At 69.5% G+C, this 41,362-nt stretch carries 26 protein-coding genes (1 of these 26 cut by a window edge); 13 read left to right on the top strand and 13 right to left on the bottom strand.

The annotated features are described in order from the left end of the window. Positions 1-103 precede the first annotated feature (103 nt). Positions 104-1,675 carry a glycosyltransferase family 39 protein gene (locus tag AB0F17_RS57520; RefSeq protein WP_358043048.1) on the top strand — a complete coding sequence of 524 codons (1,572 nt, stop codon included), beginning with the start codon at positions 104-106 and terminating at the stop codon, positions 1,673-1,675. 66 nt (positions 1,676-1,741) lie between these two features. Here the strand turns inward: AB0F17_RS57520 and AB0F17_RS57515 are convergent, their stop codons facing one another. Together AB0F17_RS57515 and AB0F17_RS57510 are read right to left on the bottom strand one after the other, a co-directional pair. Then, a complete protein-coding gene (locus tag AB0F17_RS57515) occupies positions 1,742-2,902 on the bottom strand; it encodes a tryptophan 2,3-dioxygenase family protein (RefSeq protein ID WP_358043045.1) in 1,161 nt (386 codons plus the stop codon). A gap of 28 nt (positions 2,903-2,930) precedes the next feature. Then, entirely contained in the window at positions 2,931-3,878 is a 948-nt protein-coding gene (locus AB0F17_RS57510; protein WP_358043042.1) for a methyltransferase, read from the bottom strand. A gap of 353 nt (positions 3,879-4,231) precedes the next feature. Here AB0F17_RS57510 and AB0F17_RS57505 point away from each other — a divergent pair, with 353 nt between their 5' ends. The 5 genes from AB0F17_RS57505 (at position 4,232) to AB0F17_RS57485 (ending at position 23,812) form a co-directional block, all read left to right on the top strand. After that, on the top strand, positions 4,232-4,942 hold the full coding sequence (locus tag AB0F17_RS57505; protein WP_358043039.1) for an ABC transporter ATP-binding protein: 711 nt from the start codon (positions 4,232-4,234) through the stop codon (positions 4,940-4,942). Between the two features lies 1 nt (position 4,943). Further along, positions 4,944-7,505 (top strand): ABC transporter permease, encoded by a 2,562-nt coding sequence (locus AB0F17_RS57500; RefSeq protein WP_358043037.1) that lies wholly within the window; start codon positions 4,944-4,946, stop codon positions 7,503-7,505. A gap of 247 nt (positions 7,506-7,752) precedes the next feature. After that, complete coding sequence (locus tag AB0F17_RS57495) at positions 7,753-13,287, top strand: amino acid adenylation domain-containing protein (RefSeq protein ID WP_358043034.1); 5,535 nt, start codon at positions 7,753-7,755, stop codon at positions 13,285-13,287. A 14-nt stretch (positions 13,288-13,301) separates the two neighbouring features. Beyond that, entirely contained in the window at positions 13,302-22,478 is a 9,177-nt protein-coding gene (locus AB0F17_RS57490; RefSeq protein WP_358043032.1) for an amino acid adenylation domain-containing protein, read from the top strand. Positions 22,479-22,501: 23 nt separating this feature from the next. After that, on the top strand, positions 22,502-23,812 hold the full coding sequence (locus AB0F17_RS57485) for a serine hydrolase domain-containing protein (RefSeq protein ID WP_358043030.1): 1,311 nt from the start codon (positions 22,502-22,504) through the stop codon (positions 23,810-23,812). A gap of 8 nt (positions 23,813-23,820) precedes the next feature. Here the strand turns inward: AB0F17_RS57485 and AB0F17_RS57480 are convergent, their stop codons facing one another. After that, positions 23,821-24,591 carry an alpha/beta fold hydrolase gene (locus AB0F17_RS57480; protein WP_358043027.1) on the bottom strand — a complete coding sequence of 257 codons (771 nt, stop codon included), beginning with the start codon at positions 24,589-24,591 and terminating at the stop codon, positions 23,821-23,823. Between the two features lie 169 nt (positions 24,592-24,760). Here AB0F17_RS57480 and mppP point away from each other — a divergent pair, with 169 nt between their 5' ends. The 3 genes from mppP to mppR are packed head-to-tail and all read left to right on the top strand — an operon-like array spanning position 24,761 to position 27,902. Further along, positions 24,761-25,903: an enduracididine biosynthesis enzyme MppP gene (mppP, locus tag AB0F17_RS57475; protein ID WP_358043024.1), complete on the top strand. Its 1,143-nt coding sequence runs from the start codon at positions 24,761-24,763 to the stop codon at positions 25,901-25,903. Next, positions 25,903-27,099 (top strand): aminotransferase class I/II-fold pyridoxal phosphate-dependent enzyme, encoded by a 1,197-nt coding sequence (locus AB0F17_RS57470; protein WP_358043021.1) that lies wholly within the window; start codon positions 25,903-25,905, stop codon positions 27,097-27,099. Before mppP ends, AB0F17_RS57470 begins: the two co-directional genes overlap by 1 nt. Next, positions 27,090-27,902: an enduracididine biosynthesis enzyme MppR gene (mppR, locus tag AB0F17_RS57465; RefSeq protein ID WP_358043018.1), complete on the top strand. Its 813-nt coding sequence runs from the start codon at positions 27,090-27,092 to the stop codon at positions 27,900-27,902. The genes AB0F17_RS57470 and mppR overlap by 10 nt, the downstream gene beginning before the upstream one ends. A 162-nt stretch (positions 27,903-28,064) precedes the next feature. Here the strand turns inward: mppR and AB0F17_RS57460 are convergent, their stop codons facing one another. The 4 genes from AB0F17_RS57460 to AB0F17_RS57445 form a co-directional block, all read right to left on the bottom strand. Then, positions 28,065-30,926, bottom strand: a complete 2,862-nt coding sequence (locus AB0F17_RS57460) for a BTAD domain-containing putative transcriptional regulator (protein WP_358043015.1) — start codon at positions 30,924-30,926, stop codon at positions 28,065-28,067. 560 nt (positions 30,927-31,486) lie between these two features. Next, positions 31,487-32,740 (bottom strand): hypothetical protein, encoded by a 1,254-nt coding sequence (locus AB0F17_RS57455; RefSeq protein WP_358043012.1) that lies wholly within the window; start codon positions 32,738-32,740, stop codon positions 31,487-31,489. A gap of 50 nt (positions 32,741-32,790) precedes the next feature. Continuing rightward, positions 32,791-34,233, bottom strand: coding sequence for a HAMP domain-containing sensor histidine kinase (locus AB0F17_RS57450; RefSeq protein WP_358043009.1), 1,443 nt, complete (start codon positions 34,231-34,233; stop codon positions 32,791-32,793). Continuing rightward, positions 34,230-34,913 (bottom strand): response regulator transcription factor, encoded by a 684-nt coding sequence (locus tag AB0F17_RS57445; protein WP_358043006.1) that lies wholly within the window; start codon positions 34,911-34,913, stop codon positions 34,230-34,232. Before AB0F17_RS57445 ends, AB0F17_RS57450 begins: the two co-directional genes overlap by 4 nt. A 109-nt stretch (positions 34,914-35,022) precedes the next feature. On the opposite strand from AB0F17_RS57445, the gene AB0F17_RS57440 reads away from it, so the two are divergent. Further along, positions 35,023-35,571, top strand: a complete 549-nt coding sequence (locus AB0F17_RS57440; protein WP_358043003.1) for a GNAT family protein — start codon at positions 35,023-35,025, stop codon at positions 35,569-35,571. Further along, positions 35,519-36,886: a glycosyltransferase gene (locus tag AB0F17_RS57435; protein ID WP_358043000.1), complete on the top strand. Its 1,368-nt coding sequence runs from the start codon at positions 35,519-35,521 to the stop codon at positions 36,884-36,886. The genes AB0F17_RS57440 and AB0F17_RS57435 overlap by 53 nt, the downstream gene beginning before the upstream one ends. 121 nt (positions 36,887-37,007) lie before the next feature. Here the strand turns inward: AB0F17_RS57435 and AB0F17_RS57430 are convergent, their stop codons facing one another. Then, a complete protein-coding gene (locus tag AB0F17_RS57430; RefSeq protein WP_358042998.1) occupies positions 37,008-37,619 on the bottom strand; it encodes a GNAT family N-acetyltransferase in 612 nt (203 codons plus the stop codon). A 573-nt stretch (positions 37,620-38,192) separates the two neighbouring features. On the opposite strand from AB0F17_RS57430, the gene AB0F17_RS57425 reads away from it, so the two are divergent. After that, complete coding sequence (locus AB0F17_RS57425) at positions 38,193-38,435, top strand: hypothetical protein (protein ID WP_358042996.1); 243 nt, start codon at positions 38,193-38,195, stop codon at positions 38,433-38,435. On the opposite strand, the gene AB0F17_RS57420 is transcribed toward AB0F17_RS57425, so the two are convergent. The 5 genes from AB0F17_RS57420 to AB0F17_RS57400 all read right to left on the bottom strand — a co-directional run bounded on the left by AB0F17_RS57420 (position 38,395) and on the right by AB0F17_RS57400 (position 41,040). Continuing rightward, positions 38,395-39,159: a methyltransferase domain-containing protein gene (locus AB0F17_RS57420; protein ID WP_358042993.1), complete on the bottom strand. Its 765-nt coding sequence runs from the start codon at positions 39,157-39,159 to the stop codon at positions 38,395-38,397. The two genes, AB0F17_RS57425 and AB0F17_RS57420, sit on opposite strands and share 41 nt — an antisense overlap. Before the next feature lie 167 nt (positions 39,160-39,326). After that, a complete protein-coding gene (locus AB0F17_RS57415) occupies positions 39,327-39,743 on the bottom strand; it encodes a methyltransferase domain-containing protein (protein ID WP_358042990.1) in 417 nt (138 codons plus the stop codon). A 75-nt stretch (positions 39,744-39,818) separates the two neighbouring features. Then, complete coding sequence (locus AB0F17_RS57410; RefSeq protein WP_358042987.1) at positions 39,819-40,106, bottom strand: YciI family protein; 288 nt, start codon at positions 40,104-40,106, stop codon at positions 39,819-39,821. 255 nt (positions 40,107-40,361) lie between these two features. Beyond that, entirely contained in the window at positions 40,362-40,685 is a 324-nt protein-coding gene (locus AB0F17_RS57405) for a hypothetical protein (protein WP_358042984.1), read from the bottom strand. A gap of 106 nt (positions 40,686-40,791) precedes the next feature. Continuing rightward, entirely contained in the window at positions 40,792-41,040 is a 249-nt protein-coding gene (locus AB0F17_RS57400) for a hypothetical protein (protein ID WP_358042981.1), read from the bottom strand. Positions 41,041-41,349: 309 nt separating this feature from the next. Between AB0F17_RS57400 and AB0F17_RS57395 the strand changes: the two genes are divergently transcribed. Further along, positions 41,350-41,362 carry the 5' end (the start) of a carboxymuconolactone decarboxylase family protein gene (locus AB0F17_RS57395; protein WP_358042979.1) on the top strand. It continues 461 nt past the right edge of the window, so 13 of the gene's 474 nt are visible here — the first part of the coding sequence; it begins with the start codon at positions 41,350-41,352; the stop codon falls past the right edge of the window.

Below are 41,362 nucleotides of genomic sequence, written 5' to 3'. Positions count from 1 at the left end.
ACGGGCGGCGATCCGGGGTCCTCGGCACCCGAAGATCATCCCACCGCGCGGGCGCTGCTCACGCCATCGCGATCTTGAGCTCCTGAATGCTTACGGTCATGTCGTGACGACCACGACAGCCAAATCCGACCTACCGACCTCGATCAAGGCCACATTACCCGCGGTGCGATGGTGGCCCCTGCTGAGCGTCGCCGGTGCTCTGACAGCCCTGCTCCTCACGCTGTCCGGGCGGCACGGCTACCACCTCGACGAGCTGTACACCAGAGCGGCCAGCTTCCATCTCGACTGGGGGCAGATCGACCAGCCGCCCCTGGTCGCGCTGGTGGCCAGGCTGGAAATAATGGTGTTCGGCGACAGCCTGACGGCATTTCGCATAGTGCCCGCCCTGCTGATCGGGGTGGTCGTGATACTCGCCGCATTCATCGCCCGCGAACTCGGGGCGAATCAGCGAGCCCAGTTGCTCGCCACGATCGCCGCAGCGGCGTCCGGACTCGCGCTGCACACCGGACATATCCTGGGCACCAACAATTTCGACGTGCTCGTCTGGGTCATCGTCTGCTGGCTGGCCATCCGGCTCGCCCGCACCCACGATTACCGGCTGTGGCTGGTCATGGGCGCGGTGGTCGGAATCGGATTGCACGCCAAATACCTCCTCGCCCTGCTCCTGCTCTCTCTCGCGGTGGGAATACTGCTCTGCGGGCCGCGGCAGGCGTTGCGCAGCTGGAAACTGGTCACCGGCGTCGTCATCGCGGCGGTGATCGCGGCACCCGTCCTGGTGTGGCAGGTGACGCACGGCTGGCCGCAGGTCGAGATGTCCAAGGCGTTGTCGACGGCGCTCGACAGCCTGTCCAGGATCTCCTTCATCCCGATGCAGATCCTCATGATCGGCTTGTTCCTGAGCCCGGTCTGGATCGCCGGCCTGGTCGGCCTGCTGCGCCGCCCGCAATGGCGCCCGTACCGATTCATCGGGGTGGCCTACCTCTTCATGGTCGTGCTGCTGCTCGTCATCGGCGGGCAGGCGGCGTACGCCTCCGCCCTGCAGTTCGTGCTGCTGGCCGCCGGATGCGTCATGGTCGAGGGATGGGCACGGACCGTCACGCGTAAAGCCCTGTTCGGGGCGGCGGTGGGCCTCAATCTGGTGACGTCGGCGGTGTTGATGCTGCCGGTGTTCCCCATCCAGACGTATGCCGGCAATCCTGTGCTGCAGGAACTCGCCATCGTCCAGTTCGATCAGGCCGGGTGGCCGGAGCTGACCGCCCAGGCCGCCGCCATCTACCGAGGGCTTCCGGCGGCGGACCAGGCCCATGCCATCTTCTACGGCAACCACTACGGTCAGGCGGGCGCGCTGGACAAGTACGGCCCCCAGTACGGGCTGCCGCACGCCTACAGCGGCCACAACTCCTACGCCGACTTCGGACAGCCCACTGATGACAAGACCGTCGTCATCACGATCGGCGTGGATCGTGCCCAGTTCTCGAAGATGTTCGCCCAGTGCGAGCCGCACAGCACGTTCGACATCGACCTGCCGGTGTCCGACCGGGGGCAGGAGTTCATGGTGTGCCGGCAACCCCGTGAGTCGTGGTCGCGGCTGTGGCCCAAGCTCCGCTGGATCGGTTTCCAGTGCCCGTACACCGCCAAGGCCGTGACGGCGACGAGCACGGAGGGCTGCCTCTGACCAGCCATCGGCGAAAGAGGCCTCCGCTCTGGCGAACCAGGGCGGAGGCCTCTTTCGTACGGGCGATCAGCAGAAGGCGAATCGGGACAGCAGTTCCTCGGGGTCGTCCAGCCTGGTGCCGGAGCAGAGGCCGGTCTTGTCGATGAACCGCTTGAGGTAGCCGGCCCCCTCGGTGCCGCCCGAACCCTTCATGTTCGGCAGGTAGGTGCGGCCGAATCCGTAGTGCCGGCCCCGCCACATCAGCAGGCACCGCTCCACCTCGGTGTACGCGCTGACCACTTCCGCGTCCGCGCCGGCGGCGACCACGTCCCGCAGGGAGCGGAACTCCCGTAGCCGAGGGTCGTTGATCAGGTCGAGGTGGGCGAACCTGGCGTACGTCTCCGCCTTGCGTTCGTCGTAGCCGTACACCACCAGTTCCATCAGGTGGTAGTTCAGCGACTGGACCGCACTGGCGTCCCCGGTCGCGTCCCGGAAGCCGAGGAACAGCTCGGGCGACAGGGTCCTCAGCACGTGGAAGATCTCTTTGAGCAGTTCGGAGCAGGCGATGAGCTGGCCCATCCGGAACATGAACTCGGCGCGGTCGAGGTCGGCCACCGAGATCGCCTGGCGGGCCAGCCCGCGGATCATGAAGAAGGTCAGCTCGCAGGCCTGTACGGAGCGGATGAAGATGTGCTCGTCGTGCTTGTCCGAGCGGCGGAATCCGCAGCAGCGCCTGAGCAGCAGCAACTGCCGTTCGAGCCGTTCGTCCTCGCGCGCGGCGCGCACCAGGTCCGTGCCGCGCAGCGCGCTGTAGGGCGCGACGGACATCGCACCGACCTGATCGATGACCCGATGCAGGCGGAGCAGGCGTTCGGCGATGTGCTCGGGCACCACCCCGTGCCGGCAGGCCTCTCGGCGTTCCAGATCGGCGAGTTCGGTCAGGGTCGCGTGCATCGCGAGCAGGCCACCGCCGAAGGCGTCGTCCTGGCCGGCGAGTAACCGGCCGAAGACGTGCAGCCCGGTGTAGCGGTAGTACTCGGGAATCGCGAGGCGCCGGCTGAACGGACGCGTCAGCAGGCGGATGGTGTCGTTCTCCTCGGTGTCCGGGCCTGCCAGCGCCTCGTCGTAGCGGCGGGAGAGGTCGGCCAGTTCTTCCTGGCTCAGTTCGGCCAGCGCGGTCGTGGCCAGCCGGTCGGCGAGCGCCGTGCTGTGTTCAGGGAAGGTTAATCGAACGGCATCGGTGGTCATCTGTTCCCCACGGGGTTGCGGGCGGTGGTCAATCGCGCCGACCGACCAGGAGGTGCTTGTCGGCGGTGGAGCGGTGCACGGCGCATCGGGTGAATCCGGCGCGTTCCAGCAAGCTCAGGTACTCCGCGGGGGTCCGGTGCCTGCCCTGGGTCTCGAAGTACATCGACAGGTTCATCACCGCGGTGGCCAGCGGGCCCTGCCGGTCCTCGTCGAAGAGGCGTTCCATGACGAGCACGCGGCCGCCCGGCCGGCAGGCGTCGTACGCCTTGCGCAGCAGTTGTGAGCAGGTCTCGTCGTCCCAGTCGGACAGGATGTAGCCGAACGCGACGCAGTCGCCTTCGGGCAGCGGATCCCGGAAGAAGTCGCCGCCGGAGAAGCCCAGCCGATCGCCGAGCCGGTGCTCGCGCGCGGTCTCCGCGAGGTACGGCCCGACCTGGGGCAGGTCGAAAACGGTCGAGCGGAGCCGCGGGTAGGCGAGCAGGGCCGCCACGGAGAACGGGCCGCTCGCGCCGCCGACGTCCACCAGTCGCCGGGCGTGGCCGAGGTCGGCGAGTGCGGCGAGTTCGTGGGAGACGTGGAAACTGAGCTGCCACATCGCGGTGAGAAACCGCCTGGTGGATTCCTCGTCGCGATACAGCGTGGCGAACGGCGCGGGCAGGTCGGCGTCGACCGCGTTCTTGCCGCGCTCGAGATAGGCGGCCAACTGGCCGAACCGGTCCGCCGTGCTGCCGAGCAGATGGTCGACGAACCCCAACAGGTAGCGCGGTTCCCGCCGGTCGAGGTAGGGGCGCACGCCGTCGGCGAGGGCGTACTGGCCGCCGGCCGTGCGATCGAGCACGTTCAGCGAGGCCAGGACGAGCAGCAGCCGGTCGAGGGTCTCCTCGTCGGTCTCCAGCGCGCCCGCGATCTTCGCGGTGGTGGCGCCGGCGTTGTCCGCGAGGTAGGTGAACACCCCGGACCTGTCGGCGAGATGCAATGAGTAGGTAGAATAAATTCCGAAGACGGCACGTTCGAGATGCGCTGGAATCATGGCTGACGGCCAATCCGGTCGATAATCATCAGGCATTCTTGAATGCCTTGGCCGGCGAAAAACGCGCAGGCGAAACTCCGGCAGCCGCGGGCCGCGGATGGTCACGCCGAGCTTTCCCCAGTATTCGCACCGGCTCCGTCGGCGGCTACCTGTTTGACCCGTCGGAGAAAAACCCAGTTCACGGGCGTATTCAGCGAACGGCGCAACCACTGCGGCGAAAATGAACTATTCTTGAGCGCAATACTCGGCGCGGCATTCGATACTTGCGAGGGTGCGGGGTGGCGACGTACGCGGTCCGAATGGATTCGGTAGGCAAGGTGTACGGATCAGGACGGAACGCCGTACACGCGCTCAACGACGTGACAATGGCATTACCGAGAGGTACGTTCACCGCGGTCATGGGCCCGTCCGGCTCGGGCAAGAGCACATTCCTGCACTGTGCGGCCGGTCTCGACCGGACCACGTCGGGAAAGGTCTGGCTGGGCGACACGGAGTTGTCCCGGCTGAAGGAGGACGCGCTGACCGAACTCCGGCGCGAGCGCGTCGGGTTCGTCTTCCAGGCGTACAACCTGCTCGATTCGCTGACCGTCGAACAGAACATCACGCTGCCGTTCCGCCTGGCGGACAAACCCATCCAGCATGATCGTCTGCGCACCGCGTTGGCGGCGGTCAGTCTCAGCGAGCAGCCGGATCGCTACCCGAGCCAGCTCTCCGGCGGCCAGCGGCAGCGGGTCGCGATCGCCCGGGCGTTGATCAATCAGCCGGACGCGGTGTTCGCCGACGAGCCGACCGGGGCGCTCGACACCCGCACCGGCCGGCAGATCCTCGAACTGCTGCGGCAGGTGGTCAAGGAGATGGGGCAGACGGTGCTGATGGTGACCCACGATCCGGTCGCCGCCTCCCACGCCGACTCGGTGGTGTTCCTGGCCGACGGTCGGTTGGCCGGTGAACTGCGCAGCCCCTCGCCCGAGAAGGTGGCCGACCGGATGACTCGTTTAGGCGAATGGTGATATGGCACCGCGCGTGATGTCGAAGCGGGCACTGTCCCTGGCCTGGAGCACGATCAAGGGGCGTAAGGGGGGTTTCGTCGCCGCGTTCCTCGCGGTGCTGTTCGGGTCGGCGGTCATCACCGCCAGCGGGATCCTGCTGGAGACCGGCCTCAGCTCCGGCGTCCCGACCGAGCGATACCGGGCGGCCGCGGTGGTCGTCGGCGCCTACCAGTCCCTGCCGATCGCCGACGACATCGACCCCAGGTTCAGCGAGCGGGTCCGGTTGCCGGCCGCCCGCGTCGGTGAGATCGCGCGGGTACGCGGCGTGCGCGCCGCGGTCGGCGACGTCAGCGTCCCGATGAGCGTGGTGGCCCGGGACGGCCGGGTGCTCGACGGGCCGGACGGCTTTCCCCTGCTCGGGCACGGCTGGCCGACCGCCGTGCTCGGGCCGTTCACCCTGAGCGCCGGGCGGCAGCCCCAGGCGCCGGACGAGGTCGTCCTGGAATCGGGGCTGGCCGGGCGGGCAGGGATCTCCGTCGGCGGCTCGGTGACGTTGACGGTCGGCTCGACCCCGTCGAACTACCGGGTGAGCGGCCTGGTGACCCCGCCGGGCGGGCGGCTGATCCGGCAGTCCGCGCTGTTCCTCACCGATGAGCGGGCTCGGCAGTTGTCCGGGCGGCCGGACCAGGTGGACGCGATCGGCGTCCTGGCCGCCCCGCGGGCCGAGCCCGCCGACCTCGCCGCCGCCATCGAGAAGGCCGTTCCCAAGGTCGTGACCTACACCGGCGACGACCGCAGCGACGCCGAGATCCTGGACATCGGGGCGACGCGCTCGTTCGTGATCGAGCTGGCCCTGTCGTTCGGCGCCACCATGGTCATGGTGGTCGTGATCGTCGTGGCCAGTACGCTCGCGCTGTCCGTACAGCAGCGGAGAAGGGAACTGGCGCTGCTCCGGGCCATCGGCGCGACCCCGAAGCAGGTCCTCGGCATGATCGGAGCCGAGGCGACCCTGGTGAGCGTGGCCGGAGCGGTGCTCGGCGCGGTTCCGGGCATCGGCCTGGGGTTGGTGTTCCACGCGACCTTCGCCGCGGTCGGCGTGTTGCCCGAGGACTTCGAGCTGGTGATCGGCCCGGTCCCCGTGCTGGCCTCCATGGTGCTGTGCGTGCTCGGCGCCCGGATGGGCGGATGGATCGCGGCACGGCGCGCGGCCAAGGTCAGCCCGATCGAGGCGCTCGGCGAGGCGGCGGTGGATCCGCGCAGACTCGGCTGGATCCGGCTGACGATCGGTGTGCTGCTCATCCCGGCCGCCCTGGCGGCCGCGATCGTCCTGCCGATCGTGCTGCCCGGCGAGGCGGCCGTGGACGGCGCGAGCAGCTCCGCCCTGATGCTGGTCATCGCCGTCGCCCTGCTCGGCCCCCGCCTGCTCGGGGGCGCGGTCTCCGTGCTCGGGCCGCGGCTGAACCGGTCCGGGGAGGTCAGCGGGTTCCTGGCGATCGCGAACGCCCACGCCAAGTCGCGGCGGCTCAGCTCGGCCACCACGCCGCTGATCATGGGCGTGACGATGGCCGCCGCGCAGATCTTCAGCGCCACCACCCTGGCGTCCGCCGCGCAGAGCCAGGCCGTCGAGGGCATCCGCGCCGATTACGTGGTCACCCCGAGGTCCGCGGGACTGTCGCCGGACCTCGCCGGCCTGCTCGGCAAGACGGCCGGTGTGGCGGCGGTGACGCCGGTGGTGCGGACCCAGACCATCGCCACCTACACCTCTGACGACAGCCCGCAGTACAAGATCTTCGCGACGCAGGGCGTCGAGCCCGGCGGCATCAAGGCGACCATGGACCTCGGCGTCCTCTCCGGCGACCTCGCCGGCCTGCGCGGCGACACGGTGGCGCTGAGCCGGATCGCCGCGGGCACCATCGGCGCGAGCCTCGGCTCCACCGTCAGCCTGCGGCTCGGCGACGGCGCCGCCGTCCGGACGCGGGTGGTGGCGCTCTATGAGAAGGGTTTCGGCTTCGGCGACGTCACTCTCCCCCACGACCTGGTCATCCGGCACACCACCGACCATCTCGACTCCTGGATGCTGGTCAAGGCGGCGAAGGGCACCGACCTGCGGCCGGCCCTGGCGCGTTATCCGACGGCGGCGGTCGCCGACAGCGGGTCCTTCACGGCCGCGCGGAGCGGCGACGGGGCGGGCGACTCCGCGGTCAGCCTCCTCCTCAACGCGATCCTGCTCGGCTACATCGCCATCGCGGTGGTGAACACGCTGGTGATGGCCACCGTCGCGCGGGTTCGCGAATTCGCCATGCTGCGGCTGATCGGCGCCAAGCGCGCCCAGGTCCTGTCGATGATGCGCCGCGAGACGCGGATCATCGTGGTCGCCGCCGTGCTCATCGGCACACTGGCCGCGATCCCGGCGTTGGTCGGCGTCAGTGTGGCCGTGAGCCGATGGCCGGTGCCGTCGATTCCGCCGCTCGCGTACGCGGGCATCGTCGTGGCCGCCGTGCTCGTCGCCTGGCCGGCGATCATGATTTCCGCGCGGGTCGCCATGCGGCAGAGACCGGTGGAGGCCATCGGCGCCCGCGAGTGAGGCCCGACCACTCTGTTTAGCTGCCGAGTCAATGACGTGGATCTCCCGGCATATTCCGCGGGAAGCTGGCACCCCCAGGTGAAATAAATTCGGAATTCCGCGTGGGGTTGATATCCGTTCCAGCGGCGCGGAATTCTATCGGAGGTCGAACATGTCCGATGATAGGTTGACGCCCACACGGGAATCCGAAGAATTGCCGGCGGGCCCGGTCCCGCTCCGGTTACCGACCGATCGCCGCCGGTCCGGGGTGCGGACATTCTCCCCCGCGACCCACCCGTTCGCGCTTTCTACTGAACTCACCGAAGGACTGCTCGAACTCGGCGCCCGTCACGACACCTCCCTTTTCGTCATCCTGACCGCCGCCTGCCAGGTGCTCTTCGCCCGTTATTCCGGGCAGGAGGACATAGCGGTGGGCACCGAATATCCACCTCATACGCTCCTGCTGCGGTCGCGGGTGGTGGGTACGCAGCCGTTCGACGCCTTCCTGGACACGGTCCGGGAAACGGTGCGCACCGCGTTCGCCGAGCCCGACGTGCGGCACCAGCCCCTGATACGCGCGATGGTGATACAGGGCGACGCGCCGGCGAATCCCGTCGACATCGCGGTGACCTTCGCCGAACAGGCCGGTCCCCTCGCATTGTCGGTCGAATACAACGCCGAGCTGTTCCACGCGGAGACCGTCGAGCGGCTGGCGGGCAACCTCAAGGTCCTGCTGGCGGGAGCGCTCGCCGACCCCGGCCGGCCGGTGTCCGAGCTGCCGCTGCTGACCGAGCCCGAGCGGCGGCGGCTGGTCGAGGAATGGAACGACACCGCCCACGACTATCCGGCGGACCGGTGCCTACCCGAGCTGATCGCCGAGCAGGCCCGCGAGCACCCGGACGAGCCGGCCGTGGTGGCGGGCAACGTGATCCTCACCTACGCCGAGCTGGACGGCCTGGCGAACCGGCTGGCGCACCGCCTCCTGGCCGAGGGCGTGACCACCGAGTCCCGGGTCGGCCTCCTGCTGGACCGTTCGCCCTGCGCGGTCGTGTCGATGCTCGCGGTGCTCAAGGCGGGCGCGGTCTACGTACCCCTGCACGACAGCTATCCGGCGGAACGGATCCGCTGGGTGCTCCGCGACACCGGCGCGACGGTCCTGCTCACCGACCGGACCATGGACACCAAGGCGCGGGCGGCCGGCATCCCGGTGATCGTGGTGGACGAGCCGGACCTCGCCGAGCTCCACACGGACGCTCCCGCGGTGACCGTGCGTCCGGAGCAACTGGCGTACGTGATGTACACCTCGGGCTCCACCGGCACCCCGAAGGGTGTGGCGGTGACCCACCGGGACATCGTGAGCCTGGCCTGGGACCGACACGCGCGCTCGGAGACGCACCGGCGCTTCCTGTTCTTCTCCCCGCACGCCTTCGATGCCGCGACCTACGAGGTGTGGGTCCCGCTGCTGATGGGCGGCCGGGTGGTGGTCGCTCCGGCGGAGCTGAGCCCACAGGTGCTGCGCGGGTTGGTCGCCGAGCACGGCGTGACCGCCGTGATGCTCACCGCCGCCCTGTTCCGCCTGTTCGCCGAGGAGGAGCCGGACTGCTTCGCGGGCCTGCGGGAGGCGTGGACGGTGGGCGAGGCCCCGTCGCTGGCCGCGGTGGAACGGGTCCTCCAGTCCTGTCCCGGCACGGTCGTCCTCAACGGGTACGGCCCCACCGAGACCACGACGTTCGCGACCACCCAGGTGCTGACGCTGGAGCAGGTGCGGGCCGGCGTCGCGCCGATCGGGGGGCCCACGGACAACACGCGGACGTACGTGCTGGACGAGTGTCTGCGGCCCGTCCCCATCGGCGCGCCGGGTGAGCTGTACCTGGCCGGCGAGGGTCTGGCCAGGGGATACTTCGGCCGCCCCGAGCTCACCGCCGGGCGATTCATCGCGGACCCCTTCGGCGCGGGCAGCCGGATGTACCGCACCGGCGATCTGGTGCGGTGGACCGCGGACGGGGACATCGAGTTCGTCGGCCGGGTCGACGACCAGGTGAAGATCCGCGGCTTCCGCATCGAGCTCGGCGAGATCGAGACGGCGCTGCGCCGCTACCCCGGGGTCACCGAAGCCGTGGTGACGGTCCACGACTCCCCCGGGACGCGCAACCTGCTCGCCTACGTGGTGACGAACAAAGCAGACAAAGCGGACGAGACGGAGGAGGCGGAGCTGCGGCGCTTCGCGGCCGAGCGGCTGCCGAGCTACATGGTCCCCTCCCGCTTCATCGTGCTGGACAGCCTGCCGATCTCCAGCAACGGGAAGATCGACAAGCAGGCCCTGCCCGCGCCCGAGGCCGCCCCGCGGCCCGCTGCCGAAGCCGTGCTTCCGCGGACGGACGTCGAGCGGATCCTCGCCGACGTGTGGTCCGAGGTGCTGGGGGTCGAGCGCGTCGGCGTGACCGACGACTTCTTCACCCTCGGCGGAGACTCCATCCTGAACATGAAGGTGGTGTCCAGGGCCCGTGCCCTCGGTGTCCGCCTGACCGGCAAGGACGTCTTCGTCAAGCAGACCATCGCGGAGCTGGCGGCGGCCGTCGAGCTGCTGCCCGCTCCGGTGGACGAGCACCGCGCCGACGACCGGCCGGCCGGCGTGCTGCCGCCGGTGATCGGCGGCGTCGGGGTGGCGGACGTCTACCCGTTGACACCGATGCAGAGCGGCATGCTGTTCGACGCGCTGATGGTGCGCGACTCCGGCCTCCACCTCATCCAGTTCGAGGTGGTGCTGGACGGCGTGGACGACCCGGACGCGCTGGGCCGGGCGTGGCAGCACGCCGCGGATCTCCATCCGATCCTGCGCACCGCCGTGGTCTGGGAGGATGTCGACACCCCGCTCCAGATCGTGTACGAGCGAGCCACGCTGCCCATCACCCACGCCGACTGGCGATCGTTGCCCGAGCACGACAGGCGACGCGAGCTGCGCCGGCTGATCGCCGCGGACCGGGCCGCCGGCGTCGAGTTCACCGAGGCCCCGCTCAGCAGGCTGTCCATCATCCGGCTGACCGACACCAGGGTCGAGGTCATCTGGTCGGTCCATCACATCCTGGTGGACGGGTGGAGCGCCGCCGAGTTGCTCGGGGAGGTCCTGTCCCACTACGGCGGCATCACGGCACCCACGCCCCGGCGCGCGTTCCGCGATTACGTGGAATGGCTGGATCGGCACGACGAACCGGCCGCGGAGACGTACTGGCGCGACAAGCTCGCCGGTTTCGACACGCCCACGAAGCTCTCCTTCGACCGGCAGCCCGGCGAGGGCTACCGGCCTCGGGCGACGGAATCGGTCCAGGTGGAGGTGCCGGAGGCGCTGGCCTCGAAGATCGTCACCTGCGCGCAGCGCACCAAGCTGACGATGAACACCCTGGTCCAAGGCGCCTGGGCGATCCTGCTGTCCCGGCACTGCGGCGAGCGGGACGTGTGCTTCGGCACCACGGTGTCCGTACGGCCCGCCGACCTGGACGGAGCCGACTCGATCCTCGGGATGCTCATCAACACGCTGCCCATCCGGATCGACGTCGACGACCGCCGGGCACTTCTGCCCTGGCTGCGCGAGGCGCAGCGCGAACAGGCGAGCGCCAGAGAGTTCGGCTCGGTGTCGCTTCCCCGGGTGCAGTCGTGGAGCGAGGTGCCGGCCGGGGTCAACCTGTTCGACAGTGTCCTGGTCTTCCAGAACTACCCGTTCGATCGCCGGACGACGGCGGACGGCCTCGAACTCGTCTCCTTCAACCCCGAATTCAGTACGAACTACCCGATCGGTCTCAGCGTCTTCCCCGACGAGACGCTGTCGATGCGGCTGCTCTACGACCCGGAACTCTTCGACGCCGACACCATCGACCGGATCTCCCAGCATCTCCTGGCCCTGCTGGCGTCCTTCGTGGATGACACCGACCAGGTGATCGGCGAGATCCCCATGCTCACCGGCGCGGAGTTCCGGATGATCGTGGACGAGTGGAGCGGCACGACGGCCGACTACTCGATCGAGCGTCGCGTCCACGAGGTGATCGCCGAAGGCGCGCGGCGATGGCCGGCGGCCATCGCGGTGGAGTGCGGTGCGCAGCGGCTGTCCTACGCGGAGCTGGAGACACGGGCGAACCGGCTCGCCCAGTACCTGACCGGCCTGGGCGTCACCGGCAACGTGCTGGTCGGCGTGGCCATCGAACGCAGCCTGGACCTCGTGGTCGCGATCCTCGGCGTGCTCAAGTCCGGCTGCGCCTACGTGCCGCTGGACCCGGACTATCCGCCGCAACGGCTGCGCGTCATGCTCGCCGAGTCCCAGCCGGCGGTGGTGCTGACCCATGAACGTCTCGTCGCGGACCTGTCCGCCGCCGGTGCCCGTACGGTGTGCCTGGACCGGGACTGGCCGGCCATCGCCGCCTGCCCGGACGCTCCGCCGCAGGACACCGGCGGGCCGCGCGACCTCGCCTACGTCGTGTACACCTCGGGCTCGACCGGGCAGCCCAAGGGGGTCATGGTCGAGCATCGCTCGCTGTACAACACGGTCGTGGCGGTGTGCGACCTGTGGCTGACCCGGGAGAGCAGGGTCTTCCAGCTCTGCCCGATGAGCTTCGACGCCGCTTCGCTGGATCTGTTCACCACGCTGGTGAGCGGGGCCACTCTGGTGGCTCCGGTGACGGCGCCGGGGTACGGCGGCGCGCAGCTGATCGAGCAGTTGCGGACGAACATCGTGACGGCCGTGACCATGCCGCCCACCGTCCTGCCGGCCCTCGACGCCGAGGCGCTGTCCGGTCTGGAGTTCATCCGGGTCGGTGGCGAGGTGCTCACCTCCGAGCTGGCCAGAATCTGGTCACGTGGCCGCCGGCTGGTCAACAACTACGGGCCGAGCGAGGGCAGCATCGCCGTCACCCTGTTCCCGGTGGAGCCGGGGACGGAGTACGGCAACGTACCGATCGGACTGCCCATCCCGAACGACCGCGTCTACGTGCTGGACGCGCGGCTCTCCCCCGTTCCGGTCGGCGTCACCGGCGAGCTGTACATCGGCGGCGACGGCGTGGCCCGCGGCTACGTCGGCCGCCCCGCGCTGACCGCCGAGCGCTTCGTCGCGGATCCGTTCGGCCCGCCCGGCGCCCGGCTGTACCGCTCCGGGGATCTCGTCCGGTGGAACCCGGACGGCACGCTGGAGTTCGCCGGCCGGGCCGACGACCAGGCGAAGATCCGCGGTTTCCGGGTGGAGCCGAGAGAGGTGGAGAACGTCCTGTCGCGGCACAAGGGCGTGGCCGAGACGGCCGTGACCATCCACGAGGACGAGGCCGGGAACAAGCGCCTGATCGCCTACATGGTGTCGCCGCCGGGCGCCCCCACGCCTTCCGGCGGCGAGCTGGGCGGGCATCTCGCCGAGTTCCTGCCGGACTACATGATCCCGTCCGCCTTCGTACCGCTGGCGAAGCTGCCGCTCAACCGCAACGGCAAGCTCGACCGCGCGGCGCTGCCCGCGCCGGGCTACCAGGACGACGCCGAGAAGGAGTATCTGCCCCCGCGCAACCCGACGGAAGAGGCGCTGTGCCGGATCTGGTCGGAGGTGCTCGCGATCGACCACATCGGGATCGAGGACAACTTCTTCGACCTGGGCGGCGATTCCATCAGCAGCGTGCGATTGGTGTCGAGGATACGCGGGGCCTTCGACGTCGACGTCTCGCCGCATGACCTCTTCGATCGACCGCGGATCGCGGCGCTGGCCGAGAGGATCCAGAGCAAGATCCTGGAGAACCTGCCGACAGCATCCGGACTCGACGCCTCAGGCAGGATCTGAAGGGACCTCGATCTATGTCCACTTCCTTCGAAGACAAGCTGGCCGCCGTTCCCGCCCATCTCCGAGAGCTCGTCCGGCGCCGGCTCGCCGGCGAGCTGCCGCACCCCGAAGACCGAGAGATCGGCAAGGTGCCGCGAGACGGCGTCCTGCCCATGTCGTTCGCCCAGCAACGCCTGTGGTTCCATGCCGAGCTGGAGCCGGGCAGCGCCGAGTACAACGCGCTGCGGGCACTGCGGCTCCGCGGTGACCTGGACGTCCGGGCGCTGACCGTCGCCCTGAACCACGTGGTGCGCCGGCACGAGTCGCTGCGGACCACGTTCGACGCGGTGGACGGTCGCGGTGTCCAGGTGGTGCACGACCACGTCGACCTGCCCCTCCCGCTGGTAGACCTGTCCGGGCGGGCGTCGGATGTGGAGCAGTGTCTGCTCGACGAGATGAACACGCCGTACGACCTGCGGCTCGGCTCGTTGTTCCGGCCGTCCCTGCTGCGGATGGGCGCGCGGGACCACGTCCTGGTGCTGAGCATGCACCACATCGTCAGCGACGGCTGGTCGATGGGCCGGCTGGCCGGGGAGCTGTCCACGGCGTACACGGCCGAGCTGAGCGGGACCGAAGCCGTACTGCCCCCGCTGCCCGTGCAGTACGCCGACTACGCGGCATGGCAGCAGCACCGGGCGGCCGGCCCCGCGCTCGATGACCAGCTCGCCTACTGGCGGGGCCGGCTGGACCGGATGTCCGCCCTCGAACTGCCCACGGACCGGCCGCGGCCACCGGTGCGTACCTCGGCCGGCGCGGTGCACGTGTTCGAGGTGCCGGAGCCGCTGGTGTCGCGCCTGCGGGAACTGAGCCGCGACAACGGCGCGACGCTGTTCATGCCGCTGGCCGCCGCGACGAAACTGCTGCTCAGCCGCTACTCGGGCGAGCAGGACATCGCTCTGGGCACCGTGACCTCCGGCCGCGGCCGGCAGGACCTGGAGAACCTGATCGGCTTCTTCATCAACACGGTGGTGCTGCGTTCCCAGGTGGACGGGTCGCTGCCGTTCACGGCCTTCCTGTCGCAGGTCCGCTCGACCTTGCTGGAGGCGTTCGCCAACGAGGAGGTGCCCTTCCAGCGCCTGGTCGAAATCCTCCGGCCGGAGCGGGACCCGAGCCGCCCACCGCTGGTCCAGGTCATGGTCAACCTGCAGAACACGGCGGACGGCGCGCCCGCGTTCCACGGGCTGTCGGTCTCGGAGATCCAGCCGCCGATGAACGTGGCCAAGCTCGATCTCACCTTCGACTTCTACGAGGACGCCCGGTCTCTGACCTGCTATCTCGAATACAGCACCGACCTGTACGACCGGGCCACGATCGAGCGCATGAGCCGGCACCTGCTCACGCTGCTGTCCAGCATCACGGGGGCTCCCGGCAGCCCCCTGCACGCGCTGGCCATGCTCACCGAGACCGAGCTCCACGAGCTGACCACCGCGTGGCAGGGCCCCACGGTCCGACGCGGTCCGGCCCGCTGCGTGCACGAGCTGTTCGACGAGCAGGCCCGGCGCAGCCCGGACGCCATCGCGGTGAGCTGCGGCGACGAGCGGCTGACGTTCGCCGGCCTGGCCGCCCGCGCCGACCGGCTGGCCCAGCACCTGGCCGGCCTGGGAGTACGCCCAGGAGTGCTGGTGGGCGTCTGCCTCGAACGCGGCGTGGACGCGGTCGTCGCGTTGCTGGGCGTCCTGAAGGCCGGCGGCGCCTTCCTGCCGCTGGACCCGGACCATCCGGCCCAGCGGTTGACCACGATGCTGGACGACGGCGCCGCCTCCGTCGTGATCACCGAAGCCCGGCTGCGCGACCGCGTCGCCGCGCACCAGGCGACCATCGTGGACCTGGACCGGGACCGGCCGGCGCTGGATCGGCTGCCGGCGGTGCCGCCCGACACCACGGTGACCCCCGACGACCTGGCCTATGTCGTCTACACCTCGGGGTCGACCGGAACGCCGAAGGGTGTGATGGTCGACCACCGCAATGTGCGGCACATCATGCGCGCCTGGGACGCCCGCTACGGCCTGACCCGGCTGCGCGGGCGTTGCCTTTCGGTCTCCAGCCTCGGGGTCGACGTGTTCTTCGGCGACTTCCTGCTGTCCACGCTGTTCGGCGGCGAACTGGTGGTGTGCCCCGCGGACGTGGTGGCCGACCCGCCGGCACTGGCCGCGATGCTGGGACAGGTGGCCCCGGAGATCCTGGTCACCACGCCGTCGCTGGCGAAGGCGGTGTCGCAGGAGCTCGCCTGGGTCGGCGGGAGCCTGGACTCGCTGCGGGTGCTCGCCGTGGGTTCCGAGCCGTGGCTGGCCGACGACTGCGCGAAGCTGCTGGAGCAGGTCGGCCCGGACACCGTCGTCACCAACGCCTACGGCGCGACGGAGACCACCGTCGACTCCACGGTGTTCCAGTTGCGCGCCGACCCGATCGGGCCGGCGGCGATGGTCCCGGTCGGCCGGCCACTGCTCAACACGCGCGTGTACGTACTGGACTCGCGCATGAGCCCGGTCCCGGTCGGCGTCTTCGGCGAGCTCTACATCGGTGGCGACGGCGTGGCCCAGGGCTACTGGAACCGTCCCGACCTCACCGAAAAGCGATTCCTGCGCGACCCGTTCAATCCCGAAGCCAGGCTGTACCGGACGGGGGACCTCGGCCGCTGGCGGGCCGACGGCAACCTGGAGCTCGTCGGCCGGGCCGACGACCAGGTCAAGGTACGCGGGTTCCGGGTGGAGCTCGGCGAGGTGGAGACCGCGATCATGCGGCACACCGGGATCGCCGCCGCGGCGGCCGCCGTCCGGCGGGACGAGACGGGCCGCGACCGCCTGGTCGGCTATGTGGTCCCGGCCGGGGACCGGGCGCCGGATCTGGGTGAGCTGCGGGCCTTCCTGGCCGACATCGTGCCGGATCCGGCGGTGCCCTCCGCCCTAGTGGTACTGGACGCGCTGCCACTGACCGCCGCCGGAACGCTGGACCGGCGCGCCCTGCCCGCCCCGGACCGCGTGGAGCGGGCGGCGGACCGGTACGTGCCTCCCCGGACCCACGTCGAGACCGTGCTGACGGCCGTCTGGGCCGAGGTGCTCGGCGTCGATCAGGGCGGTGTCGGCATCGAGGACAACTTCTTCGGCCTCGGCGGGGACTCGATCCTCGGCCTGCAGGTGGTGTCCCGGGCGCGGCGGGCGGGCCTGCGACTGACCGCGAAACAGATCTTCCTCCACCAGACCGTCGCCGACCTGGCCACGGTGGTGACCGTCGAGGACGTACCGAGGACGGCGTCGGGCCCGGCCGTCGGAGACGTGCGCCTGACGCCGGTGCAGCACTGGTTCTTCGAGGAGTATCCGGACGGAGCCGAGCACTTCAACCAGTCGATGTTCCTGGAACTGTCCGCTGACCCCGACGTCGCGGCGTTGCGCACGGCGTTCGCCGTCTCGCTCGCCCACCACGACGCGCTGCGGCTCCGGGCCGAGCGCACGGCGGACGGATGGCGGCAGCACTACGCGAGCATCGAGAACGGCGAGGTCTTCCGGACGGCCGACCTGTCGGCGCTCGACGAGCCCGGCCAGGACCGGGCGATGCGCGAGGCCGTCATGGAGGCGCAGCGCGGGTTGCGGCTGGACACCGGGCCGCTGGTCAGAGCCGTGTTCTTCGTCCTCGGCCGGGGCAGGAGTCCCCGGCTGTTCGTCACGGCGCATCACCTCGTGGTCGACGGCGTGTCCTGGCGGGTGCTCCTGTCCGATCTGGACACCGCTTACCAGCAGACCACCCGTGGCGAGGACGTACGGCTGGAACCGAAGACGAGCTCGTACCGGGACTGGTCCGGCCGCCTGAGCGAGGCGGTGGCCGCGGGCCGGTTCGAGCCGGAGCTCGCGTACTGGTCGGAGGTCGAGCGGGCCGTCGAGAACGCGGCGGTCCTGCCGGTGGACGGCTCCGGGGAGAACACGGTCGGCTCCGCGCGCACCGTGTCGGTGCGGCTGAGCGCCGAGGCGACCCGGGCCCTGCTGCGGGACGTGCCCGGCGTCTACCGGACCCAGGTCAACGACGTGCTGCTCGGCGCGCTCGCCACGGTGCTGTCCGCGTGGACCGGTGGCGACACGATTCCGGTGGAGATGGAGGGCCACGGCCGGGAGGACCTGTTCGACGACGTCGACCTCTCGCGCACCGTCGGCTGGTTCACCACCCTGTTCCCGGTCGCGCTGACCGTACCGTCGCCGTCGGCGCCGGACTGGGGAGCGGTCATCAAGGCGGTGAAGGAGCAGTTACGCGCGATACCGGCGGCCGGGCTCGGCTACGGCGCGCTGCGTTACCTGAGCAGCGGCGGCACGCTCGGGCAGGGCCGCCCCTGCCAGGTCGGGTTCAACTACCACGGCCGCTTCGACGTGGACACCGACGACGGCGGCCTGGCCCGCGGCTGGCTGCCCAGCCCGGTCGCGGACCGGAGCCCGGACCTGGCCCGGCAGAACCTCATCGAGGTCACCGGCATGGTGCGGCAGGGCGAGCTCGAGTTCGGCTGGGAGTACGCGGCCGGCATCCACCACGAGGCGACCATCGCCCGGCTGGCATCGGAGTTCGTGACCGCTCTCGAGCAGATCGTCGAGCACTGCGCGCGGCCGGGTGCGGGCGGCTGCACGCCGTCGGACTTCCCGCTGGCGGGGCTGGACCAGGACGGCGTGGACCGGATCGCCGGTGACGGGCGGTCGGTGGAGGACGTCTACCCGTTGACGCCGATGCAGAGCGGGCTGCTGTTCCACTCGCTCGGCGCGCACGACACCGACATCTACTTCACGCACTTCGGTCTGGTGCTGGACGGGGTCAGCGATCCGGAGATCCTCGCCGAAGCCTTCCAGCGGGTGGTCGACCGGACGCCGATCCTGCGTACCGCCGTGGCCGGGGAGGAGGTGGGCGAACCGTTGCAGGTGGTGTACCGCGACGTCCGGCTGCCGGTGACCCAGCACGACTGGCGCGGGCTGTCCGAATCCGCGCAGGAGGAGCGGAAGAAGCGGCTGTGGGAGGAGGCCACGCGACAGGAGCTCGACCTGGCCAGGCCGCCGCTGATGCGGCTGCGGATGGCCCGGCTGTCGGAGACCGGCGTCCAGATCCTCTGGTCGTCGCACCACATCCTGCTGGACGGCTGGAGCTTCGCCGACGTGCTGTCGGAGGTGTTCGAAGAGCACGCCGCGCTCACCGGCGACCGGGCGAGCGCGCCGAAGGTCCGCCGCCCCTATCGGGAGTACGTACGGTGGCTGGCCGAGCAGGACAAGACCGCCGCGGCCGACCACTGGCGCCGGACGATGGCCGGCTTCACGGCGCCCACACCGCTCCCGTTCGACCGCGCTCCGGTGCGGGCGCACCAGTCCCGCGACTCGGCCTGGCTGGATCTGGCGCTGTCGCGGGAGCACACCCGGCGGCTGGAGTGGTTCGCCAGGAACGCCCGCCTGACGGTGAACACCGTGATCCAGGGGGCCTGGGCGATGTCGCTGTCCCGCTACAGCGGCGAGCGGGACGTGTCCTTCGGGACCACCGTGTCCGGGCGGCCGGCGGAGCTCCCCGGCGCGGACGAGATGATCGGCCTGTTCATCAATACGCTGCCGGCCCGGGTACGCGTGGAACGCGATCTGGACACGCTGTCGTGGCTGCGGCGGATCCAGGAACAGCAGGTGGACGCCCGGCAGTACGAGTACGTCTCGCTGGCCCAGGTACGCCAGTGGAGCGAGATACCGCACGGCAGCAACCTGTTCGACAGCGTCGTCGTGTTCGAGAACTTCCCCTACGACGACAAAGCGGCGGCCAGGAACGGCCTCCAGGTCCGCGAGATGACCAGCGTGGAGACCTCGAACTACCCGCTCACCTGTGTCGCCTTCATCACCGACGCGCTGCGCATGCGCCTCGGCTACGACCCCCACCTGTTCGACGAGGAAACGGTCCGGCGGTTCTCCGATCACCTGCTCGGGCTGCTGGACGCCATGGTCACCGCACCGGACCGCCCCCTGCGGGCGCTGCCGGTCGCCGGCGACGCGGAGCTGCGCAGACTCGTCGTGGAGCACAACGACACCGCCACCGGCTATCCCGCCCGCTGCCTGCCCGAGATCTTCGCCGAACAGGCCCGGCGGGTACCGGACGCCCCGGCCGTCGTGTGCGGAGAAGCCCGGCTGACCTACGCGGAGCTGGATGCCCGCGCCAACCAGCTCGCCCGCGAACTGGCCGAGTGCGGGGTGGGGCCGGAGGTCCCGGTCGGGATCTGCCTCGAAGGCGGCCTGGACATGGTGACGGCGGTGCTGGGCGTGTTGAAGGCGGGCGGCGCCTACGTGCCGCTCGATCCGGGCTATCCGCCGGAGCGGCTGTCGTACATGCTCGACGACACGGCGGTCCCGGTCCTGCTCACCGCGACCCGGCTGGCCGACCGGCTGCCGGCCACCCGGGCCAACGTGATCTACCTGGACGAACGGCAGGCCGCCATCGCCCGGCATCCCCGTTCGGCGCCGGCGGTCCGCCTGGAGCCGGACAACCTCGCGGTGCTCGTCTACACCTCCGGCTCCACCGGCGTGCCCAAGGGCGCCATGCTCACCCACCGGGGCCTGGTCCGGCTGGTGCTCGCCGCCGGCCCGCACACCTTCGGCGGCGCCGAGATCATCGCCCAGCACCATTCGATCTCCTTCGACGCCTCGCAGAACGAGTTCTGGAACGCGCTGCTCACCGGAGCCTGCCTGGCGGTGCGGCCCGGCGGCTTCCACGCCGTCGACGAGCTGGAGGAGTTCCTGAAGGCCAACCAGGTCGCCGCGATGTCGTTCTCGGCCGGGTTCTTCCACGCCATCGCGGACACCGATCCCGGGATCCTGTCCGGGCTGCGGAAGGTCGTCATCGGCGGGGAGGCGCTCTCGCCGGCGCACTGCGCGCGGGTGCTGGACCGGCTGCCCGACCTGGAGATCGTCAACGCGTACGGGCCCACCGAGTGCTCGGTGACCGCCGGCTGCTTCCCGGTCCGTGCGATCGGGTCGGGGGACACCGTGGTGCCCATCGGCAGGCCGGTCGCCCACGCCACGATCTACCTGCTGGACGACGACCTGAACGTGGTCCCGACGGGAGTCGCGGGCGAGGCGTACATCGGCGGCGACGGCGTCACCCGCGGGTTCTGGGCCCGGCCGTCGATGACGGTGGAGAGGTTCGTGGCCGATCCGTTCGGGCCGCCGGGCTCCCGGATGTACCGCACCGGCGACCTGATGCGGTGGCGGGCGGACGGGAACCTCGAGTTCGTCGGCCGGACCGACGACCAGGTCAAGGTCCGTGGCTTCCGGATCGAGCTCGGCGAGATCGAGAAGGTGATCGCCCGGCACGCCGGGGTCGCCCAGATCGCCGTCATCGTGCGGGAGGACCAGCCGGGGCGCAGACGCCTGGTCGCCTACGTCGTGGCGAAGGCGGGCGCCGGCGTCGAGCCGAAGGAGCTCGGCAGGTTCGTGGCCGGCAAGATCCCGGAGTACATGGTGCCGGCCGCGTTCGTCGTCCTGGACCGGCTCCCGCTGACCCCCCATGGCAAGGTCGATCGCCGGGCGCTGCCCGCCCCCGGACAGGGACTGGCCGACCGCCCGTACGTCGCCCCGCGCACGCCGGTCGAGGAGGCCATGGCCGGCATCTGGTCCGAGATACTCGGTGTCCCCCGGGTCGGCGTGGAGGACAACTTCTTCGAGCTGGGCGGGGACTCCATCCTGAGCATCCAGGTGGTCTTCAAGAGCAGGCGGGCGGGTCTGCCCGTCTCCTCCAGCGACCTGTTCCGGCACCAGACCATCGCGGAGCTCGCCACGGTGGCCGGTCAGGCGGAGCAGATCGCGGCGACGCAGACGGCGGTGGTGGGCGCGGTCCCGCTGACGCCGATCCAGCGGGAGTTCTTCGACACGCACACGGTGGCCCCGCACCACCTCACGCAGTCCATGCTCGTCGAGCTGGCCGCGGACGTCGACGAGGACGCGCTGCGCACCGCCCTGTCGGCCGTGCTGGCGCATCACGACGCGCTGCGGCTGCGCTACGTACGCGAAGGAGACCAGTGGTCGCAGTACAACGCCCCGGCGGAACAGGCCGAGCTGCTGCACCGGCATGACCTGTCGGCCGTGGCCGTGGCCGAGTCGAGGCGTACGCGGGCCATGGACGAGCTGGCGGTCGAAGCCGACTCGACGCTGGATCTGGCCGACGGTCCGCTGCTGCGCGCGCTGCTGTTCGACCTCGGCGCGGGCCGGCGGGCCTGGATGTACCTCACCGTGCACCATCTGGTGATCGACGCGGTGTCCTGGCGGATACTGAACGACGACCTGGACACCGCCTACCGGCAGGCGGCGAGCGGCGAACCGGTGGACCTGGGGCCCAAGACGTCCTCGTTCCAGCAGTGGGCCGACCGGCTCGCCGGGCACGTCAAGGACGGCGGCTTCGACGAGCAGCTCGGCCACTGGGCCGCGCTGCCGGAGAGCACCCCGCTGCCCGCGGACGGCGCCGGCCCGAACACCGTGTCCTCCAGGAGGATCCTGGCGATCTCCTTGACCGAGCGGGAGAGCGCGGCGCTGCTGCACGTGGCTCCCGGGGTGTTCCGCGCCCGGGTCAACGACGTGCTGCTCAGCGCCCTGGCCTGGACGCTGTGCCGGTGGTCGGGCCAGAGACGGCTGGTGATCGAGCTGGAGGGCCACGGGCGGGAGGAGATCTTCGACGACATCGACCTGTCCCGCACGGTCGGCTGGTTCACCAGCTCGTACCCCGTCGTGCTCGACGTGCCGAGCCTGGACGACCAGGACTGGCCGGCGCTGGTCAAGGCCGTCCGCCGGTGCCTGCGTTCCGTGCCCGGCAACGGCCTGGGGTACGGCGCGCTGCGCTACCTCGGGCCGTCCGACTCCGCGCTCGCCGGCCGGGTCTCGCCCCAGGCGCTGTTCAACTACCACAGCCAGATCGACGAGATCACCAGAACGGACGGCCGGTCCCTGTACCACGCCTTCCACGACACCATCGGGCAGGAACAGCACCCCGACGAACAGGTGGTCCACCCGCTGGAGATCGTCGGCGCGGCGGAGGAGGGCCGGCTGATGTTCAACTGGCACTACTCGACCGGCCTGCACGACCGGGCCACCGTCGAACGGGTGGCCGAGGACTTCCTGATGGCGCTGCGGTCGCTCGCCCGCTTCAGCGACCCGGGCATCGAACGGTGAGGCCGCAGGTGGATTCGGAGACCTTGTCCGTCCTACTGGCACGGCTGGCGCGGCGGCATCGCATTCCGGGGGCGCAGCTCGCCGTGCGGTGGCGGGGCCAGACGATCACCGCCGAAGCGGGTGAGGAGTCCTTCGGCACGGGCCGTCCCGTCACCAGCCGGTCCGCGTTCCCGATGGGATCCCTGACCAAGCCGTTCACGGCCACCCTGGCGATGATGCTGGTCGCCGACGGCGACGTGGAGCTCGACGTGCCGCTCGCCAAGTACCTGCCCGAGCTCGGATCCGGGCCCGGCCAGGCGACCCTGCGGCAGTTGCTCAGCCACACCGGCGGGCTGGTCGCCACCGTCGACGAGACGGCCTCGGGCATGACCCGGCGACGATGGGTGGACAACTGCGCCGGCGCGGCGATGGCGCACCCGCCGGGCTTCGCGTTCTCGTACTCCAATGCGGGCTATCTCCTGGCGGCGCACCTCATCGAGGTGATCACCGGGATGAGCTGGCGGCAGGCCGTGGAGGCGTTCCTGCTGCGCCCGCTTGGCATCGCGCCGCTGTTCGTCGTGGACCCTGCGCCGCACTCACGGACGCCGCCCGTCGCCGACGGGCACGCGGTGCGGCCGCGTGCCCCGGCGCTGCCGATCAGGGAGCAGTCCGTGTCCCCGCTGGAGGAGCCGGTCGCCGGGCTGGCCGCCGGCGCGGCGGATCTGGTCGCCTTCGCCGGGCTGCACCTGCCCGCCTACCCCGGGCCGGCGCTGCTGGACGACGCGACCACCGGGGAGATGCGGCGCGACCGGCTCGACGGCGTGGCCGTCGGCTCGTTCGGCCTGGCGGACGGCTGGGGTCCCGGCTGGTCGCTGTACCGCCGTACCGGGCGGGAGTGGTTCGGGCACGACGGGACCGGCGACGGCGCGTGGTGCCACCTGCGTGCCGAGCCGGTCAGCGGGACCGTGGTCGCGCTGATGACCAACGGGAGTACCGGCGTGAGCCTGTGGGAGGCGCTGGTCGGCGAGCTCCGGTCGATGGGGCTGGACGTGGGCGACTACCACCTGTCGGCGTTGCCCGACCCCGGGCCGCCGGTGCCCGGTCCTGCAGAGTGCGCCGGTCACTACGCCAACGGATCCTGGACGTGCGTCGTGGAGGCCTCCGGCGGGGAGCTGTACCTTTCTGTCGGGTCGGAACCACGATGGAAGCTGAGCTGCTTTCCGGACCTGCGTTTCACCACCACGGGAGCGGACCGGGGCGCGATTCCCTATATCGGCAGATTCCTTCGTGACCCGGCGACCGGGCGGATCGACCTGCTGCAGATCACCGGCAGGCTGGTCCGGCGCCGGGAATAGCGAGACATTCAACCGGCGGGCAGCAGGTCCGCGCTCATCACCGGGAGGATCTGTTCCTGCGAATCGTGGATGAAGAAATGCCCGCCACGGTAAATCCGTACCCGGCATTCGGCGGTGGTGTGCCGGCCCCACCGCCGGAGTTCGTCCTCGTCGGCATAATGGTCGTCGCTGCCGCCGAAGACCGAGAGCGGGCAGGCGAGCGGCGGCTCGGGACGGTAGCGGTAGGTTTCGGCGACGGCCAGGTCGGCGCGCAACATGGGCAGCAGGGCCGCGAACAGGTCCGGATCGTCCAGCAGTTCCTGGGGCGTACCCCCGGTCTCGCGCAGCCATTTCGCCAGCTCGGGAGTGGGCACCCCATGCACCGGACGCTCCCGCATGGGCAGGTCGGGCGCCGATCGCCCGGACACCACGAGCCCACTGGGCTCGCGGAGCCCCAGGTGCCGGATCCACCGGCAGGCCTCGAACGCGATGAGCGCCCCCATGCTGTGGCCGAACCAGGCGTACGGCCGATCCAACAGGGGCGCGATACTCCGGACGAGCCCGGGCACGAGCTGGTCCACGCGGGTGTACGGGGTCTCCTGGAAGCGGATCTCCCGGCCCGGCAGCCGGATGGCCACCACCTCGATCTCCGGGGCGAGCAGCCGGGCCCACGTCTTGTAGACGGCGGCTCCGCCGCCCGCGTGCGGGGCGCAGAACAGGCGCATGCGCGGCTCGTCCACGGGCGCCCACCGCACGTCCCAGCCGCTGATCGACATGATGTTGAGTGCCCGGTTTCTCATTGCGCCATCCCTAATAGTGGCCACCATGGGCGCATCATCCCGCCGGCCGGCACCGGTGTCGACATTTTTGAATTATATGTTAAGTACGCAGGTCGGCTATTTTTCAACTCTTGCTGCTTTTGGTGGATTGATTATGATCGCTTAAGTCCCCCGGCTGAGCGAGGTGCTTGTGAACGCAATACGGAATCCACTCGCCATCGAGCTAGGAAATCTCACCCAATTTGAATACCTGGCGCTGAACAGTCCACTCAACCTTTCTGACGGCCATGCCCGGCAGGAGCTCACCCCCAACCAGGCCCGAATCATCGAAGAGCTGCCGAGCCTCTGGACCGACGCCGTCAAGCGGCCGGTGAGCGAGGTCGAGGCGGACGCGCTCAGCGCCTTCTTCGGGCTGCTCGGTCAGCACCACTACCCGATCGCCGAAGGCCGCGTACTGAGCTGCTACTCCTCGTCGGTGGCCATGGAGATCTTCGCCAGGTCCCTCGCCGGAGTGAGCGGCTCGATCGGGCTCGTCCACCCCACCTTCGACAACATCCCCGACATCCTCCGCGGCGTAGGGCTCAAGCTGGTGCCCATCGAGGAGGACGCCCTGCACGGCGGCGACCTCGACCCGGAGCTGCTGCGCGGCGTCGGGGCCATCTTCATCACCACCCCCAACAACCCGACCGGCCGGGTGGTCTCCCGGGAACGGCTGCGCCGCCTGGCCGACGAGTGCGCGCAGCACGACGTGGTGCTGGCGCTGGACACGTGCTTCCGCGGGTTCGACACCGACGCCCACTACGACCACTACGCGGTGCTCGAAGCCAGCGGCTGCCGGTGGGTGGTCATCGAGGACACCGGGAAGCTGTGGCCCACGCTGGAGCTCAAGATCGGCTGGCTGGTGTCGGCGGCGCATGTCGGGCTGCCGCTGGCCAAGGTGTACTCGGACATCCTGCTCGGCGTCTCGCCGCTGGTGATGTCCATGGTGCGGCGATTCTGCGAGGACGCCGCCGAGGGCGGGCTGGCCGAGCTGCACGAATTCATCGCCGGCAACCGGGCGATGCTGCGTACCACGCTGGCGAACGTGCCCGGCGTCGAGTTCCTCGACCCGTTCTCGCGCACCAGCGTGGAGCGGATCGGCATCGGGTCGCGCTCCAACCTGGCCGTGTGGTCGGCGTTGCGCGAGCACAACGTGTTCGCGCTGCCGTGCCAGAAGTTCTACTGGAACAATCCCGACAAGGGCGAGGGCATCCTGCGCATCGCGCTGGCCAGGCCGCCGTCCGCGCTCGCGGCGGGAGCGGCGGCGCTACGGGCCGTGCTGTCGGAGGCCTGATGGCCGAGCCCGAGGAGCTCGCCGGGCCGCTGTCGCACCGGAGGCGGTGGTATCCGGATGTCGTACAGGACGTGGCCCCACCGCGGACGTTCGACCTCGGGCCCGGTTACCTGGATCCCGCTCTCCTACCGGTCGATCTCCTCCGCGCGGCCTACGCGGACGCGCTGGCCGAATTCGGCTCGGCCGCGCTCAGCTACGGCCACAACGCCGGGGCCCTCCCCTTGCGTACGATCCTCGCCGAGCGGGCCGACCACCTCTGCACCCCCGACCACATCCTGGTGACGGCCGGCACGTCGCACGCGCTCTACCTGATCGCCACCATCCTGGGCGAGCCGGGCGACGTCGCGCTCGTCGAGGAGGTCGGGTACGACCTCGGCCGCGCCATCCTGGCCGACTGCGGTCTGCGCCTGCGCACCGTCGAGATGGACGCCTCGGGCATGGTCCCGGAGGCGCTGGACCGCGCGCTGGCCGACCGTGACGGGCGTCCCGCGTTCGTCTACCTCAGTCCCACCTTCCACAATCCCACCGGGCTGCTGGTGCCGGGAGAGCGGCGGCGCGAGCTCATCACGGTCGCCGCCGAGCACGGGGTGCCACTCGTCGAGGACGACGCGTACGCGGAGCTGGCCCTGGACCGCGCCGCGCCGCGCGACTCGCTGGGCGCGCTGTCCGGGTATCGCGGCGTGATCCGGCTCTGCTCCTTCTCCAAGTCGGTGGCTCCCGGCCTGCGCCTCGGCTGGCTGGCCACCGACCCCGAGACGATCGCCAGGCTCCAGGGGCACGCCGTGTTCGACAGCGGCGGCTCGCCGAACCACCTGGCCTCGCTCGCGGTGACCCACCTGCTGTCGAGCGGCGCCTACGACCGGCACCTGAGCTGGCTCAGGGCCCGCCTGCGGGCCCGGCGCGACGCCCTCGCCGACACGCTGCGCGCCCACCTGCCCGAGGAGATCAGGTTCGACCGCCCGGCGGGCGGCTTCTTCCTCTGGCTCCGCTCGTACGGTCACCACGACGAACCGGCGCTTCTGGCCGCGGCGCAGGAAGCGGGGGTCAGAGTCCTGGCCGGCTCCCGGTTCGGCCGACCGGCACGGCCGAGCATCCGGCTCGCCTACAGCTTCAACTCACCGGCCAGGCTGGCCGCCGCCGCGCTCAGGCTGGCCGCGGCCTGGAACCCGACGGATCGGACCCGCTCATGCACGTAGCCACAGGACCTCATGGGTACAGCCTCCCCCTGTCCCCCTCCGGACTCTCGGCCATGGTCACCCCGCCCCCGTGGCACTTCTCCGGCGACGTGATCATGGTCGAGTACCGGGTCGACCCCGCGGTCGCCGCCGCCTTCCTCCCGCCGGGGGTGGAGCCCGGCGCCGATCCCGGTGCGGCCGCCGCCGTCTTCGCGCACTGGCACTGGTGTTCGGAGCCGGATCGGGAGTCGGCCGACCCCGCGCGCAACCAGTTCAACGAGTTCATGATCCTGCTCGGCTGCACCGCGGAGGGGCGGCCGATGGCGCGCTGCCCGTACGCCTGGGTGGACGGCGCCGTCCCGATGGCCCGCGGCTGGATCCAGGGCATGCCGAAGCAGTTCGGCACCGTCCACCAGACCCATCCCAAGGCCGTGGGCCACGCCGGTCCGCGACTGGCCGAGGGCGGGCGCTTCCACGGCATCGCCTCCCAGTACGGCCGCCGCATCGCCGAGGCGAGCGTCACCCTGGACGGGCCGGCCGGCGACCCGCCCGGGTTGCACACGGTGCCGCTCGTGCACACCAGGCACTTCCCCGCCTGGGTCCCGCCGGAGCAGCCGCTCTCGCAACTGGTGGTCTCCGTGGTCGCCGACGTCGAGTTCGGCGAGATCTGGGCGGGCGCGGCGAGCCTGCGCTTCGCCGACGACCTGGAGGACGACCTGGCCGCCCTCGCGCCGACCGAGGTCGGCCGCGGCTTCGTCTTCTCCTACGCGGAGACGCTATGCCATGGCCGGGCACTCGGGTCAGCGGACGTAGGGCAGGGATAGAGCGCAGGTAGCGGAGTGATGAATGATTCGGTTCATGAGATGGAAACAGACAATCGCCGCAACATTCATCACTCTGCTCGCCCTCACGGTCGCCGGGCCGGTCGCGGCCGACACCGCTTCTTCCCCGGCGACAGCCGCGTGTGACCCACCGTGGGGCTTCTGCTAAGGCACCGCTCGTGCAATGTCCGTCAGTCCCTCCTGAGCGCGGGCGACGCCCTCTTCGTCGCTGAGCGCGAGAAAGAGCGCTCGGGCCACCGTGTAATCGGCGACCGCCAGCGCCAGCTCTCCGAATTTCGCGTACTCCGAGGCCAAGGCGCATCTCGCCTTGGCCTCAATGCGGCGCTCCCCGGCGATCTGGGCCAGCTCACAGGCTTCGAGCAGGCTGAGGAATCCGGCCTGCCGCTTGCCCAGGCCGACTTGCAGGATGCCCAGATCCACCAGGACGAACGCGGTCCCGACGTGGTGAACGACGGAGCGGATGATCCGCAACGCGTTCTCGAACCCGATCTCGGCGGCATCGAGATTGCCCACATGGGCGTCGAGGACGGCCAGGCTGTGCAGGATCTGCGCCTCCAGGCCCCGGTTGCCCGCCGTATGCGCGAGCAGCCTGGCCTTCTCCAGGTAGACGCGGGCCGTCCAGTCGGCGTGCCGGTCCAGGAAGATCTTGGCCATCCCGTGTACGGCCCCCGCCTCGCTCGCCCGGTCACCCACCGCGGCCAGCAGCGCGGCGGCTCTCGCGTACGTCTCCTCCGCCCCGGCCAGATCCCCTGCGCTCCTGCGGATGGCGGCGACGTCGCTCAGCGCCAGTCCCTCGCCCCCGGCGTCCCCGAGGAGCCGGAACAGGGCAGCCGATCGGTCGAGGAGCTTTCTCGCCTCGCCCCGATCGTGATGGATGACGGCCCGGTGGCCCTGGGAGTAGAGCATGGCGGCCCCGCCGCGCAGGTCTCCCGCCTGGCGGACGACCTCCAAGGCACGATCGGTGAGCGTACGCCATAACTCGAAGTGCCCACCCGCCTCCAGCAGGGGGAACAAGGCCAGCGCGAGCTCCCAGCAATACTCCGCCCGGCCGAACTCGGCGGCCTGGTGCACCGCGGCCGCGATCCGCGCGGCCTGGGATTCCAGCCAGGTGGGCGCCCAGTCGGGCCGCAGCGTGTCGAACGAGGCCCCGCGCGGCTCCCAGCGGCGGGCACCACCCCGCACGATGCCCCAGTGCCCGCCGCGGAGGGCGACGTAGGCGGCGTCGCTCAGGCTGAGCAGCGCGCCGAAGGACCGGTCGAGCGCCGCGATCCGCTCCGCGGGTGAGTCCTCCTTGATCGCACGCGCGTGACCGAGTGCCAGGACGAGGTCATGACAGGTGTAGAGGGCGCCCTCGTGCGACCGCTCGCCGGTCGGGGACAGGAAGCCCGCCTCACCGAGCCTGTCGAGGCGCTCCTCGGCGGCCGGGAGCGAGATGTCGGCCAGGGCGGCGGCCATCCAGGCGGACACCTCGCGCTGGCCCGACAGGCCGATACGCCTCAGCAGCGAGCGCGTCTGGCTGTCCAGCGTGCCGTAGGCCCACTCGAGCACCGGCTCGACCTCACTCAGCTCGGTGAGTATCCGTTCCCGGTCGGCGAGCCGGGCGGCCACCTTGCTGATCTGCCACATGGGCCGAGCCGCCAGCCGGGAGCCGACGATGGCCAGGGCGAGCGGCAGTCCGAAGCAGAGTTCGATGACGCGATTGACGGCCTCCGGCTCGGCGGACATCCGCTCGGTTCCGGCGCACTGGGTCAGCAGCGCCCTGGCGTCGTCCAGTTCGAAGGGCAGAAGCGGGATCAGGGTTACGCCGTGGAACTGGGCGGCGCTGGCCCGGCTGGTCACGATCACCGCGCAGCCGGAGCTCCCGGGCAGGAGCGAGGCGATCTGCTGGGCGTCCACCGCGTCGTCCAGGACGATCAGCAGGCTCTTGTCGGCGACCACGGACCGGAACATCTCGGACCGCTCCTCCATGTCCGCGGGCACGGCCGCGCCGCCCGTCCCCAGGGCGCGCAGGAACCTGGCCAGAACCTCGTGCGGCCTGGCCGGCCGAGCTTGCGCACCCCCGAGGTTGGCGAACAGCTGGCCGTCGGGATAGTCCCCTTTGAGGGCGTGCGCGACCTCCAGCGCCACGGTCGTCTTGCCGATCCCGCCATGCCCGACGACGACCACCACGGGCAGGTGCCTGCGCCGCTGGGGGGTCAGCGCGAGCATGGCCTGCTTCACCTCGGCGCCCCGGCCGATCATCGACGGCAGGCCCGGGGGCAGTTGCTGGGGGGCGAGAACGACCTCATGCCAGTGGTGCAGGGCGGAGTCCTGCTGAAGGATCTGCGCGTACAGCCGCTGCAGCTCCGGCGCCGGATCCACGCCCAGCTCGTCGATCAGCCGGTTGCGCAGCTCGACGTAGGTGCGCAACGCCTCCGGTCCGCGCTGTGAGTGGTAGAGGGCGAGCATCAGCTGGGCGGCGAAGCGTTCGCGCATCGGGTGGACCGCGGTCAGCAGGTGCAGCTCCGGGATGAGCTCCGCGTAGCGGCCCAGGGCCAGCTCGGCCTCGATGCGTTCTTCCAGCGCGGCCAGGCGCAACTCTTCCCATCTGCGGGCCGCCGTCTGGAAGACCTCGCCCTCGAACCCGGCCAGCGCGGGGCCGCGCCACAACTCCAGCGCCCGGCGCAGCTCGGCGGCGGCCTCACCGGTCCGGCCGGCGCGCGCCGCCGCACGCCCCCGGCTGACCAGTCCGTCGAAGACGTTCGCATCGACGGCCTCGGGCTCGGCGAGCAGCGCGTAACCGTCGACGCTCCGCTGGATCGACCCGGCACCGAGCAGACCGCGCAGCCGCTTGACGGCGCCGTGGATCTGGGTGGACGCCGTCTTGCGCGGCGAGTCGCCGTAGAGGGCGTCGATGAGCTGGTCCTTGGAGACCGCCTCGCCGGGGGCGAGGAGGAGGCGGGCGAGCACCGTACGGTCCCGCATCCCGGCGACGGGGACGTCGGTGTCATCTCGTCGGACAATCAATGGCCCCAGGATTCCGTATGTCACGACTGGAACCATCAGCCGCTCCATCTTGTCATGAGGGCCACTGTAAACGTTATCTAACTTTCTGAGAACGTTTACCGTGATTCCCGTGCCTACAATTCTCTGGGAGATGTGGGTGACCGTTTCAGGCTCCTGATGCCGGTCGGCGCATTCGCCAGGTGGAATTCAACGGCGCTGTGTCGCCGGTCCATGACCGGCTGTCCATTGATTTCGGGTAGGCCGGTTGAAGCTTGGACTGATTGACCTTTTGACGGGACAACTGGTTGTAGCGAATGGTAACTCTGGGCGGCAATTCTCCCGTCCTTACCAAAGACGCATTGCACTCGCCGATGTAGTCGTGCGAGCGGCATGATGCTTTTCGTTTCCATGATCGCGTTCCGGTGGCGCCGGCGGCCTCCCCTCGCCGCACGGCGCCTCGCCCGGCCACCGCGGCGGCTGAACCCGCGGCACCCGCGATCAGCGGGACACGACGGCGTCCGACGGCCGATCCGGCCGCGTCAGCGTGGGCGTCTCTCGTTGTTCGGCTGGGCGCCCGTGAATCAGCAGTCCGCCGGTCCCTCCGATGTGAGCGCGGCCAGCGAGCAGACCTTCGTGACCGGGTAGTACTCGCCCATGACGGCCGCGGCGGAGGCGGGATCGCCGTCTTCCGGCACGTTCTGCACGGCCTCGGCGAAGCCGGCGTCCACCACCATGTTGCGGAGGATGATCCGATGCGTCGCCGCGGGCCGGGCAGCCGAGAACGGCAGGAACGTCACCCCGGGCACCTGCTCGATCGCCTGCCGCTGCGACTCCCCGCCGACCACGTAGCTGTAGCGGCCGTCGGGGTCGAGCCCGGTGTGGTCGTCGGCGCGGCATCCGTAGTCGGACGTGCCGTCGGGCAGCGGGTTCACCACGACCTTGTACGGGGGCAGGGTCAGGTTCGTACACATGGACCAGTAGCGCACGTCCTTGCCCAGGGCCGGCCAGGGGGCCGGGTGCGACCCCTCGGCGTTGCGCGGGGCCTTGCCGCGGATGACGACGACCTGGCGGCCGACGGGTGGGGTGACGTCGGCGTAGAGGTAGGCGGAGTCTCCGTTCGGGAAACCGCCGGTCGGACGGTCGACGAGGTCCGCGCGGGCGAACGCGGGCGCGTCCGCGTCTTGCGCGGGTGGTGTGGCGGCGCTGGCCACACCACCCGCATTTTTCGCGGCGGCGCTGGTCGTGGGCTGCGGAGTGTCGCAGGTGGGTACGGGCTGCGTGACGCCGTCGCGCTCGAAGGTGACGGCGGGGAGCCGCACCTGGCTGAAGTCCCCGTCGGCGGGGAGGTAGACGCGGTAGACGATGTTCCCCTTGGCGCCTTCGGGGGTGCCGGACGGGGCCAGTGGCAGCGTGTTGACCTGTCCCGGAGCCGCATCGGCGGTCACCGCGAGCGTGTAGTGGCCACCGGGGGATGCTTGCTGCTGCCAGGGGTTGATGCTGCCCGCGTCCGGCTGGATGCGGTGGTCGGTGAGCGACGAGGCGACGCCGTTCGACTCGAACAGGCCGCCGCCCTCTTTGTACACCTGGACAGAGGCGTACCGGCTGTCGGGGTACTGGCCGGCCAGCGTGATCCGTAACCCCTCCTGCACGGTGAACGGCAGCACCCAGTACGTGGCGGCGGAGTCGGGGTAAAAGACGTTGCGCGTGTCGGCGGAGACCTTGACCCCCCATGCGCACTCGGGCGTCACCGGCGGGGTGGCTGCGGCGGCGTACTGCGGAAACGTGACGAGGAGGGTGGCGGTGGCCAGGGCGGCACCCAGTCTTGGTGTGATCATGCGAGGCATGGTGACAAGGCTCCTTGGCAGATCTCTGGCATGCGGGCGGGCTATTCCAGCCAGGAAGGCCCGGATCCCGGCGCTTGCCGGCCGGTCAAGGGAAGACGTACTTCGGCCCGCGTTCCCGGGCCGTCAGGGGAAGCGCTCAGCCCGGCGGTGCCGCCGTGCAGCGTCGCCTGCTGCCGCACCAGCGTGAGGCCGAGCCCGGAGCCCGGGCTGCCGGAGCGACGGCGGAAACGGGCGAACATCGCATCACGCTCCTGCGGCACCACCCCCGAGCCCGCGTCCTGAACGGCGAGGACGACCTCCTCCCCCACCTCCAGAGTCACGGTGATCGCCACCCGGCCGGACCCGTCGGCGCCGTGGATGGCGGCGTTGTCGAGCAGGTTGTCGGCGACCATGCGCAACCCCTCCGTCCAGCCGAGTACGCGCACGCCGTCCGCCAGACGGGCCGTGATCGTGGCGTGCGGGTGACGGTGCCGCGCGTCCTCGACCGCGTCGCTGACGATCTCGGTCAGGTCGGTATCCGTGAAGGCGTCGGGGTCGAGCAGTTCGCCGCGCGCGAGCCGGCGCAGCATCGTGATGAGCCGCTGGATGCGGCCGTGTTCGGCGGCGAGGTCGGCGATGATCTCGGCGCGGTCCGCGGGGTCCAGTTCGGGGTGGTCCAGGAGGGTGAGGTTGGTGCCCATGCTGGTGAGCGGTGTGCGGAGCTCGTGCGCGGCGGTGGCCGCGAAGGCACGGGCGGTCTCCAGTGCCTCCCCGGTACGGGTCACGGCCGCGTCGCGCCGGTCCAGGAGATCGTTCAGGAGGCGGGCCAGCTCGTCGATCTCGGCGACACCTGCCGTGGTCGCCAGGCGCGTATCCGTACGAGACGGCGTGTCGATCGTACGTGGCTGCCGGTCCGGCGGCCGTTGCCGCCTGCCGATCGTACGTGCCTGCCGGCCCAGCCTCGACAGCGGACGTACCGCGAACCCGCCCAGCACCAACCCGGCCACCGCGCCCACCCCGGCCGCGACCAGCGTGACGGATACCAGCCGCCTGCCGAGCACCGCGATCTGGTCGCCGAGGCGCTCCTCCGGCTCGAAGAGGATCAGCCGCGCGGTCCCCTGCCACCCCACGTCGGCGGCCACGAAGCGCCAGCGCCGCTCCCCCTCGACATGGTCGGCAGGCCCGGCGCCGACCGGCAGCGTACCCGGAACATCCCCGATGACCAGCCGTTTCTCACCCTTCTCCACGACGCAGACCCCGCCCGCGCTGGCGGCCGCGGTCAGCCGCTGCTGAAGGAGGTCGGGCGGGACGGCGGGCAGTACGCGGGTCCGCCACGCGAACAACGCCGCCATCGGAGTCAGCGCCCGCAGCCGCGCCGTGAGCTGGTCGTCCCGCTCAGCGCGCAGATCCTGCGAGACCAGCCCGAGAAGGACCAGCCCCGCCAGCCCGACCAGCAGCGGAACGGCCACAGCGAGGCAGAGCGCGAACCGGGTGGACAGCTTCACGGCCGCGCTTCCCGCAGCACGAACCCCACCCCGCGCACCGTGTGCAGCATGCGCGGCTCACCACCCGCTTCCAGCTTGCGCCGCAGATACCCGACGAACGTGTCCACCGCGTTGCCGGTCACCTCGAAGTCATAGCCCCAGACGCGCTCCAGCAGTACGGACCGGGACAACACGATGCCGGCGTTACGCGCCAGCACCTCCAGCAGGTCGAACTCACGCCGCGTCACCTCCACCTCGCGGCCGCGCAACGTGACCCGGCGCGCGTCAGGCTCGACGACCAGCGCTCCGACGCGCACCACCGTCCCCGGGGCACATCCGGCACGACGTAACAGAGCGCGCAGGCGAAGCACCAGCTCACCCAGATCGAACGGCTTGACGACGTAGTCGTCGGCACCCACCGCCAGCCCGGCCTTCCGGTCGGCCACCTCATCCATGGCCGACAACATCAACACCGGCACCTGCGACCCAGCCCCACGCAACCGGCTGCACACCTCGATGCCCGACATTTCCGGCATAGACACGTCCAGGATGATCGCATCGGGCCGGCCATCCACCCGCTCCAGCGCCTGCCGCCCCGACTCGGCGATATCCACGGCGAAGCCCTCCAGCCGCAGCCCGCGCCGCAGCGAGCGCAGGATGGCCTGATCGTCGTCCACCGCCAGGATCCGGTACGCGGTCATCGCCGCAGTCTATTCGGCACCCGCCATTCCGCCTCGCGAGCCGGGAATCGCCCCGTCCCGAAGGCTTGACCGAGAGGGAAATGATCACCTCCAGTGGCATGATGCGGGAATGGACAACGCTCTCGTCGTTCCCGAACTCCCGGCTGGCGAGAAATTCGTGCTTCGCCCATGGCGGCTGGATGATGTCGCGGTGGTGCGAGAGGCTTCCGAAGACGCGTACATCCCTCTGATCACCGGCGTACCGCCGAATTACTCAGACGCGGAGGGCGCCGCCTTCATCCGACGTCAGTGGAGTAAGGCCATCGACAGAGTCGGCTACTCCTTCGCGATCGCGATCGCCGGAGACGACCGAGCCGTGGGCCAGATCGGGTTGTGGCCAGGCCCTCATGGTCGAGCGTCGGTGGGTTACTGGGTTGCGAAGTCGGCCCGGGGTCAGGGGGTCGCGTGTACTGCCTTGCGGGCGATCTCGTCCTGGGGCCTGGAACGGCTGAGGATTCCCCGGCTGCAGTTACATGTGGAGCCGTGGAACGCACCGTCGTGGAAGGCCGCCGAGCGGGCGGGGTTCGTTCGCGAGGGTCTCTTGCGTAGTTGGCAGGAGGTGGGGGGTGAGCGTCGGGATATGTATCTGTATTCGAAGCTCATCAGCTCTGGGTCGTGAGCTGCATCAGCACACGCCGAACGGAGACGCGGCTCACATCAACAATGCGTCGGCCAATTGCGGCCGAAGCCTTCTCGGGGGAGTTTCGATGCGTGTACTGCTGTCGACAATCGGGTCGCGTGGCGATGTCCAGCCGGTAGTGGCATTGGCGGTGCAGTTGCGGGCCCTCGGCGAGGAAGTCCGCGTGTGCGCGCCCCCTGACTTCCGCGACTGGATCGACGGCCTCGGAATCCCGTTCGTGCCCCTCGGCCCCGAACTGCGTTCGACCGGAAAAGCCAGCCCCACAGCAGCCCCGCCCTCGCCCGAGCAGCGACGTCAGATGGTGGAAGCCACGATCGCCACCCAGTTCGAGACGCTACCGGCGGCCGCCGAAGGCTGCGACGTCATCGTGGCAGGCGGATACCTGGTGATGGCCGCTCGCTCGATGGCCGAGCAGCTGGGAATCCGCTACGTCTTCGCCGGTTACTGCCCCATAGCCCTCCCCTCCTCACACCATGCGCCACCCTTCATGCCGATACGGGGAGACGCACCAGCGGACGGAAAGGCCGACAACCACACGCTCTGGGCTCAGGACGCACAACTTTGGAACGACCTCTGGGGCGCTGCTCTCAACTCCCATCGGGCATCGGCCGGCCTGGCCCCGGTCCCTGACGTCCGAAGCCATATGTTCACCGACCAGCCCTGGCTGGCCGCCGACCCGACGTTGGGGCCCTGGCCTGAGCCCGATGACCCGGATGTGGTTCAGACGGGCGCCTGGATCCTGCCGGACGAGCGTCTGCTTCCTGCGGAGCTGGAGGCATTCCTTGAGGCCGGCGAACCACCCGTCTATTTCGGCTTCGGCAGCATCCGCGCGCCCCATGACCTCGGCAAGACGATGATCGAAACGGCCCGCGCGCTCGGCCGCCGCGCGATCGTCCTCCGCGGCTGGGCCGACCTGGCGCTACTCGATAGCGAACCCGACTGCCTGTCCATCGGAGAGGTCAACCAGCAGGCGCTCTTCCAGCGGGTCGCCGCCGCCGTACACCACGGCGGCGCGGGCACCACCACCGCGGCCGCGCGTGCCGGAGCACCCCAGGTCGCCATCCCCCAGCACTTCGACCAGCACTACTGGGCACAACGAATCAACGACCTCGGAATCGGCACAGCGCACTCGCCCGGCGCACCGACCACCGACTCCCTGACCGAAGCTCTCAGCCGTACTCTCCAGCCGGACGTGGCAGCCCGCGCCCGATCCATCGCCACCGCGGTACGCACCGACGGCGCGAAGGCCGCCGCACAACTATTGTTGGCGGCGGACTCTCAAAACTCATGCTGAAACGAGTTCCTCAGCGAAAAGGATCCGTTGGAGGCGAGGATGCATACCGATCGTTTGATCACGATTCCCTCGCCGAACGAGCACGTGACCCCTGCGCCGAACCGTCCAAGACGGAGTGACCTCAAGGAATAGGCAGGCTTGGATGCGGAGCGCTCGGAACAATCCCACTCATGCTGTTGGTGATGGCCCACCGTTCGTGATCCCGCCAGGCGCCATCGATGAAGAGCAAGTCGGGCGAGTAACCCTCGGATCGGAACCCGTGGCGTTGAACCAGCTTCAGAGAAGCATGGTTGTCGGGCTGGATCTGGGCATCCAGCCGGTGAAGGCGCAAGTGCTCGAACGCATAGCGCAGCACCAGACCGACGCCTTCGAACATGTACCCTCGGCCGGCAGAGGGAGCGAAGGCCGCATAGCCCAGTGAGCCGGACTGGAGCCGCCCCCGGATGATGCTGTTGATGTTGATGTTGCCCGCTACAGCACCGGTGTCACGCACACAGACCAGTAGGCCCTCGGCAGCCAGAGGGTCGTCGAATCGCTCGAAGAATTTGCGGAATTCCAGCGGCGTGCTGGGCAGGGACATCCACGGATGGTGCAGCTCAGCACTGGCACGGACCAACTCGATGAACTCGTCTTGATCGTCGATGGTGAGCCGGCGCAAGGTCACGCGGGAGGAATCTCCCCCAAGGCCGGTCAGCGCCTGCTCGGCTCCTTCGACACTATCGTTCTGATTCACGGCCCACAGGGTAGCCGAGCAGAGACGCTGTCAGTGGCGGCCGCGAACCGGGATGGCGGCCGGCTGCCCGACGCGATCGCCCACAGCCTCAGCGTGATGGCCGTACAGACAGGTGCCGTACGCCGGCGCCTGCGGCATGACCGACCCGACGACAGCCAACTCCGCGTGACCACACTTCCGTGACTCCTCGCGTCGTTTCGTTCTTCGTGGTCGCCGGTTGGTGGCGTTAGTAGACGTAGCGCCGCTGGTAGCCGCTGAAGGGTAGATCGGGCATCCTTGTGTCCCTTATGTCGATGATCGAATGGCGATTTTGATGATTGAGTTTCTGTCCCTGGTGTTGCTATGGATCAGCCCTGTGGTGCTGTTGTTCTTCCTCATCTACTGGGCGGTTCGACTGGCGATCAGACATGAGAAACGGTGGGTGCCGACTCCACGCGATACCGGGCATCAGCGTCGTAGGGCGCGACGCCAGCCGGAATGAGGAGAGCGCCGATAAAGGCGTCTTTGAGGTTATGGGTGACCGCTATTCATGGTGATCGTGGCCCAAGTGGGCATCGAACTCTCCCCAGCGGTGTGAAGTTCGGCGTGCCGTCCCTCTCCTGCGTCGGCGCGCGCGGCTGTTCTGTACCGCTCGAACAGCCGCAGGTCGAGCTCGTCCGCGCCGGTGTGGATGCGGTGGCCGGCGCCAACGCGGCTGATGCGCTCCTTGCCGACCAGGGCCCGCAGCTCGTGTACGTACGCCTGCAAACGTGCGACAGCCGTGCGCGGCGCCCGCTCACCCCAGACCAGAGCGACGAGGAAGTTCGGCTTCGATGAGAAAGCGGTGATCGCGAGTAGTGAATGCGCCCTCGGAACAGATGCGCTCATGGAGAGCACGTAGCGGCCGGTCATAGCGGTTGCGATCGAAGTCGCGAACCTGCCAAGGAACAGCACGTAGCTGAAAGACGACTGCGCCGATGTCGTGAAAGACGTACTCGACCATCTCCTCGCGAGCGTCCAGCACGTGCAGCCCACAGTGGCGGAGACGGTCGACGGCGACGGCCAATGTCCAGCTCTCCGGATCGGTAGGGGGTGGCGCACCCAGGGCGGCGTTCAGGTCCAACCCGTTGCGACTGCCGACTTGCTGCGTAAGCAGTCGGCCATGAGGAACAAGAACTCGGGCGACTTCGGCCGCGTTCAGCGCACCGTGCCTGTTGAGCACAAGGTCGAAAGTGGTCTCGCGCACGGGGATGTGATCGGCGGCACCACCCAATACCGGCACCCTCAACGGCCTCAGCCGCTCGCCGGCGATGGGGATGTTGGGTTGCCATCTCTCCATGGCAACCGTGTAAGGCGGAAGCGGAGACAGGGAGGCCAGGACCTCACCACCACCGGTATCCATGTCAAGCACTCGCCGCGCCGTCGGAAGCAGCGACAAGGTTCGCTCGGTGTACACCCACGACGGATTTCCACCGTTCACTCGGCCGCGCAGCCAGCGAAAGTCCCATCCGCGGACGGACGCCTGGAGGGCTTGCTCAACGAGTACGTCATAGCTCAGCACCTGGTCACGGTATTGAGGATGGGGAACATGGGCTACCCGATTATTCATCGACAGTCCGACCAGGCCGTACGGTTTCCCACCCGCGTCGGCCTTTCGCAGCTGAAGCTGGTTCGAGGCCAGAAACCGGGCGACCCAGCGGGACTCAGCGTCGCGCCCGCCCGCTCAGCTCAGCGGGCTCCGACTGGCCCGTGAGCAGCAGTTGGCACTCGAGCCGTCCGGAGGACGCCGTGGCAGAGCACAGCCGCGAAGCGTCGGCCACCTGTCGCCTCGGCGGCGTCCTCACCACGGGCCTGCACCAGCCGTACGCGGTCGCGCACCTCTGGGGGTTCGGATGCCAGCCTCTGCTCAGCCTTGGCCAGCATCGTCGGGGAGGAGTCGAGAAGGGTCACCTCGTAGCCGGCCCGGGCCAGAGGGAACGACTGATGTCCCGCCCCTCCCCCCACATCCAAGACGGCGCCCGGTGGCTCGGTGAGGTGCTCCATCAGCTGTTGGTGGAGAACGTAAGTACGGACCTGCCCCTTCACTGACGCGTATGCCCCGTCTACGAACTGATCGGCAAGGGAAGCCCAGATGTCATCGCTCATGAGAACCATCCTCACAATGGAAAAACCTCCGAGAACCCCTGAGATCAGGGAACGAGGTCACAAAGCCGATCTCCGCTAGCCCTTGAGGCTCTCCAGGCCGGTTGCGACCAGCAGCGGCGTGAACTCCACGACGCTGTGCGTGGCGACACCGTTGAGGGCATACGGATCAGTGCGGAGAATGGAGTCAAGCTCTTCGACGGGCATCTCCGAGGCGAAATAGACGCCGCCGGTCAAGGGCACCCGGCGCCCAGCCACAAGAAACAGCCGTCGTGAGATGAGGTCGTTCAGCCAGTCGCCGTGGGCCGGCCGCCACCGATCCACTTCATCCAGCGCTGCTGTGTAGGTCACTGTGACAACGAACATGCCCGAATTGTGACAGGTGAGGGACGAGAGAGATCACCGAAGTCGACCTCAAGTGGGCGTAGAGCCGGTGACGGGAGTCGAACCCGGGCTCTCTCCAAATCTTGAGCTTTGAGCTGGGGAAACGCTGACCTGCGAGGGGAGGGATCCGAGTTCTATGATTCCCCGTGAGTCCCTCTCGAGCATTCCTCGATCGGGCAGGCCACGGATGGCTGGCCCACCGACCACCCCCAACCACGAGCGGAGATCAGCCGTATCTCAGAAGCCGGTGGTGATGGCGTAAAACCACCAGCAGGCGAGTAGCGCCATCAAGAGCAGACTGGCGACAAAGATCCCCAATGTGATTCCGAGGAATCTGCCGCCTGGACCCTGAAACCTCAAGAAGGCTCCAACAAGCGCCCCGAGCACGGGTAGTCCGACCAGGATGAGCACCGGAACAAAAAGCTCCCGCAGGCCGAACTCGCTGACCTCGATCACGACGCGGCGAACCGGCATGATCATAAAGATCGCGCTCAGCAAAGCGACGACGGAGGCGAGGGGCCTGTAGCTCTGCCCGTTCGCAAGTAAGGGATTGGCGGTCATAGTAAGTGGATGCTGGCACCGCTGTGGTGCAGCGTCAAGATCAGTGATTAGGCCCTCGCAGCGTGCATCGACTGGCGACCGCAGTCATGGAGATCACGGCACCGCGTCACCAGGGATCGCGACGATGTTGTTCCATCCTCACGTCGTGAGCCGATCGCGGCGGCAGGTCGGGGGGCTCCGGGTCGGATAGGACGAAACGGTCGAAGAGAATGGAACCCACCACGAGGATGGTCACCACGGCAAAAAGAACATACGGCAGTGAATCAGGCAAGAAGATCACCACCGTCAGAGCGACCAGCCCCAGGACCAGAACCGCCACAAAGGCAAGGCCGAGCTTCCACAGTCTTTCCTTCACATATCCTCCCGGTGCCAGTGACTCCGCCCAAGCCGTTGAGCGCTTCCTTGAAGTATTCGTCGGGAACACCCACGGTGGATGAGGTGGCAGGCCCGGCGGCGCCGAGCATCATTTCACTGCGAAGATCGGAAAACAGGGTGCCTGGCTGGCTCTGCTCGACGGTGGGCTCGCCATGGAACGCAACACCCTGAGTTCGACGCACTTGTTCTTTGAGACGCACGTCACATTCGTTCCTGTCACATCTCGCCGAGCTGTCCCGTCTATTCCGGCAGAGATGTTCGACCACCAGCAACGGCAAAGGAACCATCCATGGACGCACGTC

It is taken from the genome of Nonomuraea sp. NPDC026600, from assembly GCF_040638335.1.
Lineage (GTDB): Bacteria > Actinomycetota > Actinomycetes > Streptosporangiales > Streptosporangiaceae > Nonomuraea.
The sequence above is the reverse complement of the archived record's forward strand: the minus strand, read 5'-3'. Positions and strand labels throughout refer to the sequence as shown.

Bases quoted from the DNA above. Each gene is read 5' to 3' on its own strand.
- AB0F17_RS57515 (WP_358043045.1), bottom strand. From the start codon at position 2,902: ATGACCACCGATGCCGTTCGATTAACCTTCCCTGAACACAGCACGGCG.
- AB0F17_RS57505 (WP_358043039.1), top strand. From the start codon at position 4,232: ATGGATTCGGTAGGCAAGGTGTACGGATCAGGACGGAACGCCGTACAC.
- AB0F17_RS57500 (WP_358043037.1), top strand. From the start codon at position 4,944: ATGGCACCGCGCGTGATGTCGAAGCGGGCACTGTCCCTGGCCTGGAGC.
- AB0F17_RS57490 (WP_358043032.1), top strand. From the start codon at position 13,302: ATGTCCACTTCCTTCGAAGACAAGCTGGCCGCCGTTCCCGCCCATCTC.
- AB0F17_RS57480 (WP_358043027.1), bottom strand. From the start codon at position 24,591: ATGAGAAACCGGGCACTCAACATCATGTCGATCAGCGGCTGGGACGTG.
- AB0F17_RS57470 (WP_358043021.1), top strand. From the start codon at position 25,903: ATGGCCGAGCCCGAGGAGCTCGCCGGGCCGCTGTCGCACCGGAGGCGG.
- mppR (WP_358043018.1), top strand. From the start codon at position 27,090: ATGCACGTAGCCACAGGACCTCATGGGTACAGCCTCCCCCTGTCCCCC.
- AB0F17_RS57455 (WP_358043012.1), bottom strand. From the start codon at position 32,740: ATGATCACACCAAGACTGGGTGCCGCCCTGGCCACCGCCACCCTCCTC.
- AB0F17_RS57445 (WP_358043006.1), bottom strand. From the start codon at position 34,913: ATGACCGCGTACCGGATCCTGGCGGTGGACGACGATCAGGCCATCCTG.
- AB0F17_RS57440 (WP_358043003.1), top strand. From the start codon at position 35,023: ATGGACAACGCTCTCGTCGTTCCCGAACTCCCGGCTGGCGAGAAATTC.
- AB0F17_RS57415 (WP_358042990.1), bottom strand. From the start codon at position 39,743: ATGAGCGATGACATCTGGGCTTCCCTTGCCGATCAGTTCGTAGACGGG.
- AB0F17_RS57410 (WP_358042987.1), bottom strand. From the start codon at position 40,106: ATGTTCGTTGTCACAGTGACCTACACAGCAGCGCTGGATGAAGTGGAT.
- AB0F17_RS57405 (WP_358042984.1), bottom strand. From the start codon at position 40,685: ATGACCGCCAATCCCTTACTTGCGAACGGGCAGAGCTACAGGCCCCTC.